Annotated in this window: 40 protein-coding genes and 2 pseudogenes; 19 read left to right on the top strand and 23 right to left on the bottom strand. The window is 49.7% G+C overall.

What is annotated here, in order from left to right:
• Both BZG20_RS16285 and BZG20_RS14770 read left to right on the top strand, forming a co-directional pair.
• A pseudogene (locus BZG20_RS16285) lies at nucleotides 1-9178 on the top strand (VCBS domain-containing protein); the annotation flags it as partial.
• Between the two features lie 114 nt (nucleotides 9179-9292).
• Nucleotides 9293-10204, top strand: coding sequence for a mechanosensitive ion channel family protein (locus tag BZG20_RS14770; RefSeq protein WP_241828726.1), 912 nt, complete (start codon nucleotides 9293-9295; stop codon nucleotides 10202-10204).
• 70 nt (nucleotides 10205-10274) lie between these two features.
• On the opposite strand, the gene BZG20_RS14765 is transcribed toward BZG20_RS14770, so the two are convergent.
• On the bottom strand, nucleotides 10275-11615 hold the full coding sequence (locus tag BZG20_RS14765) for a magnesium transporter (protein ID WP_046075490.1): 1341 nt from the start codon (nucleotides 11613-11615) through the stop codon (nucleotides 10275-10277).
• A 218-nt stretch (nucleotides 11616-11833) separates the two neighbouring features.
• On the opposite strand from BZG20_RS14765, the gene BZG20_RS14760 reads away from it, so the two are divergent.
• The 5 genes from BZG20_RS14760 to BZG20_RS14740 all read left to right on the top strand — a co-directional run bounded on the left by BZG20_RS14760 (nucleotide 11834) and on the right by BZG20_RS14740 (nucleotide 16332).
• The gene (locus BZG20_RS14760) at nucleotides 11834-12274 is read left to right on the top strand and encodes an ATP-dependent zinc protease (RefSeq protein WP_046075491.1); all 441 of its coding nucleotides are present in this window, start codon (nucleotides 11834-11836) and stop codon (nucleotides 12272-12274) included.
• Between the two features lie 14 nt (nucleotides 12275-12288).
• Nucleotides 12289-13194 carry a 30S ribosomal protein S6--L-glutamate ligase gene (gene rimK / locus BZG20_RS14755; protein ID WP_046075492.1) on the top strand — a complete coding sequence of 302 codons (906 nt, stop codon included), beginning with the start codon at nucleotides 12289-12291 and terminating at the stop codon, nucleotides 13192-13194.
• Nucleotides 13160-14248 (top strand): succinylglutamate desuccinylase/aspartoacylase family protein, encoded by a 1089-nt coding sequence (locus BZG20_RS14750; protein ID WP_046075493.1) that lies wholly within the window; start codon nucleotides 13160-13162, stop codon nucleotides 14246-14248. Before rimK ends, BZG20_RS14750 begins: the two co-directional genes overlap by 35 nt.
• Nucleotides 14249-14355: 107 nt before the next feature.
• Nucleotides 14356-14799, top strand: coding sequence for a peptide-methionine (R)-S-oxide reductase MsrB (gene msrB, locus BZG20_RS14745; RefSeq protein WP_077579485.1), 444 nt, complete (start codon nucleotides 14356-14358; stop codon nucleotides 14797-14799).
• A 120-nt stretch (nucleotides 14800-14919) separates the two neighbouring features.
• Nucleotides 14920-16332, top strand: a complete 1413-nt coding sequence (locus BZG20_RS14740; protein WP_077579484.1) for a GGDEF domain-containing protein — start codon at nucleotides 14920-14922, stop codon at nucleotides 16330-16332.
• 6 nt (nucleotides 16333-16338) lie between these two features.
• Here the strand turns inward: BZG20_RS14740 and BZG20_RS14735 are convergent, their stop codons facing one another.
• Nucleotides 16339-17721: a class II fumarate hydratase gene (locus BZG20_RS14735; RefSeq protein ID WP_046075495.1), complete on the bottom strand. Its 1383-nt coding sequence runs from the start codon at nucleotides 17719-17721 to the stop codon at nucleotides 16339-16341.
• A 154-nt stretch (nucleotides 17722-17875) separates the two neighbouring features.
• Here BZG20_RS14735 and BZG20_RS14730 point away from each other — a divergent pair, with 154 nt between their 5' ends.
• Nucleotides 17876-18160 (top strand): hypothetical protein, encoded by a 285-nt coding sequence (locus BZG20_RS14730; RefSeq protein WP_046075496.1) that lies wholly within the window; start codon nucleotides 17876-17878, stop codon nucleotides 18158-18160.
• Nucleotides 18161-18214: 54 nt separating this feature from the next.
• On the opposite strand, the gene BZG20_RS14725 is transcribed toward BZG20_RS14730, so the two are convergent.
• The 3 genes from BZG20_RS14725 to BZG20_RS14715 all read right to left on the bottom strand — a co-directional run bounded on the left by BZG20_RS14725 (nucleotide 18215) and on the right by BZG20_RS14715 (nucleotide 20760).
• Nucleotides 18215-18682, bottom strand: coding sequence for an ASCH domain-containing protein (locus BZG20_RS14725; protein WP_077579483.1), 468 nt, complete (start codon nucleotides 18680-18682; stop codon nucleotides 18215-18217).
• Nucleotides 18683-18874: 192 nt separating this feature from the next.
• Complete coding sequence (locus tag BZG20_RS14720) at nucleotides 18875-20122, bottom strand: cysteine desulfurase-like protein (RefSeq protein ID WP_077579482.1); 1248 nt, start codon at nucleotides 20120-20122, stop codon at nucleotides 18875-18877.
• Nucleotides 20123-20124: 2 nt separating this feature from the next.
• Complete coding sequence (locus BZG20_RS14715) at nucleotides 20125-20760, bottom strand: 2OG-Fe dioxygenase family protein (RefSeq protein WP_077579481.1); 636 nt, start codon at nucleotides 20758-20760, stop codon at nucleotides 20125-20127.
• Nucleotides 20761-21198: 438 nt separating this feature from the next.
• Here BZG20_RS14715 and BZG20_RS14710 point away from each other — a divergent pair, with 438 nt between their 5' ends.
• Together BZG20_RS14710 and acnA are read left to right on the top strand one after the other, a co-directional pair.
• The gene (locus BZG20_RS14710) at nucleotides 21199-21801 is read left to right on the top strand and encodes a DUF6151 family protein (protein ID WP_077579480.1); all 603 of its coding nucleotides are present in this window, start codon (nucleotides 21199-21201) and stop codon (nucleotides 21799-21801) included.
• A 176-nt stretch (nucleotides 21802-21977) separates the two neighbouring features.
• Nucleotides 21978-24716: an aconitate hydratase AcnA gene (gene acnA / locus BZG20_RS14705; protein ID WP_077579479.1), complete on the top strand. Its 2739-nt coding sequence runs from the start codon at nucleotides 21978-21980 to the stop codon at nucleotides 24714-24716.
• A gap of 39 nt (nucleotides 24717-24755) precedes the next feature.
• Here acnA and BZG20_RS14700 read toward each other — a convergent pair whose 3' ends face one another.
• On the bottom strand, nucleotides 24756-25799 hold the full coding sequence (locus BZG20_RS14700; protein ID WP_077579478.1) for a glycosyltransferase family 9 protein: 1044 nt from the start codon (nucleotides 25797-25799) through the stop codon (nucleotides 24756-24758).
• Between the two features lie 96 nt (nucleotides 25800-25895).
• Here BZG20_RS14700 and BZG20_RS14695 point away from each other — a divergent pair, with 96 nt between their 5' ends.
• Nucleotides 25896-26297, top strand: coding sequence for a diacylglycerol kinase (locus tag BZG20_RS14695; protein WP_077579477.1), 402 nt, complete (start codon nucleotides 25896-25898; stop codon nucleotides 26295-26297).
• Between the two features lie 73 nt (nucleotides 26298-26370).
• The gene (locus BZG20_RS14690; protein ID WP_077579476.1) at nucleotides 26371-28200 is read left to right on the top strand and encodes a DUF3413 domain-containing protein; all 1830 of its coding nucleotides are present in this window, start codon (nucleotides 26371-26373) and stop codon (nucleotides 28198-28200) included.
• 77 nt (nucleotides 28201-28277) lie between these two features.
• Here the strand turns inward: BZG20_RS14690 and BZG20_RS14685 are convergent, their stop codons facing one another.
• The 3 genes from BZG20_RS14685 to BZG20_RS14675 are packed head-to-tail and all read right to left on the bottom strand — an operon-like array spanning nucleotide 28278 to nucleotide 30648.
• Nucleotides 28278-29228: a biotin-dependent carboxyltransferase family protein gene (locus BZG20_RS14685; protein WP_077579475.1), complete on the bottom strand. Its 951-nt coding sequence runs from the start codon at nucleotides 29226-29228 to the stop codon at nucleotides 28278-28280.
• Complete coding sequence (gene pxpB / locus BZG20_RS14680; RefSeq protein WP_077579474.1) at nucleotides 29213-29908, bottom strand: 5-oxoprolinase subunit PxpB; 696 nt, start codon at nucleotides 29906-29908, stop codon at nucleotides 29213-29215. The genes BZG20_RS14685 and pxpB overlap by 16 nt, the downstream gene beginning before the upstream one ends.
• Nucleotides 29905-30648 (bottom strand): 5-oxoprolinase subunit PxpA, encoded by a 744-nt coding sequence (locus tag BZG20_RS14675; RefSeq protein ID WP_108743430.1) that lies wholly within the window; start codon nucleotides 30646-30648, stop codon nucleotides 29905-29907. The genes pxpB and BZG20_RS14675 overlap by 4 nt, the downstream gene beginning before the upstream one ends.
• 276 nt (nucleotides 30649-30924) lie before the next feature.
• Between BZG20_RS14675 and trpS the strand changes: the two genes are divergently transcribed.
• Nucleotides 30925-31962, top strand: coding sequence for a tryptophan--tRNA ligase (gene trpS / locus BZG20_RS14670; protein WP_077579472.1), 1038 nt, complete (start codon nucleotides 30925-30927; stop codon nucleotides 31960-31962).
• Nucleotides 31963-32183: 221 nt separating this feature from the next.
• Nucleotides 32184-33854, top strand: coding sequence for a methyl-accepting chemotaxis protein (locus tag BZG20_RS14665; RefSeq protein WP_077579471.1), 1671 nt, complete (start codon nucleotides 32184-32186; stop codon nucleotides 33852-33854).
• Between the two features lie 63 nt (nucleotides 33855-33917).
• Here BZG20_RS14665 and BZG20_RS14660 read toward each other — a convergent pair whose 3' ends face one another.
• The 5 genes from BZG20_RS14660 to BZG20_RS14640 are packed head-to-tail and all read right to left on the bottom strand — an operon-like array spanning nucleotide 33918 to nucleotide 37348.
• Nucleotides 33918-35222 (bottom strand): MFS transporter, encoded by a 1305-nt coding sequence (locus tag BZG20_RS14660; RefSeq protein ID WP_077579470.1) that lies wholly within the window; start codon nucleotides 35220-35222, stop codon nucleotides 33918-33920.
• Nucleotides 35223-35261: 39 nt separating this feature from the next.
• On the bottom strand, nucleotides 35262-35954 hold the full coding sequence (locus BZG20_RS14655; protein WP_077579469.1) for a penicillin-insensitive murein endopeptidase: 693 nt from the start codon (nucleotides 35952-35954) through the stop codon (nucleotides 35262-35264).
• On the bottom strand, nucleotides 35944-36498 hold the full coding sequence (locus tag BZG20_RS14650; protein WP_198531502.1) for a GNAT family N-acetyltransferase: 555 nt from the start codon (nucleotides 36496-36498) through the stop codon (nucleotides 35944-35946). Before BZG20_RS14650 ends, BZG20_RS14655 begins: the two co-directional genes overlap by 11 nt.
• A 49-nt stretch (nucleotides 36499-36547) precedes the next feature.
• Nucleotides 36548-36904 carry a hypothetical protein gene (locus BZG20_RS14645; RefSeq protein ID WP_046075510.1) on the bottom strand — a complete coding sequence of 119 codons (357 nt, stop codon included), beginning with the start codon at nucleotides 36902-36904 and terminating at the stop codon, nucleotides 36548-36550.
• A gap of 57 nt (nucleotides 36905-36961) precedes the next feature.
• Nucleotides 36962-37348: a hypothetical protein gene (locus BZG20_RS14640; RefSeq protein WP_052708091.1), complete on the bottom strand. Its 387-nt coding sequence runs from the start codon at nucleotides 37346-37348 to the stop codon at nucleotides 36962-36964.
• Between the two features lie 250 nt (nucleotides 37349-37598).
• On the opposite strand from BZG20_RS14640, the gene BZG20_RS14635 reads away from it, so the two are divergent.
• From BZG20_RS14635 to BZG20_RS14625, 3 genes are all read left to right on the top strand, one after another.
• Nucleotides 37599-38621 (top strand): ABC transporter substrate-binding protein, encoded by a 1023-nt coding sequence (locus BZG20_RS14635; protein WP_158010047.1) that lies wholly within the window; start codon nucleotides 37599-37601, stop codon nucleotides 38619-38621.
• Entirely contained in the window at nucleotides 38622-40457 is a 1836-nt protein-coding gene (locus BZG20_RS14630; protein WP_077579466.1) for a GGDEF domain-containing protein, read from the top strand.
• 193 nt (nucleotides 40458-40650) lie between these two features.
• Complete coding sequence (locus BZG20_RS14625; protein WP_077579465.1) at nucleotides 40651-41190, top strand: histidine phosphatase family protein; 540 nt, start codon at nucleotides 40651-40653, stop codon at nucleotides 41188-41190.
• Nucleotides 41191-41327: 137 nt separating this feature from the next.
• On the opposite strand, the gene BZG20_RS14620 is transcribed toward BZG20_RS14625, so the two are convergent.
• On the bottom strand, nucleotides 41328-42758 hold the full coding sequence (locus BZG20_RS14620; protein WP_077579464.1) for a 6-phospho-beta-glucosidase: 1431 nt from the start codon (nucleotides 42756-42758) through the stop codon (nucleotides 41328-41330).
• Between the two features lie 222 nt (nucleotides 42759-42980).
• On the opposite strand from BZG20_RS14620, the gene BZG20_RS14615 reads away from it, so the two are divergent.
• Both BZG20_RS14615 and BZG20_RS14610 read left to right on the top strand, forming a co-directional pair.
• Entirely contained in the window at nucleotides 42981-43865 is an 885-nt protein-coding gene (locus BZG20_RS14615) for an aspartoacylase (protein WP_077579463.1), read from the top strand.
• 92 nt (nucleotides 43866-43957) lie between these two features.
• Nucleotides 43958-45352 carry a diguanylate cyclase gene (locus BZG20_RS14610; protein WP_077579462.1) on the top strand — a complete coding sequence of 465 codons (1395 nt, stop codon included), beginning with the start codon at nucleotides 43958-43960 and terminating at the stop codon, nucleotides 45350-45352.
• A 56-nt stretch (nucleotides 45353-45408) separates the two neighbouring features.
• On the opposite strand, the gene BZG20_RS14605 is transcribed toward BZG20_RS14610, so the two are convergent.
• The 8 genes and pseudogenes from BZG20_RS14605 to BZG20_RS16015 all read right to left on the bottom strand — a co-directional run.
• Complete coding sequence (locus tag BZG20_RS14605; RefSeq protein WP_077579461.1) at nucleotides 45409-46515, bottom strand: sel1 repeat family protein; 1107 nt, start codon at nucleotides 46513-46515, stop codon at nucleotides 45409-45411.
• Nucleotides 46499-46783 carry a type VI secretion system PAAR protein gene (locus BZG20_RS14600; protein ID WP_077459223.1) on the bottom strand — a complete coding sequence of 95 codons (285 nt, stop codon included), beginning with the start codon at nucleotides 46781-46783 and terminating at the stop codon, nucleotides 46499-46501. Before BZG20_RS14600 ends, BZG20_RS14605 begins: the two co-directional genes overlap by 17 nt.
• Nucleotides 46784-46818: 35 nt before the next feature.
• On the bottom strand, nucleotides 46819-48765 hold the full coding sequence (gene tssI, locus BZG20_RS14595) for a type VI secretion system tip protein TssI/VgrG (RefSeq protein WP_077579460.1): 1947 nt from the start codon (nucleotides 48763-48765) through the stop codon (nucleotides 46819-46821).
• A 124-nt stretch (nucleotides 48766-48889) separates the two neighbouring features.
• Complete coding sequence (gene hcp-2 / locus BZG20_RS14590) at nucleotides 48890-49408, bottom strand: type VI secretion system effector Hcp-2 (RefSeq protein WP_077459225.1); 519 nt, start codon at nucleotides 49406-49408, stop codon at nucleotides 48890-48892.
• Between the two features lie 289 nt (nucleotides 49409-49697).
• A pseudogene (locus BZG20_RS14585) lies at nucleotides 49698-50337 on the bottom strand (DUF2931 family protein).
• Nucleotides 50338-50572: 235 nt separating this feature from the next.
• Entirely contained in the window at nucleotides 50573-51688 is a 1116-nt protein-coding gene (locus BZG20_RS14580; RefSeq protein WP_077579459.1) for a hypothetical protein, read from the bottom strand.
• Nucleotides 51689-51868: 180 nt separating this feature from the next.
• Nucleotides 51869-52624, bottom strand: coding sequence for a hypothetical protein (locus tag BZG20_RS14575; protein ID WP_077579458.1), 756 nt, complete (start codon nucleotides 52622-52624; stop codon nucleotides 51869-51871).
• A gap of 1004 nt (nucleotides 52625-53628) precedes the next feature.
• Nucleotides 53629-53831: hypothetical protein (locus tag BZG20_RS16015; protein ID WP_158010046.1), on the bottom strand; the 203-nt coding region annotated here is incomplete at its 5' end.

Genomic DNA, 53831 nt, shown 5'->3' with positions numbered 1-53831 from the left:
GATCAGTCTGCCGTACAGAACTTGGATGCCGGTGATCAGGTGACCGACACCATCACCCTCACCGCAAGCGATAACACACAACAAGATATTGTTATCACCATTACCGGCACCGACGACTTACCTGAAGTCACCGGTAGCTTTACCGGCTCAGTGACCGAAGGTGACGAAGGCGATGCGGTCACTGCCACCGGCACCATTTCGATCAGTGATGTCGATGGCGATGACAATCCGACGTTTGCTGACGTCACACAGGCAGGCACTTACGGCTCGTTGGAGCTAGTAGATGGTGCTTGGACCTACACCCTCGATCAGAGCTCAGTGCAGGATTTAGATGCCGGCGATCAGGTGACCGACACTATCACCCTGACTGCAAGCGATAACACGCAACAAGATATCGTCATCACCATTACCGGCACCGACGATGCGCCAGAAGTGAGTGGTGAGTTTGTAGGTTCTGTCACCGAAGGGGACGTGGGCGATGCCGCGGTCACTGCAAGTGGCACCATTGCGATCAGTGATGTGGATGGCGACGATACACCGGCCTTTGCCGATACCACTGAAGCGGGGACTTATGGCTCGCTAGACCTAGTTAACGGCAACTGGACCTACACCCTCGATCAGTCTGCCGTGCAGGATTTAGATGCCGGTGATCAAGTGACGGACACCATCACCCTCACCGCAAGCGATAACACACAACAAGATATTGTTATCACGATTACGGGGACCGACGATGCGCCAGAATTGAGGGGTGAGTTTTTTGGCTCGGTCACCGAGGGCAATGAAGACGATGCCCCTGTCACTGCCACGGGCACCATCGCGATCAGTGATGTCGATAGTGACGACGCGCCAACCTTTGCCGACGTCACACAGGCAGGCACTTACGGCTCGTTGGAGCTAGTCGGTGAGAGCTGGACCTATACACTAAATCAGGGCTCGGTTCAGGGTTTAGACGCCGGCGATCAGGTGACGGATACCATCACCCTCACTGCAAGCGATAACACACAGCAAGATATTGTTATCACCATTACCGGCACCGACGACTTACCTGAAGTCACCGGTAACTTTACCGGCTCAGTCACCGAAGGCAACGAAGGCGATGCGGTCACTGCCACCGGCACCATTGCGATCAGTGATGTTGATAGTGACGATAACCCGACCTTTGCCGATACCACAGAGAGCGGCACTTACGGTTCGCTAGAGCTGGTGAACGGTAATTGGACTTACACCCTCGATCAATCTGCCGTGCAGGATTTAGATGCCGGTGATGAGGTGACAGACACTATCACCCTCACCGCAAGCGATAACACGCAACAAGATATTGTTATCACCATTACCGGCACCGACGACTTACCTGAAGTCACCGGTAGCTTTACCGGCTCAGTGACCGAAGGTGACGTGGGCGATACCGCAGTAACTGCCACGGGCACCATCGCGATCAGTGATGTCGATAGTGACGACGCGCCAACCTTTGCCGACGTCACACAGGCAGGCACTTACGGCTCGTTGGAGCTAGTCGGTGAGAACTGGACCTACACCCTCGATCAATCTGCCGTGCAGGATTTAGATGCCGGTGATCAGGTGACCGACACCATCACCCTTACTGCAAGCGATAACACACAACAAGATATTGTGATCACCATTACCGGCACCGACGACTTACCTGAAGTCACCGGTAGCTTTACCGGCTCAGTCACCGAAGGCAACGTGGGCGATGCCCCTGTCACTGCCACGGGAACCATTGCGATCAGTGATGTCGATAGTGACGATAATCCAACCTTTGCCGATACCACTGAAGCGGGGACTTATGGTTCGCTCGAGCTGGTCAATGGCAGTTGGACCTACACCCTTGATCAGTCTGCGGTGCAGGATTTAGATGCCGGCGATCAGGTGACCGACACTATCACCCTGACAGCCTCTGATGGCACCGAACAAGATATTGTTATCACCATTACGGGGACGAATGATGCCCCTGAAGTAAGCGGTAGCTTTGTTGGTTCTGTCACCGAAGGCAACGTGGGCGATGCGGCGGTGACTGCGACGGGTACGATTGCCATCAGTGATGTCGATAGTGACGACGCGCCAACCTTTGCCGATACCACAGAAACCGGGACTTACGGTTCGCTCCAGCTAGTTAACGGTAATTGGACTTACACACTTGATCAGTCTGCGGTGCAGAGTTTAGATGCCGGCGATCAGGTCACCGATACTATCACCCTCACTGCCTCTGATAGCACAGAGCAAGATATTGTTATCACTATTACGGGGACAAATGATGCCCCTGAAGTAAGCGGTAGCTTTGTTGGTTCTGTCACCGAAGGCAACGAAGGTGATGCACCTGTCACTGCCACCGGCACCATTGCGATCAGTGATGTGGATAGCGACGACAATCCGACCTTTGCCGATGTGACACAGGCAGGCACTTATGGCTCGTTGGAGCTAGTAGATGGTGCTTGGACCTACACCCTCGATCAGTCTGCCGTGCAGGATTTAGATGCCGGTGATCAGGTGACCGACACCATCACCCTTACTGCAAGCGATAACACGCAACAAGATATTGTTATCACCATTACGGGGACCGACGACTTACCTGAAGTCACCGGTAGCTTTACCGGCTCAGTCACCGAAGGCAACGAAGGCGATGCGGTCACTGCCACGGGTACCATTGCGATCAGTGATGTCGATAGTGACGACGCGCCAACCTTTGCCGATACCATTGAAGCAGGAACCTATGGTTCGCTCCAGCTAGTTAACGGTAATTGGACTTACACCCTTGATCAATCTGCGGTGCAGAGTTTAGATGCCGGCGATCAGGTGACCGATACCATTACCCTGACGGCAAGCGATAACACGCAACAAGATATTGTCATCACCATTACCGGGACGGATGATGCGCCTGAAGTGAGTGGTGAGTTTGTTGGCTCGGTCACCGAGGGCAATGAAGACGATGCCCCTGTCACTGCCACCGGCACCCTTGCGATCAGTGATGTGGATGACGGCGATAATCCGACCTTTGCGAATACTACAGAAGCGGGGACTTATGGCTCGTTAGAGCTGGTGAACGGCAATTGGACTTACACCCTCGATCAGTCTGCCGTGCAGGATTTAGATGCCGGCGATCAGGTGACCGACACCATCACCCTCACCGCAAGCGATAACACACAACAAGATATTGTTATCACCATTACCGGCACCGACGACTTACCTGAAGTCACCGGAAGCTTTACCGGCTCAGTGACCGAAGGTGACGAAGGCGATGCGGTCACTGCCACCGGCACCATCGCGATCAGTGATGTTGATGGCGGCGATAATCCGACCTTTGCGAATACTACAGAAGCGGGAACTTATGGCTCGTTGGAGCTAGTAGATGGTGCTTGGACGTACACCCTCGATCAATCTGCCGTGCAGGATTTAGATGCCGGTGATGAGGTGACAGACACTATCACCCTCACCACAAGCGATAACACACAACAAGATATTGTTATCACCATTACCGGCACCGACGATGCGCCAGAAGTGAGTGGTGAGTTTGTAGGTTCTGTCACCGAAAGTGACGTGGGCGATACCGCAGTAACTGCGACGGGCACCATCGCGATCAGCGATGTCGATAGTGACGATAACCCGACCTTTGCCGATACCACAGAGAGCGGCACTTACGGTTCGCTAGAGCTGGTGAACGGTAATTGGACTTATACCCTCGATCAATCTGCCGTGCAGGATTTAGATGCCGGCGATCAGGTGACAGACACCATCACCCTCACCGCAAGCGATAACACACAACAAGATATTGTCATCACCATTACGGGGACAGAGGATGCCCCTGAAGTAAGTGGTGAGTTTGTTGGCTCAGTGACCGAAGGTGACGTGGGCGATACCGCAGTAACTGCCACGGGTACCCTTGCGATCAGTGATGTCGATAGCGACGACAATCCGACCTTTGCCGATGTTACACAGGCTGGCACTTACGGTTCGCTAGAGCTGGTGAACGGTAATTGGACTTACACGCTCAATCAAAGCTCGGTTCAGGATTTAGATGGCGGCGATCAGGTGACGGATACCATCACCCTCACTGCAAGCGATAACACACAGCAAGATATTGTTATCACCATTACCGGCACCGACGACTTACCTGAAGTCACCGGTAACTTTACCGGCTCAGTGACCGAAGGTGACGCGGGCGATACAGCGGTAACTGCCACGGGTACCATTGCGATCAGTGATGTGGATAGCGACGACAATCCGACGTTTGCCGACGTCACGCAGGCAGGCACTTACGGCTCGTTGGAGCTAGTAGACGGTGATTGGACGTATACGCTTGATCAAGACAGCGTGCAGGATTTAGATGCTGGCGATCAAGTGACGGACACCATTACTCTCACCGCCTCTGATGGCACCCAGCAAGCTATTGTCATCACCATTACGGGGACGGATGACGCACCTGAAGTCACCGGTAGCTTTACCGGCTCAGTCACCGAAGGTGACGTGGGCGATACCGCAGTAACTGCCACGGGCACCATTGCGATCAGTGATGTGGATAGTGACGACGCGCCGACCTTTGCCGATACCACTGAAGCGGGGACTTATGGCTCGCTAGAGCTGGTGAACGGCAACTGGACTTACACCCTCGATCAGTCTGCCGTACAGAACTTGGATGCCGGTGATCAGGTGACCGACACCATCACCCTCACCGCAAGCGATAACACACAACAAGATATTGTTATCACCATTACCGGCACCGACGACTTACCTGAAGTCACCGGTAGCTTTACCGGCTCAGTGACCGAAGGTGACGAAGGCGATGCGGTCACTCGATCAGTCTGCCGTACAGAACTTGGATGCCGGTGATCAGGTGACCGACACCATCACCCTCACCGCAAGCGATAACACACAACAAGATATTGTTATCACCATTACCGGCACCGACGACTTACCTGAAGTCACCGGTAGCTTTACCGGCTCAGTGACCGAAGGTGACGAAGGCGATGCGGTCACTGCCACCGGCACCATTGCGATCAGTGATGTGGATAGTGACGACGCGCCAACCTTTGCCGATACCACAGAGAGCGGCACTTACGGTTCGCTAGAGCTGGTCAACGGCAATTGGACTTACACCCTCGATCAGAGCTCAGTGCAGGATTTAGATGCCGGTGATCAAGTGACGGACACCATCACCCTCACCGCAAGCGATAACACACAACAAGATATTGTCATCACCATTACGGGGGCCAATGACGCCCCCACCTTGGCTCAAGCCGTTTCAACACAAACTCTGCAAGAGGATTTTGTTAGCTACACCATTGATCTCAATACGGTGTTTTCCGACATCGACAGTGACGATACCTTGAGTTTCGATGTGGCAAATGTGCCCAGTGGAGTTTCTGTCTCTATTGATGCGAATGGAGTCGCGACCATTTCTTCGGTCGCCGATTGGAGTGGGACAGAGACAGTAAGCTTCCGCGCCACCGATACGCAAAATGCGAGCCTGACCCACGATGTCACCTTCAACGTCGAAGGGGTTGCTACCGCCCCCACCCTCACAGTCAGCCGTGGCGATCAATCACTGACTTATATCGATGACACGGGACAAATCTCCGCCACTGACCCTGGCGCAGGCGGGTCACGTGCGATTCTATCGCCTTTAACAATCTCCGGCACCGCCAATGAATCGGGCGAAACACTTACTTACCGAATCAGCGGCTTACCGGATGATGCAGTATTATCAGCGGGGACAAAAGAGGCAAGCACCGGCGATTGGCTACTCACGGACGCGCAACTGAGTGGTCTTAATCTCGCCTCTCCTGCCGATATTACTGGTGTCACGCTATCGATTACGGCTATCAGTACCGACGGCACGGATCAGGCATCAACCACGGCCACTCTGAATCTAGAAAATGACAGCTTTGCACAGACCGAAGGACAAGCCACCAGCATTGCTAGTGTCGACGGACTGATCAGCAACGATACAGACACACAGGCCTCTGTCACCCGCGTTGCCACCAATGCCAGCCAAGGAGAAAGTGGTAACAGTGAAATTGTGATCGGCCCTGCCACCATCGTCACCGCATTGGGTGGCAGTGTTACTGTCAACGCAGACGGTAGCTTTACCTACACTGCACCGGCAGTGAACCATGCAGGCGGCGGTCACGTCTATGACAGCTTCTCCTACCAAAGTAGCGAGAATGAAGAGTGGACAACCGTGACCTTCGATGTGAGCGACTCTGCGCCGGTAGCCCATGATGATAGTGATAGCGTAGCCTCTGGCGCCTCGACAGGAGGGAACGTGATCACTGCCGGCGCCGGTGCCGATACCCTCGGGGCGGATACCACCACGGTGACCGCGGTTAGCTTCAATGGCACCACGTATGCAGTCAACGGCAGTACTGTGATTGCCACATCGCAAGGGCAATTAACCATTCAACCCGACGGCAGCTACCTGTATCAATCATCGGTCGCGTCAACGACGGATGCCAGCACGCTGGACGATGAGGTATTCACCTATACCCTCACCGACAGCGATGGGGATACGAGTCAGGCGCAGCTCACACTCGGTCATGACAACAATACCCAGTTAAACGCCGATATCGCTTCAGTCAGCGAGCAAGGGTTAGTGAGCGACGATAATAGTCAAACCACCCAAGGTAACCTGTTGGATAATGATACGGGGATTGGCGTTAATGTCAGCCTGCATCAAATTAATGGGCAAAGCTTTGGCAGTGATGGGGTTTTAACCCTCACCACTGCCAGTGGCACTCTGACTGTTTATAACCAAGACAACACCCAAGGTTATCGCGCGGGTGACTACACCTATACGCTCAATAATGCCACCAGCGGTGATAACGTGAGCGAAGCCTTCACCTACACCACCTATGATCCGACGGCGTCTACGGCGTATCGCTCATCGACATTAACGGTCAATGTGCAAGATGACACGCCGACCTCAGACAACATCGAAAGTGCCTTGTACGCGACGGCGGAGAGTAGCTCGACGTTTAACCTTATTCTCACCATTGATCTGTCCGGCAGTATGTCCGATCCGGTTGACCCAAGCGATCCGGATTCACCCACTCGGATGGAAGTCACTAAAGCCGCGCTAAAATCGATGATTGAGGAATACGACAGACTCGGGGATCTTAATATCCAAATTGTGTCGTTCTCGGATACGGCGAGTTCATCAGGCTGGCTTCTTAATGACGCCGCCAGCGCGTTGGATGCCATTGAGGGCTTATACGCAGGTGGCGCGACCCGGTACGATAACGCGCTCAATGAGATCATCAATAATATTGATACATCAGGGATCAGCGCAGATAAGACTATCTCGTATTTTATCTCGGACGGGATGCCCAATGATGACTTTGAAAGTAACACCAGCCTGCAAAGCGCATGGCAAACTTATGTCAGTACGCAAGGTATTGACGAGTCCTTCAGTGTCGGGGTCGGGGATGGCATTACGACATCGCCACTGACACCGATTGCGGCAAGCAGTTCAGGCAATACCAGTGACAATGTGTTGCTGGTCACCGATGAAAATGAGCTCGCCTACTCACTGCTACAAACCATTGAGAGTGGACAAGTGTCAGGCGGTCTCGTGCTGACGGATGATGACGGCAATACTGTCTCTTTGTTCGGCGCCGACGATGGCTATATTTCTACACTCACCTTGGATGGACAAACATACAACTATGACCCGGCGACTGACAGCGCGCAGCAGACCTTTGAAACCGCAAAAGGCGGTATCCTCACCATCAATTTTGATACCGGCGAATACGACTACCGCGTTGCGGTCGACAGAAATATTCTCAACGAGCAAGAGCAAATTGCGCTGACGCTTACCGACAACGATGGCGATACCAGTGAGGTCAATGTCGCCATTAACCTCTACTACGAGGCACGGCTAGATGCCAATCACGATATTGTAATCACCAATATTCATGATGGTAGTCCGATCGTCATTCCCGGTTTGGCCTTAACCCATAACGATATTCCTTCGATGGACAGTACGATCACGGCCACCAGTAATGCAATACAAGGGTCGGTAACGGGCACAGATGACGTCACTTTCACGCCCGATAGTGCGATGAATACGCAAAGCTTCCTTGATCCCATCGGTAACGATTCCGAGTTTATTGCTGAATCCGAACTGGGCGATTTCGCCAGTTCCTTTGCTCAGGCACAGAGCCTAGACCGCGGTAAATTCGGCACCATGACACAGGAGGTGTGGACACACATTGATGCTGGTAACTATGGTGCCAATGCTGCCCTGACGGGGACGGTCCAGAACGGCATTGATAGTGATATGACGAAAATGGATCTTTACCAGAACGAAACCTTACTCTTTGATGATGACCATTGGTTCAATGATCTAAGCGTGAGAGTCTATGACCAAAACCAACAGCTTTTGGACACCCTCAATCCCGACTCTGGCAGCAATAGCTTTACGGCCGGTCAGCAGGGCACTTACTACTTTGAGATCGTTTCCAACAATGGATCTAATGACACCGAAAGCTACGAGATTTACCTGACTTTGGATAGCTCGAATGCGGTGTTACCAGAGCCTGAGCATCAATTTGAGTACACTACCTCTAACGGCAGTTATATGGACAGTGCACTGGTTGATATTATTGCCATTGATGACCAAACGCTAGAAGGTAACTATCAAAGTGAAATTCTCGCGGCCGGTACAGGTGACGACACCCTGATCGGTAACGAAGGAGATGATAGCTTACTCGGGAACCACGGCGATGATACGCTTGATGGCGGCCTTGGCGATGATTTGCTGATTGGCGGCCAAGGTGACGACACGTTGACAGGGGGGCTTGGGTCGGACACTTTCGCCTTTTTGAGCGGTGATCAAGGGTCTATCGGCGCTGAGGCGGTTGATCGTATTACTGACTTTGATGTGCAAAAGGACATACTGGATCTCTCCGAGCTTCTGATTGATGAAGACCAAGACGGTGCGAATCTAGAAGACTACCTAACTCTTGAGGACAACGACCAAGGTGAAGCCACCTTGTACATCGCCTCGGCGGGCGATAATCAAATCGACCAGCACGTGGTGTTTGAAAACCTCAGTGTGGCAGACATGGCTAGTGCATACGAAATTGATATGAGTGGCCTGAGCAGCCAAGAGCTAAGCGCTTCTGTGATTGATGCCATGATCCAACAAAGCAAACTGATGACAGACTAACTCATGCCTAACGCGCACCTTATGCGTGATAGTCGCAAGTTTACGTTTTATTTTGCCTAACAAAGGGGCAGAATAGCGCCAAAACTTGCCAGAAGCATTACGGGAGCGATTTTGTTATCTGAGTTGAAAAACATCGCCCAACTGTTGGTCGAAAACAAACTATTGACCACCATTGGTGTTATCGTCTTTGTTAGCGTGATCCGTCGCCTGATTTTGCGTCATATTCGCGGTGATAGTAACTTTCTCAGCGAAGATCAACGTAAGTGGATATCTCGCACTAAAAATGGTGCATTTAGTCTGCTTTTACTGTTTTTGTTCTTGTTTTGGAACACAGAAATTAGTGAGTTTGCCCTCTCGCTCACAGCCATTGCGGTCGCGGTGGTAGTGGCTTCCAAAGAAATTATCCTGTGCTTTACCGGTTCTATTCAGCGCGCCAGTTCACGATCGTTTCGTATCGGGGATTGGATTGAGGTAGGTAACTCTCGTGGCGAAGTGATCGAGCACAATTTGATGGCGACCAAAATTCAAGAAATTGATACCCATCATGGGCACTATTGCTACACCGGAAAAACCGCGACATTACCGAACAGCTTGTTTTTCTCTACCACTGTGAAAAACCTGAACTTTATGAAGCGCTATGTTTATCACCATTTTCACCTGGTGATCCGTGGCGATATAAATTTATACCCCCATATTCCCGCACTACTGGCGCGTATTGATGATCACAGCGAAGACTTTATGGATATTGCTCGACGTTATAACCATGTGATTGAGCGCCATGCTGGTGTCGATCTTCCTGGCCCAGAGCCTCATCTTTACCTCTCGCACACAGAGACAGGAGAGCAACTGGTGCATGTGCGATTGTTTTGTCCTACCGAGCGTGCGGCCGAATTAGAGCAGCTCATTCGCGAGGATGTGATGACGCTTTATTGCGAAAAGCTGCTCCCCGCAGCAGACGGTAAACTGAGCGAACAAACCGAGCGGTCAGAGGCAGAAACGGCCACACCTTCAACACCGGCTTGATATAAAAAAGCGCTCGTGGCTATCACGAGCGCTATCCACTAAGTAACAACACATCACGCCTAAGAATCACTTACAGTAAAAACAACGTTCCTAAGCCTAAGAAAGCGACAAAACCGACGATGTCAGTCACCGTGGTTAAAATCACTGAGCCTGACAGAGCCGGATCAATCTTCAGCTTCCCTAATAACACAGGTACAAAAATCCCCGCCAGTGCAGCACTGATAATATTGGCGACAATCGCGGCGCCAATCACCGCACCGAGTCCCCAGCTTTCAAACCAATAACCCGCAATAGCACCAATCACAAGCGCCCAAAGCACGCCATTGAGTAGCCCCACTTTAAATTCCTTACTCAAAAGGGGCTTTAAGTTAGCCTTAGATATTTGTCCTAACGCGAGGCCTCGCACGATCAGCGTCAGCGTTTGACTACCGGCAATCCCACCCATTGAGGCGACCACGGGCATCAATACGGCAAGCGCGACCACTTGTTGCAATGTCGCTTCAAACAAACCAATAAACCAAGAGGCCAGAAAAGCCGTCATCAGGTTAATCCCAAGCCATAACGCGCGATTACGCGCACTTTTCATCACCGGGGAGAATAAATCTTCATCTTCATCCAAACCCGCCGTGGCCATGATTTGCGCTTCTGCCCGTTCCGCTTGCATCTCATAGGCAGTACCAAGGTCAAGCCGGCCAATTAACATGCCACCATCATCCAATACGGGTAGCGCGATTTCTTCACTGCTCGCGACTTTGTCGGCACTGGTATAGATATCATCACGCGCATTTAAGCTGGGAAATTGCTCGCGTACCAGCTCACTGATTTTGAGAATACCGTCCGCGCCGAACAACTTATGAATAGGCACCGCACCCACCCAAATGCCTCGACTATCGACCACGAAGACATGATCGCAATATTTTGGCATCACCCGTCGAAGTAGACGGAGTACCACATTTACCTTGGTTTTAGCCGGCACCACCAAAGGTTGATGATCACACCAGTGGCCCACTTGAGTATCCGCATATTGTTGCGCAGAGGCGTAGCGTTGCTTTTGCTCCGAGTCCATCCGACCGAGCGCTTCCTCTAACAGCGGTTCGGTCAACACATCTTGCAGTTCCAACAAGGTGTCCGCGTCGAGATCAGCGAACAGTGTATGTAGCTGTGCCTCATCAACGGCACGGATAACCGCTTCGCCTGCGTCATCGCGCATCTCCGCCAACACAGGAAGCTGTATTGAAGGAGAGAGTTGCTCCCAAAAGCCCACACGATCGCTAACAGGTAAGGCTTCTAATAACAAAGCAAGGCTATCAACACCGTGTGCTTGCTCTATCTCTTGTATCGTTTCGGGCGCACCTTGATCGACTTTTGATAGCAAATCATCAATCACTTCTTGTCTATCACTCGTTTGCATGGTATTTCCTTCTCAACGGTCATCATGTGCACAGAAACCCAGCGACCCGCCCCGGTAGGGCGTCCCTCTCAACCAGTCTCCCATATGCCATGATAGTGCCGCTTCCAGTGTGCGATGGTTATCACATATCATCGCTGATTTTTCAGATTCTTACCACGAATAACCGCTATCACTTCTATGGTAAAAGCAAGGCAGAGCAATAACGAGTAATGATAACAATGCCGGTTCAATCAACGGAAAAAGTGTGTGTGGGTTGGCGCGAATGGATTAGCCTCCCAGACCTAGATATTGCGCGTATAAAAGCCAAAATTGACACGGGCGCGCGTACTTCATGCTTGCATACCTTCAAAATTGAAGAGTTTGAAAAAGGAGGCGCTGCTTGGGTTCGTTTTTGGATCCACCCTCACCAAGGTGATGACGAACATGTTATTCAAGCGGAAGCGCCCGTGCTTGCGCGCCGTGTCGTGCGCGACTCTGGCGGGCACGAGCAACTTCGCTATGTGATTCAGACCACACTCAAAGCCGGTGAACTGTGTTATCCCATAGAGATGACACTCACCGCACGCGATAACATGCGCTTTCGTATGCTGTTAGGTCGTACCGCGATGACAGGCAACGTCATTGTCGATCCTATGCATTCATTCCTGCTCGGCAAATAGGAGTCCTAACCACAATGAAAATCGGTATCCTTTCCCGGAATAAAAACCTCTATTCCACTCGACGTCTGATTGAAGCGTGCGAACAGCGTGGTCATGAGTATAAAATCATTGACGCGCTGCGCTGTTACATGAGCATCAACTCCACACAACCGTCAATTCATCTTGCTGGCGAAGAGCTAGAAGGGTTTGAAGCCATCATCCCTCGTATCGGCTCATCGGTGACCTTTTATGGCTGTGCCGTACTGCGCCAGTTTGAAATGATGGGGGTTTTTCCCGTTAATGAGTCCGTGGCTATCACCCGCTCTAGAGATAAGCTGCGCTCGATGCAATTGCTGTCGCGCAAAGGCATAGGCATGCCACATACTGGGTTTGCTAGCAAGCCTGGGGATGTTGGAGACCTATTGGAGATGGTCGGCAGTGCCCCTGTGGTCGTCAAACTGCTGGAAGGCACTCAAGGCATTGGTGTCGTCCTCGCCGAAACCAAAAAAGCGGCTGAAAGTGTGATAGAAGCCTTTATGGGCCTAAAAGCAGACATTTTGGTGCAAGAGTATATTAAAGAGTCCAGCGGCGCCGATATTCGCTGTTTTGTGATTGGTGACAAAGTCATCGCCGCGATGAAACGTCAAGCCCAGCCAGGGGAGTTTCGCTCCAATTTACACCGAGGTGGTTCCGCAACCTTGGTACGGATCACACCGGCAGAGCGTCGAACCGCAATTGCTGCGGCTAAAGCCATGGGACTCAATGTCGCTGGGGTCGATTTACTGCGCTCCGAGCGCGGCCCTTTGGTGATGGAAGTCAACTCCTCACCGGGGTTAGAGGGCATAGAAAAAGCCACCGGGAAAGACGTCGCGGGTATGGTGGTGGAATACATCGAAAAGACTGCTAATGCCAAGAGGACGCGAACTCGTGGTAAGGGCTAAAAGAAACAATGCTATCGATATCGGGGGTGAGACCGTTAACCCAGGTGATCGCCTTAGCTTAGAGCTGGAAATCGCCAAGCTTTATACCCACGCCCCACTCAACGTGAGTATAGAGGTTCTTAACGGCAAACTATCGGGCCCTACACTGTTAATCTGTGCGGCCATTCATGGCGATGAGCTCAATGGTATCGAGATTGTTCGCCAAATTATGGCGAGAACCGACACCCAAAAACTACGCGGAACAATCGTTGCCATTCCCGTTGTTAATGTATTTGGCTTTATTCACAAGTCTCGCTATCTGCCGGATAGGCGTGATTTGAATCGCTCCTTTCCGGGCTCTGAACGTGGCTCAATTGCCGGGCGCATGGCGTATCAGCTGTTTAATGAAGTGATTAGCCAATGCACCCATGTGATCGATTTGCATACCGCCGCTATCCACCGCACCAATCTGCCACAAATCCGCGCCAATTTAGATAACCCAGAAGCGGGGGCGATGGCGACCGCATTTTCCGCCCCTGTGGTTGTCGACGCCGCCTTAAGGGGCGGCTCCTTACGCGCAGAGGCAGAGGCAATTGGCATTCCGGTGATCACCTATGAGGCCGGTGAAGCCCTACGCTTTGAGCCTTACGCAATTAACGCAGGGGTCAGGGGAGTGATACGCGTAATGCGCCACTTGGGTATGCTGCGTCAGTCGCGGCGTAAATTACCTTACAAACCCGTCACAGCCAGAGCAACCCGATGGGTGCGCGCCGACGCCGATGGCATATTCCGCAGCCACATTGCACTGGGTGAAATGGTCTCCAAGCAACAAGTAATCGGTATCATTTCTGATCCAGCAGGCAGCCAAGAGGTAGAAGTGATCGCGCCTCAGAGCGGTATCCTCATCGGGCAGCAAACACTGCCCGTGGTCAATGAAGGTGATGCTATCTTTCATATTGCTTTTTTCTCACAGTCTGACGATTTGATTGAACAACACTTGGAGGGTTATCGAGACCAAGTCAAAGACGACCAAGATGATGAGTTAAAGTGGGGAATTGGTACGCTATCAACATGATCGAGTCACGAGAAACAAACCGTACTACTTGCATCGAGCAATAAGATTCATAACACTACGCGTTTTGTAGCACGGGCAGCCGCCCGTTCAATAAGAGGAACGACATCATGCTGACATGGCAAGACATCGTCGCTCGAAGTGAAAGCGGTAATCTCGCGCCGCCGTCGCGGGTTGAGAAAACAGACCAAGAGTGGCAAACACAACTCAGTGAAGAAGCCTTTCGTGTTACCCGGCAAAAAGGCACAGAGCGCGCGTTCAGCTCAGGCATGTGTACGCTCTTTGAGCCAGGGCGTTATGGGTGCACATGCTGCGGCACCTTGCTGTTTGATGCGCATGAAAAGTTTGATTCAGGTACAGGCTGGCCCTCGTTTACGCAACCGGCGCAAGATAATGCTATCGCTTATCACAAAGATAGCAGTCACGGGATGACACGGATTGAAACCACCTGTGCGACCTGTGACGCGCATCTTGGCCATGTATTTCCTGATGGTCCCCCACCATCTGGTTTACGCTTTTGTATGAATGCCGTCGCGTTGAAAAAGCTCGATTAAAAAGTACCTGTCCCGCTGAAAACGCAGAGCTCTACCTCGGCTCTGCTATACTATTCATTAACCGTACTGCCGCTATCAATCACGTTTATATCCTATTGCATCGCACGACGCAGAGGTGACATGCTACTGGGGCTCTCTCTACCTTCCGCTCGCCACATTTTGTTGTGGAGCTTCATTTACGGGGCAATCGTCTGGCTGGATATGCGCTATTTATCCGCGATACTCGATGTCCACACGGTCACCTTGCTCAATATCTCCAGTGGCCTTGCGGTGGTATTATTCCGGCATCTAGGAATGGGGATGATACTCCCGCTTATCCTTGCCGGCTCTCTTGGCCACGGTCTAGCCGCCATCGCCCGCATCGAGTCGCTCCATCTCGCGACAGGCATTTTTTTTGGTACATTTTTAACGCTCGCCTCGGCGCTCTCCGCATGGCTATGGCAAAAGTATTATCCACATTGCCTGGATACAGTGCGGGCCCTTTTTCGGTTTGTGCTCGTTGGATGCCTATTCCCCGCAATAGTAATGATGGCCATTGTCGCGATCCCGCTTTATATCGATGATCAGTTAGTTCACGGACGACTACAATTCTTGACCATTGAATTTATGATGACTTACACCACATCAACACTGCTTTGGGTCAGCTTGTACACCGCTTGGCAAAGGCTGGGGATCGACTGGTCAAAACTCAGTTGGCAAAACGTGGGCTACGTCACTGCCATTATGGCACTCACACTCATCAGTTTTTCTGTGTTTCCAGGCGCAATCTACATCGAGCTTGCGTTGCTGATTTATATCGCGTTCTCCGGCCATTGGCGTACGCTTCTGATTGGTCTTTGTGGCTTAATCATCGTGTCTATCTTAATGGTACCATTCGATATGGGCGCATTCGCGATCCCTAACCTCTATGACGGCGTGTTAGCACTGCTTATTTTTATCTTTACCACCGTACTGGCCAGCATCAGTATTTCCATCCAAGTGATGGAGTATAAAAATGCCGTGGCAGCACGAGACAGCTGGCAACGAAAAGCCAGCTTAGATCCACTGACGGGCACCGTTAATCGCTACGGCCTATTGCCTGAATTAGCGATTGAATACGAACGCGCTCGGCGAACGCAGTACACCTATACGGTCGCAGTCATTGATGTCGATAACTTCAAACAATTTAACGACACATATGGCCACTCCGCCGGCGATCGCGTCTTGCAAGATGTTGCTGCTGAGATCACACGCGCCGTTCGCCAAACCGATTTGGTGGCTCGATATGGTGGGGAAGAGTTTGTGATTATCTTTCGCAATACTGACAGTCACGATGCCTACTATGTGGCCGAGCGTATTCGCCAACGTATTGCGGCGAATACCTCACAGTTTGACAATCAATCGCTCACCTACACGGTCAGCTGTGGCTTATCCGAAAGCCGCCCAAGCGATAGCCACCCTGAGCAAGTATTTGACCGTGCCGATGATCACCTATATACCGCCAAAAGCTTGGGACGCAATCGTGTGGTGGTAGCGCCCAACACGGCGGAGTGAGCCGCGCTATTCCGCAATGCCGCCCTTTGTCAACTTGGTTGGATCAAGCAGCTGCGAGAGCTTCTCTCGACCCAGCTCGGTCTCTTCTTCGGCGACATCGAGAATGGGGCGGCCTTGTTGGTATGCTTTCTTGGCAATCTCTGCCGCTTTCAGGTATCCCACAACGGGGTTAAGTGCGGTCACTAAGATAGGGTTACGAGACAGCGCGGCTTGTAGGTTATCTTCTCTCACGTTAAAGCTGCGAATCGCTTTATCAGCAAGCAGTCGGCTTGCGCCAGCGAGCAAGTTGATGCTTTGCAACACGTTCGCGGCAATCACTGGTAACATCACGTTAAGCTCAAAATTCCCTGACTGACCTGCCACCGTCACTGTGGTGTCATTGCCCATCACCTGAGCTGATACCATCGCCGCCGACTCAGGGATCACTGGGTTGACCTTGCCTGGCATAATTGACGAGCCGGGCTGCAACCCTTCCAGCTCGATCTCACCGAGCCCTGCGAGTGGACCGGAGTTCATCCAGCGCAAGTCATTACTTAGCTTCATGGTTGCCACGGCGGTCGTTTTTAGCTGGCCGTGAAGCGCAACCAACGCATCTTGGCTACCAATGGCAAAGAATGGGTTCTCACTGGCAGTAAAACCCGTCTTGCTAAGCGCGGCTACCGCTTCGGCAAAACGCTCGGCAAACAATGGATGAGCATTGATCCCGGTTCCCACCGCGGTGCCACCCTGAGCCAGTGCGCGTACCGATGACAGGCTTTGGGTAATTTGTACCATCGCGTGCTCGATCTGCTGAGACCAAGCCTCTAGCTCTTGGCCGATAGTAACAGGCATGGCATCCATCAAATGGGTACGACCCGTTTTCACGATGTGGCCAACTGACTGTTTCTTTTCCTGTAACGCATCACGCAGATGCGCGAGTGCAGGTAGCAGCTTTTGCTCACAGCCTAATGTGGTACTGATCTGAATGGCCGTTGGTACCGCGTCATTGCTGCTTTGGCTCATATTGACATGATCGTTAGGACTGACCGTCTCACCGGATTTCTCTGAGGCCAAGGTAGCCAGCACCTCGTTCATGTTCATATTAGAACTGGTACCAGAGCCCGTTTGAAAAACATCAACAGGAAACTGTTCAATGTGATTCCCCGCCATGATTTCTTTTGCGCTCTCACATATGGCACCGGCAATCTTACTCTCTAACAACCCTAGCGACTCATTTGCCTGTGCCGCCCCATGCTTCACCATCGCCAGCGCACGAATAAAGTCCGCTGGCATCGTCTGATCACTGATTGCAAAATTATTCACCGCACGCTGTGTTTGAGCCTGATACAGCGCCTGCTCAGGCACCTCGACATCGCCCATACTGTCTTTTTCAATACGTGTTTTTGTCATTTTGATACCTTCCTTTCACGTTACGATAATGGTTATCATTAACATATTACGCCTGATAAATGAAACGCGCTGATGCGACGGATTGAAAAACCCCGTGCTTGAACATCTGCTATGGCCTAATATGGTGCCCGCGTCACAATCAATGAGTAATAATATGCAAGATGAAACCAGTACCAGTATCGCTAACTTGATTGAAGTGGTTGAGAACCAGATCGCCGACCAAGACCCTAAAAAGGTAGCAGAAACCTTGATGCGCCTGCGTATGACCGGCTATTCACGCGACGAAGCTATCGAGTACATTGCCTGTGCGTTAATGGTTGAGATCTATGATGTTAGCCATCACAACGGGCAATTTACCCTGTCTCGCTATGAAGCCAACTTAGACACCCTGCCAGACATGCCATGGGCCGATGAGATTAATTTGGATATCGGTGAGTAGACCTATAGCTCTGATGGCCGTCATCGAAAAAGCCGCTGGGCGCGGCTTTTATATTTAGAGCGGGTAGACCTTTTCAAACTCTTCAAGCACCACATCCGATTGCTCATCAAAATGCAGGCCGTGTGTTTTAGCGTACTGGGAGAAGTAACCCCAATGCGCTTCGTGCCAACATTGGTACGAACCATCTCCCTCGCCTTCTCGTGCGGCAAATTCAGCGCTGACTTGGTTAAACGGGCAATAGCTCACCTGTGTGGTTTTGACGATGCAAACGGGTCGCTGGTGACCATTAAGGACAATCTTATAATGTCCTTTTTGCGGGATCACCGCATTTTTCTCTTCCAAAGAACTACGCAACCGGCAGTGCGCTTTCTTTTTATTCAAACTCACCAAGGTCGCGACTTCATTGGCTCTGACGGTATGGTGGCTTAACGTATCGACTACCACCATATCGTCACTTGGCCGCTGGTGAGTTGGCAGGGTCGCCAGGTACTGGTGCCAAAAGGCGTATTGTTCTTCAGTCATCTCTCTCGCCTTGTTTTCTTTTTGAATGGTTTCTTGGGCAGTTAAACGACGGTTATCTTAACGCTCTGTTTCGTTTTCGCCTATGCGCCAGCTAACGTTTCACATTTTTCTTACAACGAAATAAAGGTCGCTGACACTAACCAACCAATATAAAAAAGCGGCCAGGATGGCCGCTCAGAATAGAAGAGACGTTTAATCGCTAATAAATGGCAATAAGGCTTGGTGAAGCCGGTCAATTTCATCAATTGTGTTGTAATGCATCATACCGATGCGGATCACACCGCCTTTATCTAAGATATCAAGCTGCTCACACAAGCCTTGGGCGTAGAAGTGTCCATTCCAGACACACAAATTTTGCTCGCCAAGTGCTTGAGCAACCTCAGCAGGTTCTGCTCCCTCTATGCGGATCGCAAACGTTGGAGTGCGTTTATCGAGCTGATTATCGTCGGTAATACCATAAATACGTACTTTGGGATAAGCGCGCATCAACTGGATAAAATGTGCTGACAGTGCTTGCTCATGCGCTTGATACTGCGCATAGCTTGCCGCTAGCCTTTCTCGTAGTGACGACGTGGGATCACCCCATTGTGCGAGATAGTCAACCGCCGCGATAAACCCCGCGATGGCCTCAAAGCTTTGGGTGCCTGTTTCAAATCGGCCGGGGCCTTGATTAGTCGCAGGTTCCACTTTATACGGTTTTAACGTCTGTACCCACTCAGGCGCGACATAGACAAAACCAACATGGGGTCCAAAAAACTTATACGCCGAACAGGCAAGGAAATCGCACCCGAGTGCTTGCACATCCACTAAGTGATGGGGCGCATAATGCACCGCATCCACATACACTTTGGCGCCCACTTGTTTCGCCATCTCTACCACTTTTTCCACATCCACCAGACTGCCTGTGGTGTTAGAGGCGAGTGTCACCGCAATCAACTTAGTTTTGTCGGTTACTAGGCTGGCAAGGTGGGTCATATCGATAGAATACGTCGACTCATCAACACGTACCTGTTTCACGATCGCGCCTTTGTCGTGCGCCGCTTGTTGCCAGCTAGATACATTTGAATAGTGATCGAGTGCCGAAACAATCACTTCATCTCCCGCCTGCCAGTCGCGACTGATCGCCCGACTCAAAGAGAAGGTCAAGGTGGTCATATTCGGACCGAATACCATGCTTTCTGACGATGCGGCATTCACAAAGGTGGCTGCCACATCACGTGCGCGCTGCATAAGCTCGGTGGTATAACGACCAGAGAAAAACTGGCCGCCCAGATTGGCATTGTAGTGCCCTAAATAATCCACCATAGCGTCAAGCACCGCGCGGGGCACTTGCGCGCCCCCAGGCCCATCGAAAAATGCGACGGGTTTGCCTTCAATGATTTGCGCGAGTGCGGGAAAGTGGCCCCGAACAGCATGGGGTGAAAAACCTGCCGGTGTCATCGTTACTTCCTTGTTGCTGTGAGTACAAATACATCCATCGTGCCCGGTTTCTGGTTATCCACGGGCGTAATCGGCTCAGCGTAATGCCATAGTGTACGGTCATCAAGTGCCGCCATTTGTCCCGGTTCCAGCGGCAGGCTAAACAGCGGTGCGCTGGTTTTATGACTAAATACCTGAAAGTCACCGCCCTCAATATTATCGCGGCCAATACTGACAATGGCGATATGATCAAAGCCGTCTTGGTGAACGCCTTCTGGGGCGACTTGCACCGACTGATTATCCGCCTGAATACGAATTTGGTGGATTTCAATATCGTTATCGTCACTTAATTGATACACATCGCGGAACGTGCGACACATGGCATGAAAGCCGGGCTTTTGCACGGTTTCTGATTCAATATCTTCAAATGTTCTCGCTACGTCACCTTGGAACTCGTTAATGTCCGAGGTTTGCATAAACGGTCGCGGTGGTAGTTTTTCGACGCCCCCATTGAAAACATGAACCACCGAGTAACGGCGAAGTCGATAGCCACCATCAGCATGTGAAGTGCCTGGAAGATTACCAAACGAGGGTTGAAGCTGCTTGATGTGATTATCGTCCAGTTGATTGAGCTGCATGAGTAGTGAAGACGTATTCATGGCTTTCTCCTTTTATCTGTACCGACGCACGCATTGATGCTAGGGCCGTTGCCAGATACAAGATTAACAAATGCGTTACATGTTATGTTTAACTAAATCCCCTGTTATTTCCATTTTCAACCCTAGATTTGTCGACCATAAAAACATCAATCAGAATTATCCGCTATTGATAACCCTTAAGCTATTGAAAACCTCCAACCCGAAAGTTAACAAATATTAAACATCAGCATTAATCACCAACATGAAAACTATTAGCAACATATTAAATCACCACCTCGCCACTTTTCTGTCACGAAAAGTTGCCATGAGTGATAAAACAGGATGTTATAGATAAGGTTCCGCCCTTTTGTGGCTGTGTCTATCCGTTTATCGCAACCGTCTGAACTCACAATTCGCGCTATACTGTTAAGACACGCTCTGCAGCTTGGGGGAAATAATATGGCTCGTCTTGCCATTCAGTGTTCATGTGGGCAGATGACAGGAGAGATCATTGACGCACAACAAAGCCAACGCTGTGTGTGCTTTTGCAGTGATTGTCAGACCTATGCGCAAACACTGGGCTACCACACTGAACTCGAGCCAGGCGGCGGCACAGAAGTGCTACAAATTACGCCAGCGCAGCTCCGTATTTATCGCGGCCGAGATCAATTAACCTGTTTAAGGTTGGGCGAGCGAGGCCTATACCGCTGGTATACTCGTTGTTGCCAAACGCCTATCGCCAATACGATTAATGCCGATATTCCTTTTGTTGGCGTGGTGAGTGCTTGCTATCACATTGAAGGAGATAATGAAGAAGAGATCGGCCCGGTTCGCTGGTATGTGCAAGGCCAAGATGCTCGCTCAACGCCTACAGTAAACAAGGTTCACGCACGATTTCCATTGCGCCTGATGGTTATCACTGCCGTAAAGGGCTTGTGGGCACGACTACTAGGCAAACATCGCCCCAATGTCTTTTTTGACCGTGAAGGACGTCCGCGAGGGCTTGTCCATCATGTCGGGCAATCAACACCATCACCGAGAGGAAGACAGTCCCTACCCTGACGCAGTAAGGTACAGCCGATGGAAGTGATTGGAAATACCGTGATAACGATGCTTTAACTTCATCAAAACCCCATTTACAATAGTGCGGTAAAATCAAGCAATCCCCCGAGCGAGGCGACGGCCTTCGAGGTAAGGTCGCCTCTCTTATTCACAATAACGGACAAGGGGAGGCATCCGTGAGCAACCCATCTCAACATCCAGATAGTTTCAATACCCGACGAACCCTACACGTCAATGGTGAAACCTACGACTACTACCGATTGGACGCACTGTCTGAGACGTTCAACATTCATCGATTACCTTACTGCCTAAAAGTCCTGCTAGAGAACTTACTACGCAAAGAAGATGGTAAGAATGTTTCTGCCGATGACATTCGCACACTTTGCCAGTGGCAAGCTGATAAAGCAGGACAAGATCAGGTGAACTTCACCCCCGCTCGCGTCGTACTTCAAGACTTCACCGGCGTACCTGCCGTGGTGGATCTAGCAGCCATGCGTGCCGCGATGCGAGAGCTTAAAGGTGACCCAGCTAAAATCAACCCGCTTGGTGCGGTTGATCTTGTCATTGACCACTCAGTGATGGTCGATGATTATGGCAACCCTGATTCCTTGCAGAAAAACACTGAGATTGAGTTCGAGCGCAACAGCGAGCGCTACCAATTTTTGCGCTGGGGTCAACAAGCCTTCTCCAATTTCCGCGTCGTACCACCTGGCACTGGGATCGTACACCAAGTGAACCTCGAGTTTTTAGCACCCGGTGTATTGGTGGAAGAGCACGGCGACAACAAGTTAGCCATGCCAGACACGCTCGTGGGCACTGACTCGCACACCACCATGATTAACGGCTTGGGTGTGCTGGGTTGGGGGGTAGGCGGTATCGAAGCGGAAGCGGCGATGCTCGGCCAGCCTATTACCATGCTAATTCCTGAAGTGGTCGGTTTTGAGCTCAAAGGTGAGCTGCCTGCGTCTGCCACGGCAACAGATCTCGTACTTACCGTCACCCAAATGCTACGTGAGCGCGGCGTGGTGGGTAAATTTGTTGAGTTTTATGGCCCGGGCCTCGCTAAATTGCCGCTGGCTGACCGCGCAACCATTGCCAATATGGCGCCAGAGTATGGTGCAACCTGTGGCATCTTCCCGATTGATGAAGAAACGCTTAGCTACATGCGCCTGACAGGACGCACCGATGAGCAAATCACGCTGGTCGAAACCTACGCTAAAGCACAAGGCTTGTGGCGTGATGACGATGCACCCGTTGCTGATTATAGTGACACGCTCCATCTCGATCTGGGTGATGTGGTACCAAGCCTGGCGGGTCCCAAACGTCCACAGGATAGAATTGCATTAACCGATGCCAAAACCCAATTCGATCAGCTGTTGGAAAAAGAACAAGCGGCAGCAAATAACTTGATCGCCAGTTTTGCCAGTGAAGGTGGACAAACTGCGGTCGATAATCCCAGTGTGCGCGAACAAGGTGATACTCAAGTTAAGTATAAGGGAGAGACGTTTACGCTTGAAAACGGCGCCGTCGTCATCGCGGCAATCACTTCCTGCACCAACACCTCAAACCCGGCCGTACTTGTTGCCGCTGGGCTGGTGGCAAAAAAAGCACGCGAGCTTGGCTTAAAAACAAAACCGTGGGTGAAAACCTCGCTTGCGCCAGGATCACAAGTTGTCCCTGCCTATTTAGAGAATGTGGGGTTACTCGAGCCTCTGGCTGAGCTTGGCTTTAACATCGTCGGCTTTGGCTGCACTACCTGTATTGGTAACTCAGGGCCATTACCAGAGCCTATCACTGAAGCCATTCGCGCCGGCGACTTATTGGTGACTAGCGTACTGTCCGGTAACCGTAACTTTGAAGGCCGTATTCACCAAGATGTGAAAGCCAACTATTTAGCCTCACCACCACTTGTCGTGGCCTACGCACTGGCAGGTAATATGAATGTGGATGTCCTTAAGGAGCCATTAGGACAAGATGAAAGCGGCAAGCCGGTCTACCTCAGAGACATCTGGCCAACGCCACAGGAAGTCGCGCAAACCATCCAATCAGCGATGACGGAGGGGCTGTACCAAGACAAATATTCGGATGTATTTGCCGGTACAGACGCTTGGCGGAAACTGCCAGTCCCTGAAGATGAGATTTACTCATGGCCTGACTCCACCTACGTTAAAAAACCAACGTACTTTGATGGCATGACCATGGCGCTCCCCGAGATGAAACCCATCAAGGGCGCACGCTGTGTGGTGAAAGTGGGCGACTCTATTACGACTGACCATATATCACCTGCAGGGGCGATTAAACCGGATAGTCCAGCGGGCGAGTATTTGAAATCCAAAGGGGTTGAGCCGAAAGATTTCAACAGCTATGGCTCCCGCCGTGGTAACCACGAAGTCATGGTGCGCGGCACCTTTGCCAACGTGCGTTTAAAAAACCATATGGCACCGGGCACCGAGGGCGGCATGACCACCTATCTACCCACCAATGAGCAAATGAGCATCTATGAGGCGGCCCAACGCTATCAACAAGATGGCACCCCATTGGTGGTCTTGGCCGGCAAAGAGTACGGGACAGGGTCGAGCCGTGACTGGGCAGCCAAAGGCACTAACCTGCTGGGGATTAAAGCAGTCATTGCTGAAAGCTTTGAACGTATTCACCGCTCTAACTTAGTGGGCTTTGGTGTGTTGCCGTTGCAATTTAAAGACGGCGATTCCGTCGAGTCACTCGAGTTGGATGGCACGGAAACGTTCGATTTTGAGGAGATCAGCGGCGAACCCTCTACCCTCAAGGTACGTGCGGTTCGGGATGATAAAACCATTGAGTTTGACGTCAACGTCCGCATCGACACCGCGGTCGAGTGGGATTACTACCGCCACGGCGGCATTCTCCATTATGTGCTGCGCCAACTCGCCAGCTAGTACTAGCATCGCTACCACAAAGGCCCCACGGGGCCTTTTTTATTGCTTCGCCATCATGGTTTCAAAGGCGTCGATCACCTGCTGAGTGCCAATGGAGGCCATCACGTGATCGCCTTTCACCCGCGTGCTCCATGCCAATTGCTCAACGGGCTTTCCATGTTGCTGTTCAGCAAAGGTTTCATAAACACTGACCACATCCGCGAGATTGTTATAAGGGCCGGTTCGCTTCGGGTTGCTATGGCCATAAAGGCCTAAGACAGACGTGCCTTGGGTGGTCGCCATGTGCGCGGGGCCAGAGTCGGGGGCAAGCACCGCATCGGCGCGTGCGAGCACCGCGGCCAATTGCTTGAGACTTGTTTGTCCCACCAAGTTAGCCAGTGGCACGTTAGCAGCGGCAATAATACGCGCAGCCAGCGTTTTTTCACGCGCAGCCGGCGAACCACAGAGTACCACCTGATAACCTTTACCGACCGCGTAGTCGGCAAATTCAGCATAACGCTCTGGTAGCCAGTTGCGCTCATCTTTGCTCGCGGCTGGACTGATCACGATAGTAGGCTTGTCACCCAGTTGCGCTTCAGCAAACGCGTGGTCATCCTCAGAAAGTGGCAAATTCCACTGCGGCGGCGTAACCGGCACGCCCAAATATTGAGTGAAGGCGAAAAAGCTATCTAACACATGGCAAGATTGGGTATCGAGGATCCGTTTATTGGTAAACAGCCACTGTCCCTCTTTCGCTCGGTGACGATGAAACCCTACGCGATAGCGCGCGCCGATCCCCATAGTCAATAAACTGGCACGCAAAGCAAGTTGCATATGCACTAACGCATCAAACCGGCGTCCTTTCAGCTGCCGCCAGACGTGACGCATGCCTGCCAAGCCTGCTTTTTTATCAAACACCACCAGCTCCACCCCTTCCAGCCCGGCCAAAAGCTGGGCTTCGACTTTACCAACCACCCAAGTGATCTGCGTCTGCGGCCAATGACGCTGCACGGCTTGGATCGCCGCGACCGCGTGACAGACATCGCCAATCGCAGATAGGCGCAAAAAACACAGGGAGCGTGGGGCGTCAGTAAACAGAGGCATAACAAATTCCAATTAAGTTATCGCGCCGATTATGCAGTTGGCTCGGTTAAATGTAAAATGCCACCCTATCGATCAAATTGTTACGAGAATGTATTTATGGGCGCTAATACATCCCCCTCAGAAAAGCCGCGAGGGCTGATACGTATCATTAAAGCCACTGGCTATTCTTGGGCTGGATTAAAAGCGGCATATCACCATGAAGCGGCGATCCGTCAAGAAGTTGTATTATTGGCAACGGCGTTAGCCGTATTACTTTGGCTGCAATTACCGTTGACTGATTCTCTGATAATGTTCAGTGTCATTGTGTTAGTCATCATCGTCGAGCTGCTTAACTCCGCCATTGAAGCCGTGGTCGACAGAGTGGGTGAAGAGCGCCATGAGCTCAGCGGCAGAGCAAAGGACATCGGCTCTGCGGCGGTGTTTGTCAGTTTGCTTTTAGCGGGTGTGGTCTGGATTACCACCTTATGGCATCACTTTGGCGCCCCACTTATTCAATGACACATGTCGTCATACAACCCGGCAACGCGTCCATTATGTTGCCGATTGATTAACTTAACTGTGATGAGAAATCATGTCTTTTAAATCGCGACTTCAAACACACAGCTGGTTCATCGCCATTAACGCCCTGGTGTTGATGGCAATAGCCAGCCGCTACTTTGCGTTTCTACCTAGCTTTCCCACTGAGCCACTTGGCATCACCTTTATCGTGGTCAGTACCTTTAGCCAAATGGCCTTACTTGCCGCCATTGTTGGCTTAGTAACACTGCCACTGCTATTGCTGCCAACCAAGGTGCGCCAACCGTTGCTCGCCTTGATTGCCTCGGTGGGTGTGATCACGCTTTTCATCGATACCATCGTGTTTGCCCAGTACCGATTCCATATTAATGCCATGGTGCTAGATTTGATCCTCGCCGGGCAGATTGTCAGCTTCCCGCTCATTACTTGGCTGATGGTCATCGGTGGCGTGATGGCCTGCCTCGCCGCGCAATGGGGGCTACTGGCTGCGTTGTCGCGGACACGGTTTTCTTCCCAGCACAAAGTCGGCAAAAAATTTGCTCTGCTCACGTTTCTTACCTTGCTTGCCACCCACGGGATTCATATTTGGGCCGCTGCCTATGCGTACCAACCCGTGACAACGGTGAAACGTTATTTGCCACTTTTCTATCCAGCCACCGCCAACAGTATGATGCGCAAAAACGGCTGGATTGATGAAAAAGCTCTAGCGCGCCAAAAGGCGATGGATGTAGATCGCGAAGCCGACCTGAACTATCCCCTTTCGCCGCTGAGCACGACCGAGGTTGAGCAGCCGGTGAACATCATGTTTTTGGTGGTTGACTCATGGCGCGCGGATACCTTCAACGCCGACAACACCCCTCACCTTTGGGCACTGGCACAAAATGGCCGTACCTATTCACATCACCTTGCGACGGGGAACGCCACCCGTACCGGCATTTTTGGCCTGTTTTATGGCATGCCTGGCACCTATTGGCACAGTTTTCTTGCCAATCAGCAATCACCGGTACTGATAGACCGCCTGCAGGCGCTCGATTATCAATTGGGTATATTTACCGCCGCGCAATTGGAAAAGCCGGAATTCAACCAAACCGTGTTTGCCAAGGTGTCCGATTTACGTAACGGCTCTGAGGGCGACTCTCCCGCCGAGCTAGACGCAGATCTCACCCAAGATTGGATCCGTTGGCACCAAAAGCGTGACCCCAATCGTCCCACTTTCTCGTTTTTGTTTTACGATGCGCCACATGGCTATGATTTTCCTGCGAACTTTACGCCCAAGTATCAGCCGATGTTGGACGAAGTTAACTATCTCAAGCTAAATAACGAGACAGATCCGACGCCGTTTTTCAATCGCTACAAGACCAGCGTGCGTTACGTTGATAGTTTGGTAGCCCAAGTGGTTGAAGAGCTGAAACAAAGCGGGGAGTTCGACAATACTCTGCTGGTTCTCACTGGCGATCACGGCCAAGAAATGAATGATAACCAGCTGAATTATTGGGGTCATAACAGTAACTTTACTGACCCACAAATTCACGTGCCGTTCGCGCTGATAGGCCCCGGCATCGAGGCAAAACAGGTCGATACCGGCAAACAACTCACCAGCCACCAAGATGTCGCGCCCACCCTGATGAAGCACTATTTAGGCGTAACGTCCGATCCAGCCAGCTATGCGATTGGTCATGACTTACTTGCACCAAACCCCGGCCAAGATTGGGTGTTATCGTCAAACTACAGCGGCTATGCCTTAGTGACCGATGACACTATTTTAGAAGTGGGTGCGGGGGGGCAATATCAATACATGGATAACACCAACCGACCCATAGAAAACGCGTCACCTGACTTTGCACAAATGGAAAAAGCCCTCGAGCAAATCAGCCGTTTCCGCTAGTCCGTCGCTTGCACGTTAAAGCCTATCCGTTTATGAGCCTCTGTCTTCCAGAGGCTCATCTATCCATTTTCTGCAGGCTATATCCAGTCAAAAAACTGCACAAACTCTTGCCATTGCGCCGATGCATCCGCCAGCCGCGCTGGATAAAAACGCACGGCCTGACCCGGTCGCGTTTGCGCCAACATGCTCAAGCTGGCACGGGTTAAACAGCCAAGCTTAGGATAACCACCGAGTGTTTGCCGATCGTTGAGCAACACAATCGGCTGACCATCCGGGGGCACTTGCACGGCCCCGAGCGCAATGCCTTCGGAAACAATGCCCGGTTGCTTGCTCACGACGCTCGGTCCATTGAGGCGCACGCCCATACGATCACTGTGCTGATCGACCGTGTATTCGCCCTCAAAAAATGCCGTTAGCGCCTCGGAGCTGAAGCTATCAAATTGATACCCCGGCACAAGCGCCAGTGGGGTCAGGGCGTTGTAGTCAGGAATAAATCGTGTCGGCACACCGCGCACCCTCGGCAACAGCGCATGCGGTCGACAAGGCAACACCTCTCCTTTGGTGAACGCCATGCCTCCCGCCTGTTCGCCTAATCCGGAATGCAGGCCGCCGAGTTGATTGCGCATCACCGTCGCGGCACTGCCAAATGCGCCATCTACCGCCAATCCGCCACGCACCGCGAGATAGGCGCGCAAGCCACGGCGCGCGTAGCGTAAACTTAGTTCATCACCCGTATTTAGCGTTAACGTCTGCCACATACCCACGCGCTGACCATTGATACAAGGTTGCATGTCTGCACCGGTGATAGCGATCGACATGGCGTGATCAGCACGAAAACGTGCCTGACCCATGGTTATCTCGACCAGAGGTGTATTGGCGGGATTATCGAGTAAATAATTCGCCCAAGCAAATGCGTGGCAATCGACCGGCCCGCCTTGGCTTAAGCCAAGCTGGCCCACCCCGTAACGACCTGTATCTTGCACCAAGCTCAATACGCCGGGGTCGAGCACCGTTAATCCTGCCACCATTGACCTCCTGCCGCGCGGTAATCAGACTCTGACATTGGCTCAAAACGGACGGTATCACCTACATCAAACGGCATCATGGGCGATTGACGGGGATTGAATAGCACCTTGGGACAGTTGCCAATAATTTGCCAGCCTGCGGGCGACGCCGCCGGATACACCGCGGTTTGCTGTTGTGCAATGCCCACACTGCCGGCGGGGATCTGATGGCGAGGCGTGGTATGCCGCGGCATGGCTATCGTCTCATCCACCGACGCAAGAAAGGCAAAGCCAGGCGCGAAACCAATCGCACAGACGGTGTAAGTTTGTTGGCTGTGTCGCGCAATCACCTCTTGCTCACTCACGCCAGCAAACTCGGCGACCGCAGCTAAATCGGGCCCAACCGAAGGGTGATAATACACCGGCAACGTCACGTGTTTTCCGCCCACGGCGTCGTCGGTGACTCGCAGTGATTCGCCTTGGTTCATCACCCACGTTTTCAACTTTTCTGGCGGAAGCAAGCGAACATTCACTTCTACCAGAACGCTGGTGTAGGCAGGAATTAATTCAACCACACCACGGCCAAAGTGTTGGCGGATTCGCTCACACAGCGCAGATAACTGTGGGACTAAGGCAAGATCGATTGTATTGCCCAACCGGATCATTACCGTGGTTTCACTGACCTGCTCAACCTTGAGTGTCATGGTGTTAAGGCCTTTCTGAGTTGTTTTATCGCCTCGACCGATTGTGGATTATCTCCATGCACACACACCGTATCCGGCGATAGGGTGAGCGTTTGCCCCTCAAGGGTTGTCACCGTGCCATGTTGAGATAGCTGCAACACCTGCGCAATCATCGCGTTAGCGTCATCTAACACCGCGCCCGGTTGGCCGCGCGGCGCTAATTGCCCTGACGCCAGATAGGCTCTATCAGCAAAGGCCTCAAAAATCAGCGGCACACCGACTTGTTGGGCTAGCTGGCGATGCTGACGGTTATCCGGCAGTGCCAGCACCATTAATGGTGTATTGGGCAGCGTGTCAGCCACCGCAACCAATACCGCTTCAAAGCAATCATTGTCCACCATCATGGTGTTATACAGCGCACCATGGGGCTTCACATAATCAAGGCTCGCATTAAAGCGTGCACAGATCCCTTGTAGCGCACCTATTTGATAGCGAACGAGGTGACTAATTTGTGCTGGGGTATGATCAATATGACGACGGCCAAAGCCCTGCTTATCAGCGTAGCCGGGATGAGCACCAATACTCACATTGTGCTTTACTGCGAGTGCCACCGTGGCCGCCATTACATCAGGATCTGAGGCATGAAAACCACACGCGATATTGGCCATATCAATCCACGGCATTAGCGCGCTATCCATCCCCATCGACCACGCACCAAAGCTTTCACCCATGTCTGCGTTTAGTTTCATCACTCCCTCGATTTCACTGACTTTGCTTTACCTTACGGCTTTTTAACCCGCGGATAAACCAACAAAATAGTCAGTATGTGAGTCTTGTGTCGTACTCATAAGACTGATAGTTTAAACCACTATGAAAACGGTATTTGATACACACACTCTATTGATTTTTCGCACCCAGTGGTGGCGCGCGCTTTAGCGTGCCATTGAGTCTGGGTATTCATTGGCCGCCGGTAGGCAGTCAATGAATCGTTTTCAACTTCCCTGTCTCCGTCGGCTTTTATCCTCAAGGAGACACCAATGCACACCCCCTACTCTATCGACAAAAACGCTATCGACAAAAACGACGTTATTCTGACCGGCGATCGCGCCACTGGCCGCTTACATCTTGGTCATTACAGTGGCTCACTTAGCCAACGACTTGCGTTACAAGGACAATGTGCTCAAACCATTCTGGTCGCAGATATGCAGGGATTAACCGACAATGGCCATCAACCAAGTCACGTCGCCACGCATATTTTAGGCTTGGTCGCAGACTATCTCGCGGTTGGGCTTGACCCTGATAAGGTCACAATTTGTCAGCAATCCCAACTTCCTGCGCTCGCAGAACTCACCATGTTTTATAGTAATTTAGTGAGTTACGCACGACTGGTCCGCAACCCCACGGTAAAACACGAAATCAACGACAAGCAGTTTGGACAGCAAGTTCCCGTCGGTTTTTTAACCTACCCAATCAGTCAAGCCGCCGACATCACCGCATTTGGCGCTAACCTCGTGCCAGTAGGCGATGATCAACTTCCTATGATCGAGCAAACCAACGACATTGTGCGCAAATTTAATCACGTTGTCGGCGAGCCTGTATTACGCGAATGTCGTGCACTTACCAGCAAAGCATCGCGCTTGCCGGGTGTTGATGGTAAAAGCAAGATGTCAAAATCTTTGGGTAACGCCATCTATCTTAGCGATGACAATGACACCATACGTGACGCGGTGCGATCCATGTACACAGACCCTCAACACCTACGCGTCTCAGACCCCGGCCGAGTTGAAGGCAATGTCGTTTTTACCTATTTGGACGCTTTCCACCCTGACGCTCAACACGTCGCCGAACTCAAAGCACATTATCAGCGCGGAGGTCTGGGGGATATGACAGTGAAAAACGTGCTGACCGATAGCTTAATCTCCCTGATATCGCCCATTCGAGAACGGCGAAAAGCACTAATGAACGCCCCTGATTACTTGTATGGTGTCCTAAAAGATGGGCAAAAAAAGGCGCGTATACAGACAGAACAAACATGCCAGAACGTTAAGCGTGCGTTGGGCCTGCTTGTGGGATAAAGAGGTAAGAGGAGTGAGTAAAAAATGGCTTATACTTACTTACCAGTGATGAATCAGATAGTTATCGCAATCTCTTTTGCATAACGAGTTAGACAGATGTGAAAGATTGCAAGGTGTTTCCCAATCCACATCAAATAAAAGGGCTTTTTGCGCGGCAAACGGAAAAAATGTCTTCCATACTTTAGCGAAATCGAAACCACAATTAACACAAGGTATCCGGTATGTTGAAGTTAATGCTGCGCGGAAAGCTCTTAGTGCTTGCCATCGTACCTTTGGTATTATCCATTCTCGTTACGTTGTTTATCACTACCTATTACGAGCGAGAGCTGGTCGAAGAGAACATTGCCACTTTTCGAACCAAATTAATTGATGAGCGAAAAATGCAACTGCGCGAAGCGACTGAAATTGCCGCGACTGTAGTAAAAAACGCACAGCAAGCGGGCGGCGATGCCACGCAAAATGTCAAAGACGCACTTCGCGAAGTGACCTTTGGTAAGGCTGGCTATTTTTACATCTACGATAAACAAGGCAACAACGTATTCCACGCCTTAAAGCCAGAGCTAGAAGGCCGGTCCTTGATCAATCTTACTGATCCCAAGGGCAACAAAATTATCGTGGGCCTACTCGAAGCGGCGCAAAACGGTGATGGCACCTTCACCTACCTCTATCAAAAACCGGGTACCGATGAACTGATCGAAAAGATTGGCTATGCCGATATGGTCAATAACGGCCAATGGATGTTGGGTACTGGGGCGTACATTGACGATATTGAGGCGCGCGTTACCGATTTCCGTGAAAATGCAGAGGAAGCATTAGCGGCACAAACTGCGCGCATGGTCATTGCGGGTATTCTTATTCTGATCATTACGTTCGTTGCCGTCGCCTTTGTTGCCCAACGGATGTCAACGCCGGTGAAAGACATGCTGGACAACCTCAATGATATTGCCGACGGTGATGGCGACCTGACCCAGCGCCTGAAAATTAAAGGCAGTGACGAAATTGCTCAGCTTGGGGATGCATTCAACCGCTTTATCGATAAGCTGCAAACCACCATCCGCAGCGTGGTGGATGTCACGGAAAAAGTGAGTCACACCGCACGTACGATTGACGAGCAAACCCAGATGGTTGCCACGCAATTACAGACTCACGATAACGAGACCGAGCAAGTGGTCACCGCTGTTACCCAGATGAGCTCGGCTGCGCAAGAGGTGTCACAGAATGCTACCCAAGTGGCTGATGCCACCAGTGCAGCTACTGACGATGCGCGTCACGCCCAAGAGAAAGTTCAGTTCTCGATCACCTCGATGCAAGCGCTGGTCGAGCAAATGAATACCTCGAGTACACATGTGGATTCGCTGAATGAGCAGTCCCATAAAATTACTGGCGTGCTTTCTGTGATTGGCGATATTGCTGAACAAACCAACTTGCTGGCACTTAACGCTGCCATTGAGGCCGCACGTGCAGGCGAACAGGGTCGCGGCTTTGCCGTGGTCGCTGACGAAGTGAGAACCCTCGCAAGCCGTACGCAAAAGAGCACTCACGAAATTCGCGAAATGCTGGATGAACTTCAGTCATACGTCAATCAGGCTGTTGAGGGAATGAAGCAAAGTAACGATACCTGCCAGCAAACCTCGGAGGCATCCAACGAGATTGGTAGCGGCATTGATTCGGTAAGTAATGCAATCACACAAATCAATGACATGACCAGCTATATCGCCTCGGCTGCCTCGGAGCAAACCACGGTGACCGAAGACATTCACCGTAATCTGGTATCGATTCGCGACATTGTGAGCCAACTACTCAACGCCAGTAATGACTCGGCACAAGCGGCGACTGACTTAAATCAGACAGGCGAAGAGCTCAAACGTCTGGTGAGCCAATTTAAAGTTTGATTCGTCAAACCAAACGAAAAAGGCGCTGATATTTCAGCGCCTTTTTGCTGCTGGACAATCGGCTTACCGTTCCACCTCAGGCAAGGCGCGCGCCATCAATGCCCCCAGCAAGCCAAGCGCCGATAACACCGCAATCACCACCATCAACCCCCACTGGCTCAACCATGCCGTGACGCCGCCCATGAATAGGAGCATGAAGCCAATCAAAGTATTGCTAACTGAGACATAATCGGTGCGCTGATTGCCGTCAGCCATATTCACGATGTAGGTTTTACGGCCAAGGCGCACACCCTCGTGAGCAATGGTCAGGACAAAATAGACGCCAGGCAGTACCCACGCAAAAGAAAACAGCGCGGGATACCAATGACTGATACTCACGACCACCAGCCCCAGTATCGCCGTCACTACAGCGGCCATTATCATCACTTGGCGACTAGATCGATCGGCAAACAGTCCCCAAAAAGGAGCCGACAACAAACTTGCGATACCGCTAATGGCGACAAAGCTTGCGGTGGTGATCGCCAGCGCTTGGCTATGCTGACTGGCTAACAGCACATAATAGGGCGCGGATAGGGCCGAACAGAGTAACAGTGAACGGGTGATCACAAAGTGGCGTAGGCGTCTATCATCCACCAACAAGCGCAGTTTAGACAGTGCATGCGTGAGCGCATTGGCTCCGCCTTCTGTGGCCCCTTCGTATTCATCCACTTGGCTGTAAAACGCTGCGGCAATCCACCAAAGCACTGCGCCGAATGCCAGTAACGCACAATAGACCCACACATGCTGTTGATCCGAGACGCTGAACAATCCGACACCGGCAGCAATCGTCACCGCCCCCGCCAAGCTTGACGACCACCCATTCAAACGTCCTCGTTGCGGCTTAGGAATGGTTTTCCCTAACACATCTTTCGAAGCGACCGAGCACAAGCCTCGCGCCAGACTAAATACCACCAGCAAGCCAACAATGCTCCAGCCGGCTACTTGACCGGTTAAAAGTAACGCTGCGATGGCCATTGCTAGGATACACGCCCCTTGAATGACAGAGCCCGCCACCCATGCCCACTTACGTACCGCAAATTGGCGGACATAACCGGCGATACCCAACTGAGGCACTAACGAGCCCGCCTCTCGTATTGGCACCAATAAGCCAATTAACGCCAAGGGGGCGCCAACTGCGGTGAGAAGCGCTGGCAAGACAATTTTCGGGTTAGATACCGCGTCGCCAATTTTGGTGAGTCCTTGGCTAACGATGATGCGGAAAAAATTGCCCGGAACCTCACGACACGCACTGCCATCAATGTCTTTACAGGCACGCGCATCTTCTTCATTAAAAAGCTTTTGGTGTAAGTCATCCGCTAGTTTGTGCACACTTTCTCCCAGTCTTTTCTTTTTGTTTTTATTCTGCCCTTATTGGCAAGGCACGGCAAAATCAACGTGATAATGTTCATCATGGCGAACCCAAGACCGCCGCGTTGAAAACTGAATATGTTGCTTTAAATACTGCCCATACGGGGTATCGTACAGTGCCGGCTGAAGAGTTGGATCAAAGATAACACGCCAAAGATCATAGCCACGACGCGTCGCTTCTCGGTGTAACGCCACTATGTGTGCGGCCATGGCGGTGTAATCAATGTGCTTGTCTTGGTATTGACCATTCCCATCAAACTCAATGCTGTAGCCAAATTTATTGAGTAGATGAGTCGGCAGATGAACCGATCGCCCCTCGGCATCGACGACCGGTGTCATAAAATCAACCGATAAGCCATTTCTATGGGTTTTATGCGGTTTGAACTGACCACCTGACTCAAAGCCCGTTTCAGCATATTGATATACTTTGTCTGGCTGCTCCGCCTCCAAAGACTGATACGATGCCACGATGATGTCACGCACTGCGGAGTGAACATAGGTTCGCCCCGCCCAACGCGCAATCAAGCTGTAGCCTATGAAATTCGCCCCGTCACTGGGCAACTGTACCCCATTGGCTAAATGACCATTCGACGTAGTGCCATGACAGGTACTTTGCTGCGCAGTGCCCGCCAATGGAAACAACAAACAAAAAACGGAAAGAATGAACGATAGGTACCGGCGATTAATTAGCATGGTTTGCCTGCCAGCTGGGCTTCGATATCGCGTATAAGACATGCGTTGCGAGCGGATGATCTGCTGCCAAATGAGGATGCAAAAAGGTAAAGGGAGCAGCCGGCGTCATCCCGAGTTTTTTCATCACTGCTTGTGAGGGCAGATTACTCTCGGTGGTAAACGCATAAATTGCCGGAAGCTCAACGTCCTCAAAGCCGATGGCGAGTGCTTTTTGTGCCGCTTCAGTGGCATAGCCTTTTCCCCAATGTGGCGACGCTAAACGCCAGCCAATTTCAACAAACGGCTGATGGCCGAGATCGAAGGTGGGACGGTTTAACCCCACAAAGCCAATGAATTCCCGTGTTTCCATCAGCTCTACCGCCCAAAATCCGAACCCATTATCCGCCAGTTTGGATTGAATATGCGCCGCCATTGCATCGCTTTGTGCGCGTGAAAGCACACTGGGAAAATAGCGCATGACATCGGGGTCTTGATTGAGTGCCGCAAAAGGGGTCAAATCGGACACTTGCCATGCGCGCAGCGTCAATCGCTTCGTTGAATACATCACTAATACCATCCCTCGTTAACGATCACACTACACACCGCCGAGCCCGTTACTGTAAGTCTTTATGACGCAAGCGCGTGAGCCAATATTCACGATAGCGAAAATAGCAATAGGTCGAGGCGAACAAGAAAAACAAATACGAAAGCGAAAAGACCAAAGGCGAGGTGATCAACGCATGTTTTAACCCGAGCAGTACACCCGCCGCCGTCACCGCAATCTTAGCGACTACCCCGAGCAACAACAAAAACAGTGCAAACTGGGGGTAATGACTGCTACGAAACGTGATCCAATAGCAAGCACCCACCGCTGTACTGGCGACGCCCAGCCCAAGAAGATAAGAATGGAAGTGCTCACCCGCCAACAAACCACCAAGAATGCTAAGCACGATAATCACAATAAACGTCATGAGTTCCCACCTTTTTTCTCAGTATGGCACTGATGCAAACCGCCAAGGAGACGCCTATTAAGAGAGTACGATCTTGCTCGCAGGCTCTATGCACGCGGTTGAAATTGACGGCTGGACGTTTGCTGTCAAAGCACCATAGCGGTGATTAAGGGCGTCGACAGTGACGATTTGCCCTTGCCGGCGAATACTCACTTTAGTGCCCAAATCCACGCCCGTGAAACGCATCTGCTCATCGCCGCCACTCAAAAAGTGGAAGCGGTCAATCGCCAAATCAACGAGCCGAAAGTCTCGGCGACGACAGCTCAATCGCGCCACCCAGCTTTTCGCCGATAAGACTTGCGTGGGAGACAAGGCGCGCACTGCAAACTGCCAGCCTTCACTCTCACCATAAAAATCCATCGGAAAATGCCGCTTAAATTTCTTCTTATCGTAGTAAGATTTCATTGCATTGTTATCATTTTGTTCGCCATTGACTGGCACTCTAGTCTACATAACTATGATGCCGTATATGCTTTCTCTTGCCCAATAAAATTTACGTGTCAAACAGCGGCTATCTGAACGAATTACAGACAATGATAAACCTACCGCAATCAAGCGTATACATATGCGCTATCCTTAACAGAGGTGGCCAATGGAGAGGACCCTTCCCTACATGTGTAGAAGACTGATTTTGTGGTGTGTTGTTTCTATATACATGATGTTCAGTACGCACATTCATGCTGAACAGGCTCAGCCCCGTGTACTATTTATTAATCCCGGTTATGCAACGGAAAGCTTCTGGCAGGACGTGGATGAATATGCCAATAGCGCTGCCTCAGCATTAAATATTGACCTAACGATTCGCCACGCCGATCGCAATCATTTTGCCGTGCGTCAAATACTCGCCGCAACGTTGAGTAAACCGACCCACCCTGATTACATTATCATCGTGAATGAAAAGCTGGCGGCCAAAAACCTACTTCCTATACTGAGAAAGTATCCTATTTATGTACAACTTATCTTGAATGATGTCGATCAGCAGACCAAAACCAAGCTCTTCCAAGACCCACATTGGCAACAATACTTACTGCCGAGCATTATTCCCAACAATCATTCGATAGGCTATGCGATCGCCGAAGCCATGGTGCAAGCAGGCGATAATGCGCCCGGCGAAGCCGTCATGATTTCAGGTGATCTTACCACCCCCGCATCCGTCCAACGCGAAGCGGGCGGCAAGCGCTTTTTCGTTGAACGCTCAGACATTACCTTACATCAAGTTGTTCATGGTCAGTGGAATGAGTCCATCAGCCAAGAGCAAATGCATACCTTGTTGCAACGCTACCCAAATGTGCGCTACGTGTGGACGGCCAACGATCATATGGCGTTTGGCGCGATGAAAGCCGCGCGGCAAGCAGGAAAAACGCCCGGCGATGACATCTATTTTGCCACGGTCAATACCTCCGAGCGCGTGCTCTCTTTGCGAGAAAAAGGCGACATTTCAGCCCTTGGGGGCGGGCACTTTAAAGCCGCTGGCCTTGCATTGAGCCGCATTTACGCTCACGATAAAGGCTGGCCGTTACCACCGCAATGCGCTGGACAGTTGTTTCACTTAATTGAACCTGGCTCCGCTTTTTTCGTACAGTTGCGCGAGCAGGCGTGGGATCAAATCTCGTTTTTGAACATGGCGAAAGGGATTGAAAGCCATTGTCATTCAACCACAACTCAAATGGATAACTAAGTGATAAAACGCGATGTAAACTTACGCGGTCTTCAAGCGCGCGTCGCTTTCGTTGTGCTCGCGATTAGCTTACTGTTTGCGGTAGGGAGTACACTGACGCAGATGTACATCAACTACCAGCGCACACTGGCTACGACCACACAACTGGTAGAGAGCCGGAGCCATAACTCGGCTCGCGTGATTAGCCATGCATTGTGGGTCGTTGATTTAGAGCTTGTGCGCCGCAGTGTAAAGGGATTGTCGATGATCCCCACCATTTGTCGCGTCGAGGTAAAAGGTTTTGATGGCACACACATCACTGAAGTCAATAATACCAGTGAGGACTGTGACGCCAATCATCAGTCATTGTTGAGCGTTCAAGGTAACAATATTGGCACCCTGAACATTGTGCTCGATCGCAGTGCGATTAAACGCGATGCCTTCACAGGCGCCGTGCCTGTCGCTGTCGTCCATTTTACTGAAACCTTTATCATCACTCTGCTGATTTTGTGGGTTATCCACCGGCTGTGCTCGCGCCCACTCCAACAGCTGTCAAATACGCTCGATTACTACCAAACCGACAAGGCCAACCAAACGAGTGTGCCGCTCTCGTTGATTCAACGTAATGACGAAATAGGTAAAGTGTCTCGCTCAATCAATGCGATGCAATCGCGTATCAGAGACGACTTTCTACAAAAACGCGTGACAGAGCGTGAACTTCGTCAACATCAAACTTTATTGAAAGAGCAAGTCGAGCAACGCACCAAAGCACTCAATTGGCAATCAAACGCTAGCTCTCTACTGGCCGATATTTCAATTCAATTTTTACGTGCAGACTCGCAATATATTACTGAAGACGTAGAGAAAATTTTTCCCGATATGGCGTCATTACTCGGCGTTGAGGCGATTGGCTGGTATGCCTTTGACGCATTCCGCGCTGAACGTCGTTGTTACTGGCCACAAGAGATTGATTTTGCCCCCCAGACCGTCGATTTAAGCGATATGCACATGATAAAACGGTGGCTGGCTGATACCGACGCACTGGTCGTTCCCCATGTCGGCCAGCTCGGCGATAATGCAATTAACGAGCGCTCTTGGTTGCGCCAACGGCATATTTTATCGTTTGCCGCTTTTCCGCTAACCGACGGTAGAAAAAGCTTTGGTATGATTACAGTGGCAAATCGCCGTCTACCCTTCATCTGGGATAACAATAAGACATTGCTTTTAAAACGTTTCGCCACCGCCATCAGTGAAGTGATGATCCGTGAACGAAACCATTACGCCATGGAAGAGCTACAAGAAGAGCTGATTGTCGCCAATGAAAAGTTGAAAGTACAAGCAGAAACCGATGACCTCACCCGGTTAAGTAATCGAAGACCGTTTAAACGTGAGCTCAAAAACCATATCCAACATGGCATCGCCAGCCGGTTACCTGTCGCCGTCATGATGATCGATGTCGATCATTTTAAAGCGTATAACGATGAATACGGTCACCTCAAAGGCGATGACGTTCTCACCCAAATCGCGCGCGTGCTGCTTACACAAACGGAACGCTTTCATGGTTCCGTGGCACGCTTTGGGGGCGAGGAGTTTGCGATCACGCTCTCAACGCGCTATGCCTCGAAGTTAACTCAGCTGGCCGAAACCATTCGCGCTGAAATTGCCAAGCTTGATATCGAGCACAAGAAAAACCCAGATGGTGACAAAATCACTGTCAGTATCGGTGGCATTATTACGCTCCCAACTCGCGAAACCACGGACTCATACCTACTCGAAATGGCTGATCAGCGTCTATATCAAGCTAAAGAAGAAGGCCGTGATCGCACCAAAATATTAGATCAAACCAGAGAAAAATAGCGAGCTTGCTCACGCCCTCCTCTCAATCCCACGGGTGAGTCATGACAGTCCGATGACGGTATGCTACAACCCTCGTAAGCGATATGTTGACCACCCGCCAAGCGGGTGTCTCGCCTCGTTATCCGGATAATAAAAATGTCACCGACTCAAGAAGCAGCGCTTCAGACGCTGTCGACGCAGAAAAGGAAGCCCTATGAAAGTCGTCTTTGTCCGTCACGGAAAAACCGATTACTCTTTGGCCGACGCTCGCCAAATGAGCCAACTGGAAAAAGACTATGCACCACTCCAACGTGCATGTATTCCCGCTATTCAATCGCTAGCCGATCACCCGAGTTTACAACACGCAGACATCATCCTCTCTTCACCCTACACACGTGCCTTACAAACAGCAGAAATCCTCAACCGGCAATTGCAAAAAGAACTGTTTGTCGAGCATGACCTCCGCGAGTGGCAAGCGGATATCAAAGGGAGCTATATTCCTCTTTCTGAGCGCGATCGACGCTGGATTGAGTACCGAGAACTGTTTGCCAATGGAAATGAAGTGACCAATGCAGGTTATGAGTCCGCGACCGCGTTATATCGCCGAGTGACATCTGTGCTCGACACCTATCAAGACTACAATACGATTGCGGTTATCGCGCATTTTAATGTGATTGAGAGCTTAGTGGGTTATCGTGAGCAAGGGATTGAATATGGAGAAGTGATTGAGGTCGACTACCAACCCAATCTCTAACTTCTCCCCCTTAGCGGGCGAGGCTTTAGCGCTAAAACGGTAAAAATCGCATACCTCGATGCAATGACTTTACCGATAGTTATAAAAGGGACGCACTAGGCGTCCCTTCTCGTCTTACTGCGATTCTACCAGAGCCTTTACTCTATCAAACCATTGTTCTTAATCACGTTTTGATACCAGTAAAAGCTCTTTTTACGATGGCGAGAAAAGTCGCCACTGCCATCATCATGACGGTCAACGTAGATGAAACCATAGCGTTTGCGGTATTCGCCCGTGGTAAAGGACACACAATCGAGACAGCCCCATGGCGTATAGCCAATCACCTCAACGCCATCTTGCCAAATGGCATCCGCGAGCGCCTCAATATGTTGTGATAAATAGCTGATTCGGTAATCATCATTGATTTCCCCTGAGGTTTCACGCTTATCTGTCGCGCCAAGCCCATTCTCCACCACAAAAATCGGTTTTTCGTAACGCTCATACAGCTCAGAAAGCGCAAAGCGTAAACCTTTGGGATCAATTTGCCAGCCCCAGTCCGAAGCGGGTAGATGCGGATTCAATCGGCTTGCACTGAATAAAGCATTTTCATCTTCTTCTGGCGGGTTGGCATCTACGATATTCGTCATGTAATAGCTGATCGCCAAAAAGTCCGCACAGCCGTTTTTAAGAATCGTTGCATCCTCTTGATGCATATTGACCTCGATCCCTTTGCTGGCCCATTGCGGCCAAATATAGTGTGGGTAGTGGCCTCGCAACTGCACATCGCTGCATAAATATTTGTCACGCATCGCTTGCTGTGACGCCAACATATCATCAGGGTGACAACTCGCCGGATACAACGGCATCATGTGGATCATGCTACCTATTTTAAAATCCGGATTAATCACATGCCCTAGAGACACCACTTTGGCGCTGGCGACGAATTGATGATGTAGCACTTGATAGAGTCTCTGTTCGGGATGATCGTGCTCGGTAAAAACCACACCTGAATTACAATAGCCAAATAGCGGATAGTCCCAGTTGAGCTGGTTGTTGATCTCGTTAAAGGTAATCCAATAGGAGACTTTGTCGCGATAGCGAGTCATTACGGTCTCGCAAAACCGCACGAAAAACTCAATCACATCTCGATGAGCCCAGCCCCCGTATTGGGTGACAAGGTGCTGGGGCATCTCAAAATGAGAAAGCGTAATGACAGGTTCAATCCCCTTCTCTAATAGGTAGTCAATAAGGTCATCATAAAAGGCAAGGCCCGCTTCATTCGGCGTGAGCTCATCACCAAGAGGAAATATTCTCGACCACGCGATAGACGTGCGAAAACACTTAAAACCCATCTCCGCAAAGAGATCAATGTCTTCACGGTAGCGATGATAAAAGTCCACAGCATCATGGTTCGGATAGGCTTCATGTTCTTCAACACGCTGGGTAATTGTGCGCGGTGTACCATGGGCACCTTTGGTCAGCACATCCACAATGCTGACGCCTTTACCGTCGCAATCCCATCCCCCCTCAACTTGATGAGCCGCTACCGCGCCACCCCATAAAAAATGCTCAGGAAATACCGTTTTCATTGTTCACCTCTTTGTATCGTCTTCCGCTAGGCTAACGATTTCCACTCAGCTGAAGTGTGAACTGACTCGAAAAAGCATAGGACCTCCACTACCAACTCGCGATCAAGTGAATAGAAAAGCATTAATAAAGAAAAATTATGCTATTAACCTATCGAGTAGTTAGTGCTAAGCTGTCTAAATAGACAAATCCATGCGATTATTCTTCACATATCAGGAGCTTTCATGAGTCGGTTTAGTAACGTTGCTATTGTTGGTGGCACCCACGGTAATGAGTTTAGCGGTGTTTACGCACTAAAACAGTGGCAATCCAACCCAGCAATCACAGCCCGCGATAGTTTTTCCACCGAACATGTCTTTGCGAACCCCCCTGCTTATAGCGCCAACAAACGCTATCTAGACTGCGACCTTAACCGCCAATTCGATCCTAAACTGCTGGCTGACTACAGCTTGGCAAACTATGAGCAAAGTCGCGCTAAAGCCCTCAACCAACAATTAGGCCCTAAAGGGGATCCGCGCGTCGATTTTATTATCGACCTGCATAACACCACCAGCAACATGGGACCCACACTGATACTCTTGACACTTGATACGTTCAATAAGCAGCTCGCCGCTTATATTAGTGAGCGTATGCCCGATGCCATCATCTTAGTCGAAGATCATATTGAACCTATTCAGCATGCATTTTTATGCTCGATCGGCAAACAAGGGGTGATCGTTGAGGTAGGCCCACAGCCCCAATCGGTACTGCGTCATGATGTAATGGAATCGATGCAAGAAATGACGACACACATTTTGGACTTCGTGCATCTGTTTAATATTGATAAGGTGCCAGCACTGCCTAAAAGCGTCACCGCGTATCGTTACAAAGAGACACTGCATTTGCCACAAAATGAGCATGGGGAACGTATTGGTATGGTGCACCAACACGTTCAAGACAAAGACTTTCAGCCGATAAAGCCCGGTGACCCACTGTTTATGTGTTTTGATGGCAAAGAATTAACATGGCAAGGCGACTACACGGCCTATCCGCACTTCATTAATGAAGCAGCGTATTACGACAACAATATTGCGATGTCGATGGCTAACGTATTTACCTTCACGGTATAACCTGTTTCTCCGCCTAATCTCCTCAGCGAGCGCGAGCTGCTGGGATTTGTACTACGCTTAGTCTAAGCCAAATAGACGTACAGAGCCCAGCAGTGAATCAGCCCATTGACCAGTACAAGCATATTGTCACATTACTGCCCTCGCTTTTTCGCCATCTCGATACGGCGGTTGTTATTGCTGATACAAATCGCCGTATACAACTATTAAACCCCGAAGCAGAAGCCCTATTTGGTTGCAGCCTAGCGGACGTAAAAGGCGCTAGCACGCGCATCCTTTACGCCGAGCAAGAAGACTTTACCGCAACGGGCAAAGATCGTTTTAACACCCACTCAGTTCACGCATACTACGATGCTTATGTGGTGAGATATAAGACCGCCGATGGCCATGTGTTTTTAGGCGAAACACATGGTGGGCCAGTGTGCGATGAGCAACAAGTTGTCACCATGTATGTGGCTTTTATTCAAGACATTAGCACCCGCGTAGAAGTAGAATCCGCGCTCAACCAGCTCCACTCAATCACGTCAGCACGCAATTTGGATTTTTGCCGGCGCGTAGAGCGTATTCTCTCTCTCGGTTGTAAACACTTTAATTTGCCTATCGGTATACTCAGCCACATTCATGGTCAGCGTTATACCGTACAATATGCGCAGCATCCTGATGACGCCCTGCAGCCTGGACAGGTGTTTGATCTAAAAGAAACATACTGTTGTCACGTCTATGAGGCCAATGAGGCGCAAGGGTTCCACCATGTTTCGCAAAGCGATATCAAAGCCCACCCCTGCTACGAACATTTCGGCCTCGAAGCATATATCGGTGCCCCCATTTTTATTGATGGCGAGCGCTATGGCACGTTAAATTTTTCAAGCCCTGAACCCACTCGCCCCTTTATTTCGCAAGACTATGAACTGGTACGACTTTTTGCCGAATGGGTCGGTCACGAGCTGGCGCGTCTACGAGACTGGGAAGCACTCGAACAAGCGCAACAATTGCTTGAAATACAAGCGAATACTGACTCATTAACGCAACTTTATAACCGCCATTACCTCAGCAACGCTCTCGTTCAAGAGCTGGCACGCTGCGAACGGTACAACAACCCCTTGACGCTGGCGATCGTAGACTTCGATAACTTCAAACGCTTAAATGACACCTTTGGTCATCGGGCAGGCGATATCGCCTTACAACGCTTCGGCAATATTGTGCGGGAAGAATCACGGACTAATGACATATACGGTCGCTGGGGCGGAGAGGAATTTCTCTGTTTGCTTCCTGAAACGGATTTGAGTGGTGCTGAGGTTGTACTAAAGCGCTTGGTCGAGCGCGTACATGGCGAAGAAATTCACGTCGACGGACAAACCATACGCTGTACCATCAGTATCGGTTATACGGGCTTCTCGGCAGGTGATACACAAGACAGTATCATTCAACGTGCCGATACCGCGCTCTATCTCGCAAAAGAAAACGGCCGCAATCGAATCGAGAAGCAATGATTCGATTACGGCCGCTAAAGTCTTCGCCGGAGCTAAATTATCAAACCTCTACCCAGCTAGCTTGTTGGATCTGCTTCTTTCTCTGTGTTCGTGGCTGTTTTTTGCCAATATCGATCGTAGTGAAAGAAGGTGTGGGTTTTTCGTAGCTCTGCCGCGTTTTTCTCCACATCTTTCAGGACCTCATTAGACACCCGAGAAGACGCCAGCTCAAACTGTGCCATCGCTTGATCCCTTAGGTCGACAAATCGCCCTTGACCAACCACATCCAGGTATGCGGAGAGATACACCAAACCATCAATATACTTTTCATCATCAGGTGCATAATTTGTTGTATATACGCGACCTAACGCCGCCAAGGACATGAGATCGCCCTGCTCTATCGCTTTTTCACGCCACTCAACGGCTTTAGGAGTTTCTCCACGGCGAATAAAGTCACGGTATAAACTCTTCGTTCCAGGGATCCCCCCAGCATTGGCAATTTGCTTTTTCACCTCAGCAGCCGCATCCAGGCGAGAGCTAGGGAAAAGATAAAAGCCGCGCTGCGCCGTTTCTATTTGTGATGCTTTGTGTAATAGCGCATCGACATCGTTTGCCGCAATGGCCTCTTCGAGATAGACCTCAGCTTTTTGTTTATCTGTGGAAGCGGTGTACTGGTATAAACTAAAGGCTGCCTCTTCAGGGGCATCTTTATACCAGGCATCCAAGGCCTCTTCGTACTTGTGACGCCATATCGTGCGATGGTTGGCTGACAACCACTCACCTTCTTCAACCAATAGCTTCATGGCTGGGATGTAGCTTTCTCGTGCAGCCTGAGTGAGATATTGCTGCGCCTCAGGAGAATACGCGAGTTTCTTGCCATCATCACTCACCAGAACTGCATACAAGTAAGCCGCAGGCACATTACCTTGATCGGCAGCCGCTCGCAGATACTTCTCTGCGCGTTGATAATGGAATTGCGCACGTGACAAACGGCCATGTTCAAACAGTGCTTCCGGTGTCATCGCTTGGATATCATAGTCATCGGCAATTTTCTCTACCGGCTCCAATGACACAAACGGCGTCGCCTCTATTTCAACCTGCTCGGCGAAAGCCTGTCCACTGATAACAAGCAAAAGGGTACAAAAACTGACTTTTAATCGTGACGGCTTAACCAATGTTGACACTCGAACCTCCTGAAATTACGCCGCCACAACTTATTGCATCACCAATTCGTGCAGCCGGCTTTCCATCAATGTTGACGCTACCAGACCCAGCATTTACTGACCGACCATGCGGTGGATGCTTAGGCTTACTATGGGGAGCCAGTGGGTCGCCTTTGCGTACCGCTGGGATCCCATCAATCTTTACCGTTGGTGAACCCGCAGTAATGGGCGTAGGCGGAAAGCCATCATGGGCGGTACCAATATGGCCAACCAGTGCAGCTTTTGGCATAGTTTTCCTCGATTCTTATGAACTTGCGAATATGATTAGGGCTTCTTCACTGCGCGTGGTGAGGCCGGTTGTTTACCCTGGTAACCCGATCCACTCCCCGCACTTCCACCTGCATTGAGATTTATCACAGGCCCTAATAAGTGCACGCCTGCAGCATCCACTTTCATGACGCTACCACCGGCCGATACGGTAATCTCTGTGCCAGCATCAAGCACGACATTTGTGCCCGCTTTTAGATGCACCTCACGTCCGGCGGTGGCCGCGAAACGGTTATTAATTTTTTCATGAATACCACCATCAACCTCAAAGGTGGCGTCCTTTTTCACTCGCTCTCTTGCTTGCTTATCGACGGTAACATGTTGGTTATTCGCCACTCTAGAAAAAGAATCATGGGCGGTTTTTTGGTGCTCATCATGCCTTATCTGAGTAATGACATCATTTTCCACATCGGATTGCCAATCACGCTGTGCATGCAAGTACACTTGCTCACTGTCCGATTGATCTTCGAATGTTAGCTCGTTATACCCTTCTCCTTGATGCGATTCACTGCGCCACACGGTTTTGGTTTTATCCGCAGGCAGCGTATAAGGGGGTATATTCGTTGCGTGATAAGTGCGTCCTGTGATAATCGGCTGATCTGGATCGTTATGTAAAAACGATACAATCACCTCATGCCCAATACGTGGAATAGCCATCATGCCATATTGGCTGCCTGCCCAGCCCTGAGAGACTCGGATCCAACAGCTACTCTGTTCGTCACCATTTGAATACCGATCCCATGGAAAATGCACTTTCACCCGACCATGCTCATCACAGAATATTTCTTCACCTTCGGGGCCGACGACAATACCGATAAGGGGGCCGTCCACCTGTGGCTTAGGGTGCGGGGTTGCCCGCCACGAGGTGGAGGCCGGAATCACGGTAAACTGATTATGATAAGTGGTAGCGCCAGAACAGCCTTCTTCTTCGACCGCTTGTGGCTGGGTGCCGTAATGCTGAACGCGCACCACTTGCCATTTTTGATTCATGGTACGGTCGAGATGATCTTGCATTTCAAATGCATGCCCCGCCTGTACAAGAAAATGATTACTTTTTCCGTCCGCGGTGACTTTATCACGCACCAGAAATTCTTGCCGTACCTGCGCTAGGTGTTTGCCTTGGGCATCATCTTTATATCTGCCTGGGAAATCATAAACCTCATAATCTTGGCGTTGATAATCGATGCCTGCTGTGTTTACTTGTTGCAAAAAACTATAACTCGGCTTTTTAAAGCTATAGTCTTTCATTGCCAACGACGAGGGAACAATGCGCGTGCGTTTTTCTATCGCACGGATATACGGCTCATCCACTACCGCCCCTGACTGCGCGTTGTGGGCAATCGGCTGCTCTAGAGCTGGGAGAGCGAAAGGTGAATCAGTAATGTATAAAAGCTGCTTTCCCTCTTTCCATAAAAAGCAGTAGATGAGCCCCTCTTCTGCGGCGATTCGATGGAAAAACGCCAGATCTGTTTCTCGATACTGAACACAAAATTCACGCTCAGCGTATTCTTTTGTCAGTCCGAAGCCGACATCCGTGATATCCATTTCCTGCAAAAGCACGGAAATGATTTGCGGAACCGTTTGATGCTGGAAAACACGGCTATTTTGACGTAGCGACAAGCGCTCAATATCGGGGACTAATTCAATATCATAGTAAGTGTGATGATGGCCAATATCCCCTTGAGAAAATTGACGCACAATGCCACTGACACGACGCTCACACTGCTCATTACGGTAGAGGGAAAGCGTTGCTTGGCAGTCCACCACTTGGTCTGGAGTAAGTGAGTGGTCACGACTCGCCAAAGCAATCGAATAACGAAACCCGTTGCAAGCTTGCTGATCGAACGCCGCAGCAGAGAGAGATTCATTGCCCTGATACTCTCTGACCACAAACGTGTCTGGCTCTAAGCCCTCGACGCTAAATTCAAAACGTAATTTCGCCATGATGTCTCCCGAATCTTGTTCCCGCAACAGTGAACACTTGTCTAGCACTCCTCAGACTAATGACTGAAGCACGCTAGACAAATGATGAAGCGCCGGCAATATGCCGACGCAACATAATGAGCCCTTAGGCTTCAATAGGCTTACGCCAATCGTCTGAACCTGACGTACCCGCGTTAACGTGATCCCAGGTGATCTTACGATAAGACATAGATACGGTGAGATTCTGAGTGAAATCAGATTTAGCCGGATCTTGGCAATGTGGCATTTCACAGTGGATGTCAACAATTGACGCACTCTCGAGTTTGGTAGTAAAGAAGTTTTCTTGCTTACCTTCAATCGACGTGCGGTACCATTTCAGCTCCACAGTAGACATTTTTTCGCCTGAAGACAGCGCGTTGTAAAGCAATGGAACAGCTTTATTCAATGCCACGGTAAACTTAAATGGCTTGTGAACACGTTGTCCTGATGGCTGACCAGACTGAGGATCAGTTGGAACAGTGACATTGTGATCAAACTGCTGTACCAGCATCTCATCTTCATGACCTTCAACGAATGCATCACCGATTGAATCAGCTGTGCAGGCACCGGCAGTGATCAAACCCTGGGTTTCACCTTCAATCGAGATATAACATGGCGTTGGCATAATCGCTCCTCTATTTTTTTGATTTGAGTTTCAACAGCGACTCTTGCTGTCTAGCCCTACTAGCAAGCTAGATTCATGCCAACTTTTAATTCGTTATATATCAGACAGTTAATTATTTTCTGACCAATTTTTTGCACGCCTCAAGCAACTTCTTGCCAAGCCAAGCAAAAAGTTGCTTGGCATATCACTGAGCGTATACAAACTGCCGGAACGCACGTCGAGTCACCCAACATTACTGCTCACTGAGCTGTTCGACGGTGTCCCTGCTATAGACTTTGCCAACTTTCTCTCATGGGATTGGGACAGTCGATACACCTGCATCAATTCCACGCTGTTTTGCTTTATCGGGCTTAGATCCCCGCCTATATACATCAGCCGTTGCACCATTTTGGTCACGATCTTTCTCTCGTGCTGGCTCCAACTCTGCCAAATAGATAAGTTGATCACAACCAACCAACCACACCTTGGCTTTTCCATTGGGTAGCATGCCAAAGAAAAATTCAGTCCGAAAGCAGTAACCTAAAGAGCCATCATATCGCTCAAAGCTAACCCCTTTCGCCATTATTTCCTTAACCTTCTGAGGAAGGTCATACTTAGTCACAAAAAACCGCATATTAATCAATGAGGTCCAATATATATATGCTATCTGGTAAGTGCTTATTCGCAGATCCCACCTGGCGTCCATTAACAGCGGTCAAAGATGATAAAGGAAAACCAAACCCATCATAATCAGGAAACACGGTACGGACATAATTTATGCGGCTTTTTCTCATCGATTGAGAGAGACCATGGATCGGCATTGTCCAGTCTTGCTCTTCATTTACACCATACGCTTGCGTGATTTTAATGGGATAAAATGAAGGCGTTACCACAGAAACCTGCCAAGGGTCACCAGGTAGAGGCTCGTTTTCTTTACAACCGGTAAGCATACTTATCGATAAGCTTAAAAATATAACTTGGATAGTTGTTTTATGACTTATCATAGTGCTGTGTCCAACAGATAGTGATGTTTTGGCCGAGAGATACCATAACTTTTTAGAACTAAAAAATGCTACCGCCCAGCGAGTGTTGTATCACTCACTGAACGGGATATTTAGGATGTCACATCAAGACGGGGAAGAAATTCTTTAATTTCGGGAAACTCCAGTATCAGCCGAACGAAAATCACCCTTGGCCCCAATTATCGATCCTAGTGAAGTAATCGATATAAATCATTGGCTTCATTTTAGAAATTTCCTTATCTATATTACAGATACTTTCATCGTAATCACCTTTCTTAGGCCAATCACTGTCAAAACCATAAAAGTCCGTATCTTTATACATCTTCTCGAATAACACAGCATGGCAGTATTTCTCTTTCTCGGTCAACTCGTCACTTCTGTCTATAGCCATTGCCCAGAAGTAATAACGGCCACCGGACTGCTTCATTCTCTTATAAAGAGTATGATTATCTGTTTCATAAGCCATCAATATACTCATTGCAGGTGTATAGTAATTATTACTCGCAACTCTATACAGATCTAGGCCGAGCTCTCTAAATTCTTCAGTGCGAAACTCTAGTCCTCTACGACTTGGTTTCTTTAATGTATGCAGATAGTCCATCAATGGTTTATAATAGTGACTCTCTGCAAATCGAATAATTTCTTTAATGTATTCTTCGCGTTTTTCTACTGATTTATCAAGGCCTTGATCTTTTAGCAAAAAGTACTGAGCGCGAAGATCGCCTTCCGCTGCGAGTTTTTTAAACCCCTCGACCGATTTTTGATAGATTTCCTCGGTGCAATATTTATTTTCGTAAGAGGTGTCTAAGCCAAGTTCTTTTGCTACTTTATTGCCAAAATACTCTGATGAAAGATAAGAAAGACATAAGTTACTTTTATTAGATAGCCAGTAAGTCGCATAAGGATTTCCTTTTCTCATCAATTCAGTCAGTATAGTAGTGGCTTCACTTCGTTTATAAATTTCATCTATTTTTGTACGTGCATAGATTATTTTGGCATTCTCTACGCCCTTATTCATCAAAGAGTCCATCTCATCCCAAGTTGTTTGACTCCAATCACCACGCTGCAGCATTAGCATCAAGTCATAAATCTCATCATCAGGCTTTACTGTACTCGATATATAGGGATCATCGGCTACTTTATCGATGTTCCTTTCAATAAAGCTCTTAAATAAAGGAATATCATCTTCAGGGTTGATCGCCTTTTTTTTGCAACCTATGAGGCAACTTATCGATAAGGTTAAAAGTATAACTTGGATAATCGTTTTATGACGCATCATAAGGCTGTGTCCAGCAGATAGTGATTTTAGACCGACAGATAACATAACGTTTTAAAGCTAAGGAATGCTACCGCCCAGCGAGTGTTGTATCACTCACTGAACGGGATATTTAGGATATCACATCAAGACGGGGAAGAAATTCTTTAATTTCGGGAAACTCCAGTATCAGCCGAACGAAAATCACCCTTGGCCCCAATTATCGATCCTAGTGAAATAATCCATATAAATCATCGGCTTCATTTCAGAAATTTCCCTATCTGTCTCGCAGATACTTTCATCGTAATCACCTTTCTTAGGCCAATCACTGTCAAAACCGTAAAAGTCCATATCTTTATATATCTTCTCGAATAACACAGCATGGCAGTATTTATCTCTAGTTGTTAACTCATTGCTTCTATCAAATGCCATAGCCCAAAAATAATTCCGGCCACCTGATTTCTTCAACCTATCAAAAAGAACAGCATTATCTCTTTCATAATACACTAACTTACTCATCGCAGGTATATAATAATTATTGCTTGCTACTCTGAAGAGATTAAGTGATAAGTTTTTTAACTTCTCTGTACTGAACACTCTACCCTTTTTTGATTGTTTTCTTAGTGAATATGTATAGTCCATTAATGGCTTATAATAATGATCCTCTGCGAATCGAACCACTTCTTTAATATATTCTTCACGCTTTTCTACAGATTTATCAAGACCTTTTTCTTTTAGCAAAAAGTACTGAGCACGAAGATCGCCTTCCGCTGCGAGTTTTTTAAATCCCTCGACTGCTTTTTGGTAAATTTCCTCAGTGCAGTATTTATTTTCATAGGAGGTATCTAAGCCAAGATCTTTCGCTACTTTATTACCAAGACTACTCGAGCCTAGGTGTGCTCGACAGCGATAGCTTCTATTAGAAAGCCAATAAGCTGCATAAGGATTTCCCTCGCTCATTAGCTTCGCTAGACGAGATACTACGACACTTTTTTCTGAGATATCATTCAATGTTAATCGCGAATATAGAATCGTTGCATGAGCATTCCCTTTCTCTATAAGTCGATTAAATNAATCCCTCGACTGCTTTTTGGTAAATTTCCTCAGTGCAGTATTTATTTTCATAGGAGGTATCTAAGCCAAGATCTTTCGCTACTTTATTACCAAGACTACTCGAGCCTAGGTGTGCTCGACAGCGATAGCTTCTATTAGAAAGCCAATAAGCTGCATAAGGATTTCCCTCGCTCATTAGCTTCGCTAGACGAGATACTACGACACTTTTTTCTGAGATATCATTCAATGTTAATCGCGAATATAGAATCGTTGCATGAGCATTCCCTTTCTCTATAAGGCGATTAAATCGATCTTCTTCTTCTTTGCTCCAAGGCGTTCCTCGTTGTAGATCAAGCAACACATCATACATTTCATTTTCAGGACGAACTGTGCTGGATATATAAGGATCATCGGCTACTTTATCAATATTCTTTTCAATGAAGTCCTTGAATAAAGGAATATCACCTTCAGGGTTTATCGCCTTTTCTTTGCAACCGGTGAGGATACTCATCGATATGCTTAAAAGTATAACTTGGATAATCGTTTTATGACGCATCATAAGGCAGTGTCCAGCAGATAGTGATTTTAGACCGACAGATAGCATAACGTTTTAAAGCTAAGGAATGCTACCGCCCAGCGGGTGTTGCATCACTCACTGGGTGGTAAATATTTAGAGTACACACTCAACACTTGGAAAAGAGCTTTACACTTAAAACGAAATATTGGCCTTAGCCAAAAAAATCGTCCTCGGGCGTAAGTACTATGAACATTCTCGTGATCTTCAAACCGATCTTTTTGAATAAAAAATTCGCGATCTCGCCCTTATAAATAATTCATAGCTATCAGTGAGCCTTTTGACTCACTGATAGCTATGAATTGGAAACTAAAAAGGCATGATCTATAAAATAATTTTATAAATTAGTCGAGTACCCTCTAAAAAACTCAACTGTTGTTTCGTCCAAATAGAGGTTTGCTTTATACCCCTTAGCTCTTTCTCTAGCCTTGAGTCTTATACTTTCAATCTCCTCTTTTTTAACACGCTCACCACTATAGTTATCGAAATATTTTAATTTATCTATTTTTTCATTGTACTCTTCATCAAAGTATCTTATTA

Origin of the sequence: Salinivibrio sp. IB868 (assembly GCF_001995655.1) — a bacterium.
GTDB classification, from domain to species: domain Bacteria; phylum Pseudomonadota; class Gammaproteobacteria; order Enterobacterales; family Vibrionaceae; genus Salinivibrio; species Salinivibrio siamensis.
The sequence above is the reverse complement of the archived record's forward strand: the minus strand, read 5'-3'. Positions and strand labels throughout refer to the sequence as shown.

Bases quoted from the DNA above. Each gene is read 5' to 3' on its own strand.
- BZG20_RS14750 (WP_046075493.1), top strand. From the start codon at position 13,160: ATGCCAAGAGGACGCGAACTCGTGGTAAGGGCTAAAAGAAACAATGCT.
- BZG20_RS14655 (WP_077579469.1), bottom strand. From the start codon at position 35,954: ATGCTAATTAATCGCCGGTACCTATCGTTCATTCTTTCCGTTTTTTGT.
- BZG20_RS14695 (WP_077579477.1), top strand. From the start codon at position 25,896: ATGGGCGCTAATACATCCCCCTCAGAAAAGCCGCGAGGGCTGATACGT.
- BZG20_RS14690 (WP_077579476.1), top strand. From the start codon at position 26,371: ATGTCTTTTAAATCGCGACTTCAAACACACAGCTGGTTCATCGCCATT.
- BZG20_RS14720 (WP_077579482.1), bottom strand. From the start codon at position 20,122: ATGACACCGGCAGGTTTTTCACCCCATGCTGTTCGGGGCCACTTTCCC.
- hcp-2 (WP_077459225.1), bottom strand. From the start codon at position 49,408: ATGCCAACGCCATGTTATATCTCGATTGAAGGTGAAACCCAGGGTTTG.
- BZG20_RS14600 (WP_077459223.1), bottom strand. From the start codon at position 46,783: ATGCCAAAAGCTGCACTGGTTGGCCATATTGGTACCGCCCATGATGGC.
- BZG20_RS14685 (WP_077579475.1), bottom strand. From the start codon at position 29,228: ATGGTGGCAGGATTAACGGTGCTCGACCCCGGCGTATTGAGCTTGGTG.
- rimK (WP_046075492.1), top strand. From the start codon at position 12,289: ATGAAAATCGGTATCCTTTCCCGGAATAAAAACCTCTATTCCACTCGA.
- BZG20_RS14765 (WP_046075490.1), bottom strand. From the start codon at position 11,615: ATGCAAACGAGTGATAGACAAGAAGTGATTGATGATTTGCTATCAAAA.
- BZG20_RS14575 (WP_077579458.1), bottom strand. From the start codon at position 52,624: ATGAGCGAGGGAAATCCTTATGCAGCTTATTGGCTTTCTAATAGAAGC.
- BZG20_RS14615 (WP_077579463.1), top strand. From the start codon at position 42,981: ATGAGTCGGTTTAGTAACGTTGCTATTGTTGGTGGCACCCACGGTAAT.
- msrB (WP_077579485.1), top strand. From the start codon at position 14,356: ATGCTGACATGGCAAGACATCGTCGCTCGAAGTGAAAGCGGTAATCTC.
- BZG20_RS14730 (WP_046075496.1), top strand. From the start codon at position 17,876: ATGCAAGATGAAACCAGTACCAGTATCGCTAACTTGATTGAAGTGGTT.
- BZG20_RS14640 (WP_052708091.1), bottom strand. From the start codon at position 37,348: ATGAAATCTTACTACGATAAGAAGAAATTTAAGCGGCATTTTCCGATG.
- BZG20_RS14580 (WP_077579459.1), bottom strand. From the start codon at position 51,688: ATGATGCGTCATAAAACGATTATCCAAGTTATACTTTTAACCTTATCG.
- BZG20_RS14665 (WP_077579471.1), top strand. From the start codon at position 32,184: ATGTTGAAGTTAATGCTGCGCGGAAAGCTCTTAGTGCTTGCCATCGTA.
- BZG20_RS14700 (WP_077579478.1), bottom strand. From the start codon at position 25,799: ATGCCTCTGTTTACTGACGCCCCACGCTCCCTGTGTTTTTTGCGCCTA.
- BZG20_RS14710 (WP_077579480.1), top strand. From the start codon at position 21,199: ATGGCTCGTCTTGCCATTCAGTGTTCATGTGGGCAGATGACAGGAGAG.
- BZG20_RS14735 (WP_046075495.1), bottom strand. From the start codon at position 17,721: ATGACAAAAACACGTATTGAAAAAGACAGTATGGGCGATGTCGAGGTG.
- BZG20_RS14635 (WP_158010047.1), top strand. From the start codon at position 37,599: ATGATGTTCAGTACGCACATTCATGCTGAACAGGCTCAGCCCCGTGTA.
- BZG20_RS14650 (WP_198531502.1), bottom strand. From the start codon at position 36,498: ATGTATTCAACGAAGCGATTGACGCTGCGCGCATGGCAAGTGTCCGAT.
- BZG20_RS14740 (WP_077579484.1), top strand. From the start codon at position 14,920: ATGCTACTGGGGCTCTCTCTACCTTCCGCTCGCCACATTTTGTTGTGG.
- BZG20_RS14620 (WP_077579464.1), bottom strand. From the start codon at position 42,758: ATGAAAACGGTATTTCCTGAGCATTTTTTATGGGGTGGCGCGGTAGCG.
- BZG20_RS14625 (WP_077579465.1), top strand. From the start codon at position 40,651: ATGAAAGTCGTCTTTGTCCGTCACGGAAAAACCGATTACTCTTTGGCC.
- BZG20_RS14715 (WP_077579481.1), bottom strand. From the start codon at position 20,760: ATGAATACGTCTTCACTACTCATGCAGCTCAATCAACTGGACGATAAT.
- tssI (WP_077579460.1), bottom strand. From the start codon at position 48,765: ATGGCGAAATTACGTTTTGAATTTAGCGTCGAGGGCTTAGAGCCAGAC.
- BZG20_RS14760 (WP_046075491.1), top strand. From the start codon at position 11,834: ATGCCGGTTCAATCAACGGAAAAAGTGTGTGTGGGTTGGCGCGAATGG.
- pxpB (WP_077579474.1), bottom strand. From the start codon at position 29,908: ATGACACTCAAGGTTGAGCAGGTCAGTGAAACCACGGTAATGATCCGG.
- trpS (WP_077579472.1), top strand. From the start codon at position 30,925: ATGCACACCCCCTACTCTATCGACAAAAACGCTATCGACAAAAACGAC.
- BZG20_RS14645 (WP_046075510.1), bottom strand. From the start codon at position 36,904: ATGACGTTTATTGTGATTATCGTGCTTAGCATTCTTGGTGGTTTGTTG.
- BZG20_RS14725 (WP_077579483.1), bottom strand. From the start codon at position 18,682: ATGACTGAAGAACAATACGCCTTTTGGCACCAGTACCTGGCGACCCTG.